This window comes from Polynucleobacter sp. AP-Sanab-80-C2 (genome assembly GCF_035012965.1).
Classification (GTDB): domain Bacteria; phylum Pseudomonadota; class Gammaproteobacteria; order Burkholderiales; family Burkholderiaceae; genus Polynucleobacter.
In genome coordinates, this window is record NZ_JAYGQS010000001.1 from 1 (window position 1) to 57,671 (window position 57,671).

Consider the following 57,671-nt stretch of genomic DNA (forward strand, 5'->3'; position numbering starts at 1 on the left):
CGACACAAATTTGAGCTTTTCATCCATCTTCGTACTTTCATTCCACGGCATAGAGTGGTCCCTCCTATGCCAAAAACTGTAAAGTATGTGTCCGGTATAAAGTGTTAACTATGTGTCGAGTCGTACAACTATGCCTCGCTCTGCGGGGCTTTTTCATTTTCCCCTTAGGCAGCGACTGATAAGCCGTTGACCTTATGGTTTTTAATGAAAGAGGCAATTAAGCCGGATTGTTTAGCGTCTTGCACAAATCTAGATAAGAACTCAATCGACTGAAGATTTTCTTTGGCCGTTGCTATACCTTGTTGCACGGCCATGAATTGCCCATCTAATACTGTAGATCCAGGCAATCTTTTGGAATCCTTAATTAAACCCGTCTTAAGCCCTGCCAGCGCATCAAGCTTTTCATTAAAAAATAAATCTACACTTGCCTCTAGGGTATCGGCATGAACTAAGGATGCATTTTTAATATTACGAACGAGCCACAGGTCATAGGCGCTCTTCTTAAATGAGGCGATGCGGATCCCAGGTGTATCAACGTCCTCAATTGCATTAAGTGGCGAGTTAGGCGGAACCAAGTAAGTGGCCTCAATCTCAACATAAGCCGGTGCAAAAGTAATCTTTTGTGCGCGATCAGGATCAGATCCTACTAAACCAATCCCACAAATTCCTTTTGCTACTGCTTCGACTAACTCACCTTGAGTATCAAAAGGTATCAATTGAATTTTCACATTCAATGATTTAGCAATTGCATACGCTAAGTCAGGTGAAACACCTTCTGGATTCCCCTGATTATCTTTACTGGTCACAAGTAAAAAATTACCCAAATAAATACCCGCTTTTAAGGCTCCATTGGGGGCAAGCTGGTTAATGACTTCGTTATTCATGTAGCCTATCAATCAGATAATTCGCTCACTAAATTTTTTCATTGCAGCCTCAGATAGGGTCAAGCCTAATCCAGGCTGCTCTTTTAATTTCATCACGCCATTTTTAATCACTGGCGGCTCTTCAAATAACTCTGCCTGTAATGGATCACGCTCCGGATCAGTAAAGGCTTCAACGATGCAGCCTGCTGGACTACCCGCAACAATATGTGCATGTATGAAGCAATCATGATGTGGTGCAACTTGAACATGATTTAACTCGCACAGACCAGCCATTTTGCGTCCTTCAGTAAAGCCTCCAAACATGGTGCAATCAAATTGTAGTATCTGAATTGCTTGCTCTTCAATCATCGCACGGCAACCATAGCTAGTGACTTCACTCTCCCCACCAGACAGGGGAATACGTGTTTTATTGGATAGGAGTTTCAGAGCCCTACGATCATCTTCCCATCTCACTGGCTCTTCTAGCCATCGAGGGTTTAGAGGCTCTAGTAATTGGGCGCCTTTAATTGCAGTCTCTAAATCCCAGGCGCGATTTACGTCAATCATGAGGTCTTTTTTATCTCCAATGACCTCTCTAATGAGCGCCATACGCTCAATGTCTCTTTCTAGCGGCAAGCCACCAACCTTTGCCTTAAACCCAGTATGGCCCTGCTCAACTAGTTTTTGCACCTCATCGCGTAGCTCAGCATCATCTTTTCCATCACGATAATAACCACAGGTGACATAGGCGGGTACTTCACTACGAAAGCCTCCAAAAATTCTATACAAAGGCAAACCCGCAGTCTTGCCAACAATATCCCAAAGTGCAATATCAATTGCTGAGGAAATTCTGATGACCGCCTCCCTAGACCAGCCCTTTTCACTTGCCATTCTGCTTGTAGTTAAAGCAAATAATTTTTTGTAAACACGCTCGGGCGCTAAGGGATCTTCGCCAATAATTAAATCTCCAATACCAGACTTAAATGCTTTGACGGCAAAATCAATGGGGGTATAGCTTGTAGCCAACCCAAAGCCATCAATACCCTCATCCGTATAAATACGTACTAGGATTTCATTGGCAGTTGGAACGATAAAGTGACTTACCCAATGCGGTCTACCTGATTGAGGGGCTTTAAGAGTGAAGACTTCAAGACGTGTAATTTTCATAATCAAATTTTTAATTAAAGAGAAGCATTATTCATCAATAGAAGCGCCAGATTCGGCGATAATTTTTTTCCAGCGCACAGATTCTGCGGCTATCATTTTGGTAAATTCTGCAGGTGATGCGGTCGGTGCAATGTCCAGACCTTTCTCAGTCATATTGTCACGAAAATCTTTACTATTGAGCGCCTTTTGAATGTCGCTATGTAACTTAGTAATAACATCTTTAGGCGTTCCAGCCGGAGCCAAAATTCCAACCCACATATCAGGATTGAACCCCGGCACAGTATCAGCAATAGGAGGAATTTCTGGAGCTAGTGGAGATCTTGTTACAGAAGTAATTCCAAGAGCGCGTAATCTGCCATCCTTAATCAGGGGTAATGCCAGCGGCAGACTTGAAAAATTCATTGGTACTTGGCCCGATACTGTATCCATTGCTGAGGCAGCCGCCCCTTTGTAAGGGACATGAACAATATTTGTCTTGGTGAGGTACTTAAACAAGTCAAACAATAAATGGTTAGGCGTGCCATTTCCAGCTGACCCATAAAAAAGCTCACCAGGTCTGGCCTGAGCATAGGTAATTAACTCTTTAACTGTTTTGGGTGGGAACAATGGATTGGTAACCAGAACATATGGAGCCCTTACTATGGGCGCTACCGGCTCAAAATCTTTTTGTGCATCAAATCCAGTATTTTTATAAAGATATGGATTAATAACGATGGTATTTCCTAAAGCAAGCAAAAGTGTGTAGCCGTCTTTAGGTGCCTTAGCAACATATTGGGCTGCAATATTTCCACCGGCGCCAGGTCGGTTGTCAACAATGAAGGGAACCTTAAGCATATCGGTCAATTTCTGCGCAATTGCCCTCCCAGTGATATCGTTAGCTCCGCCTGGAGCCTGGGTCAAAATGAAGGTAACCTGTTTGTTAGGGTAACTACTTGCTGATTGAGCGTAAACGTTAAAACTCAATAACAATGAGGTTGAGACACACAATAATAGTCGTAACATGTAGGCTCCAGTATCTAAATGATTGTTCTAGATTATGAGCCATAAATCGGAAATTTCAATCTTTACAAAAACAACATCGGGCTAAGGATAGTTTTGTCCGTTTACCCAAAAAAACAGTGTTGATACGACCCAAAATCCACCTCAACCCAATCGACACCACAGAATCTACTACTTATCTCATGCCACTTTCCAGGTAGTTTTAGACCAATATCTAAATTACTGTTTTAGAGAAATTTCACGTCTTTAAATCCGTTAGGCGCGAGTTTGAAAACGAAGTTTTGGCGCAGTCAATATCGCCCGACCCACCAAGATGTAGAGGGCTTTAAAGGCGAAATACTTTTGAAGCCTTTCTCTTTTTAGCTCTTGTTTGGCACGGGGCTAGCATTTTAGATAAGCAATAACTATTTACATCATTAATAATGTGGCTCAAATAAAAAACCACCTTAAGTTTTCACTCAAAGTGGTTAAACCCGTAAGGATCGGGTATGCCGAATTATTATTTTTTTCTTAAAAAGACGGGAATATCGCCTTCATAAACATTGGCGTTTACTTTTGCTTGCTCAACACAAGGTTGCTCCTTGTAATCACTCAATTCAATATCTAAGGCTTTAGCATAAATTTGGGCGTTGGATAAGGTATTCTCTGGCACTTGCTGGTACCCCAACAGTTCTCCATTTTCTATACGAACGATCTCAAAAATTTTTAATCCGCAAGTGCTGGCTGCTGCAGACAATGTCAGGCCCCGTATCTCCCGTGCACTACGAAGATGCCTGCCAATCTGCTTAAAGGATTGAATTTCTGCTAAGTTCATAAAAACCCATACAAATGTAGGCTCTTATGTTCGCCCTCGCTGTAGTCCTAGTCAATTAGCCCTGAGGCTAATGAGAGAGAGGTAGCTCCACAATGAATCGTGCGCCGCTACCAAAGGCATCCTCATAATGAATAGAACCTCGATATCTAGTGACAATGTGCTTGCAAAGCCATAGGCCTAGACCCATTCCAGTCTGCTTGGTGGTACTTAACAGCTCAAATAGTTGAGGTTTAAATTCAGTAGGTACGCCCCCGCCATTATCAGAAATGCTTAATTTGACCGAATGTCCAGATCTCATGGCCTCTATAGCAATACGACGCTGGAGTGTTCCTGAATTAGCCAAAGCCTGCGTGGCGTTGTTCACAAGATTCAATATCACCTGCTCAATTTCAGCTGGGTTAACCTTCACTGCTAAGTCATCATCTACCTTTAACTGAATTTGGATATTCTTTGACTTTAGCTCTGGCCTCACAATATCTAGTACCTTAGAAATGGAATCGCCTAATTGAACATCCTGAGCATTCAAATCACCCTCAGTAAATATTGACCTCAAAGATTTGACAATCGTAGCGGCTCTCTTGTTGTCCTCTTCCAAGGAATCTAAAATTTCTTTACCCAACTCCGGATTGAGGACTCCTTTTTCTAATTTCATTTTGAGAAACTGGATATTCAGATTAGATGCTCCAAGAGGTTGATTGAGTTCATGAGCAATTGATGCCGATAAAGCACCAGTAGCGGCCGTTTTATTGGCTTTCATCAGCCCATAAATCAAACGCTCTTTATCTTTTAAGAGCTCGGTGATTTCCTCGTTTTCTTCTCTTGTTTTCTCAAGCGTATTAGCAATTTGATTTTCTTTTGTGATTTGTTTTTCTAAATAAAAACTGCCTAGAGCCACATATACCAATATCGTACTGCCATAGCCAATCCATAAAAGCGTTAAAGCCACTGCATCTTGGGCATACAAAAAGAAATTGGTTTGAGTACTACCAATTAACACCCAAAGAGTTCTGACAATTTCTCCGAATAAGGTTAATACTGATAAAAAAATAAGCCACTTTACAACCACTGTTCGGTCTTTTTTGTAATACTTCCTCAACTCCCATATTTGCCAGATTAAAAATAGCTCTTGAGTAATAGTAATTAAGGCAACGCGATGCTTAAAGGTATCTGGAATTACCCGCAAGTAATCATAGAAAAAGAAAATAAAGATCGAAATAATTGATACAAGCAAAGCTTGAAACTTAGTAAAAGGCCGTTTATTCCATGAACGATATAAAAATATCAGGAGGAGAACTGAAACAATAAATGAGCTATTTGCAATTGTGAGAAAAAACTGATGAAACCACAAGGCAATTCCAAAACAAAAGGAAGAGAGTGAAAAAAGGCCGACACTCATTGGCCAATAGATGCTGAAATCACCTTTTTCATTGGCACGATATTGATACAAGGCGCTTAAAAATAATCCCAGGCCAATGAGCGAAAAAACAATAAAAAAGATTTGATTAGCGACTTCCATCACTGAATATTACATATAGCAGACTGAAATGTCGCTTAAAAAGGGGCCCCGCTTGAGGATCCTTGCAATGAAGGGCTGTTGTAACAAAGGCATAGAAGATGAGATCTGATTAGCTATAGGGCTAATATCCTCAGCCTATACTTTGATTTAAATTGACCTAATTAGCTAAATATAAACCCTCTCTTTATGACTAAATCTGGCCACATTTTCATAATCGATGACGATGACTCAATGCGCATTTCACTCTCCAGAATGTTGAGCGAGGTAGGCTATACCGTAGATCATTACCAATCTGGCATCAATTTTTTAAAAGAATCTCTCCCAATCTCTCCAGCAGTGATTCTTTTGGATATGCAAATGCCTGATATGTCTGGAGTTGAACTGCAGCAGCAATTGTTAGCCCTGGGTCGCAGAACACCTATTATTTTTATTAGCGGACAAAGTCATCCCCATCAAATTGTTTCTAGTCTTAAAAATGGTGCCATAGATTTTTTATTTAAACCATTCAAACTCGAAGATCTATTAATTGCCTTGAGCAAGGCGCTTGAGCTAGATAAGCAACAACTGGTTCAATTATCCAAAGAGTTAGATATCAAACAATGTTTTCTCACTCTAACGCCAAGGGAAAAAGAGGTTTGCTCTTTATTGGTTAGAGGCTTATTAAACAAAGAAATTGCTGTTGAGCTAGGCACGGTTGATGCCACGATCAAAGTGCACAAGGCAAGAGTGATGGAGAAAATGCATGCGGACTCTATACAAGCCCTAGTGAGAATGTATCTTGAGGCAGATTTAGTTAATGCTTAGATAAAAAATCTGGCAAGAGTAAAAAAAGTCATTCCCAATAATATGGTTGCCAAGATGCTGTTGGTTACTAAAAACCCAATCACTCCGCCAATGGCACCAAATAGTTGGGGTGAATACAGGTTTAATTCAAATAGTTGGGTTACTGGATCTTTTGTAAATAGTACGTCTGGCAAAACAATGGCAATGAGAGCCGCAGTAGGTGCATAGCGCAAAAACTCATGAATACTTCTGGGAATGGGAAATTTTGAGCCCACTAAAAGAATAGAGCCCCTACTCAGTATGCTCACTAGCATCAAGCCAAAAAAGGCAATCCATAAGTCCACTGTATTCATGCATTCCTCTTTTGAGATTGCTTGTCTACCAATACCGCAGCCATCACACCAGCAATCACTGAGCAAACAATCGTTAAACGATATGGCAGATTGATAGTTAAGATACAAGTGCCAGCAGCTGCTAATGCTGAGATAACAGCAGTTTTATGTTTAATGGCAGGAATGATCAAGGCCAGCAATGCTAGCGGTCCAGCAAAGCCAAGGCCCCAAGAGATCGGAATATGGGATCCAAAAAAAATGGCAATTAATGCGCCTATCTGCCAAAAAAACCAATGCGCTAGAACCATTCCCATGAAATAGAGCAGCTCAACTTGGCTCCCTTGAGGGTTATCTGGCGAAGGAAACTTTTCTACAAATTTTGCGAAACTCATATCGGTGTTTAAGCTCCCGATACCCAGTCTTTGCCAGAAAGAATAACGTTTAAAGTGAGGTTGAAGGACTGCGCTAAAAATAACAAAACGCGACATCACAATCAATGCAGTCAGCCAAACAGTCCAAAAGGGATAATCTCCAGCGATCAATGGCATCACCGCCAATTGCGAAGATCCTGCATAAACGAGGATGTTGAACCAAAATGTATTTACCGGGCTCAGTCCCGCGCCCAGCAAGCTAATACTCGTGACTAAGGACCAAGCAATAATCCCCGGAGATGACTCGAGCATCACTTTTAAACCCTGAACAAAAGGGGGTCGTTGGAAAAATTTCAAGGAAGTTAAATACTGTATTTAGCGGATTGGATAGTGACTCAATCGTGAGTTTCTATTCCCACTCAATCGTTGCCGGTGGTTTGCCGCTGATATCGTAGACAACGCGATTGATGCCACGCACTTCATTGATGATGCGATTGGAAACTTTGCCTAGTAACTCATGTGGCAAGTGAGCCCAATGGGCCGTCATAAAGTCTTGCGTTTGCACTGCTCGAAGTGCCACAACATATTCATAAGTTCTGCCATCACCCATGACACCAACCGATTTCACCGGCAAGAAGACGGCGAAAGCCTGACTGGTCAGGTCATACCAGGACTTCTGGCTAGCTTCATCAATCGTGCTGCGCAATTCTTCTATGAAGATCGCATCAGCGCGTTGCAGCAAGTCTGCAAACTCTGCTTTGACTTCACCCAAAATGCGCACACCCAAACCTGGTCCTGGGAAAGGGTGACGATAGACCATCTCACGCGGCAGACCTAAAGCAACGCCCAGCTCGCGTACCTCATCTTTAAATAACTCACGCAATGGCTCTAGCAATTTGAGATGCATATCTTCAGGCAGGCCACCAACGTTATGGTGACTCTTAATCGTATGCGCGCCCTTCTTACCTTTACCGGCAGACTCAATCACGTCTGGATAAATAGTTCCCTGAGCTAACCACTGAGCATTTTTGATCTTGCCGGACTCAGTCTGGAAGATTTCAACGAATTCTTTACCGATGATTTTTCGCTTCGCTTCGGGATCAGAAACGCCTGCTAACTTACCCATGAAAGTATTTTTTGCATCGACACGAATGACTTTAACGCCCAGGTTACGTGCAAACATTTCCATGACCATGTCACCTTCGTTCAAACGAAGCAGGCCGTGATCAACAAACACGCAAGTCAGTTGATCGCCAATAGCACGATGGATTAAAGCGGCAGCAACACTCGAGTCAACACCACCAGACAGACCGAGGATAACTTCTTCATTACCCACTTGCTTGCGAATATTCTCAACCGCCTCGGCAATATAGTCACCCATGACCCAATCAGGCTTGCACTGGCAGATCTCATGCACGAAGCGCTCAAGAATAGCGGCACCTTGAATGGTATGGGTCACTTCTGGGTGAAACTGAAATGCATAGAAGCGGCGCTCTTCATGAGCCATACCCGCAATCGGGCAAGATTCAGTGGAAGCCATCAATTGAAAAGATGGCGGCATGTTGGTTACTGAATCACCATGACTCATCCACACCTTGAGAATGCCATGACCTTCACTAGTAGAAAAATCCTGAATGCCCTTGAGTAAGTTAGTGTGGCCATGAGCGCGCACTTCTGAGTAACCAAACTCACGTGCTTTACCCAATGACTCAGCTGAAGCCACTGCACCTCCCAATTGGGTTGCCATGGTCTGCATGCCATAGCAAATCCCTAAAACGGGAACGCCTAATTCAAATACGATTTGTGGGGCACGCGGACTACCATCTTCGGTCACTGAGCTAGGACCGCCAGAGAGAATGATGCCTTTGCCACCCTGCTCTTGAATAAATTTGCGAATAAATTCTGGATCGCAATCGTAGGGGTGAATCTCTGAATACACGCGGGCATCACGCACACGCCTAGCAATTAATTGAGTTACTTGTGAACCAAAGTCGAGAATCAGTATTTTGTCGTGCACGAAAGAATCAGTCTTTAATTCAGCCTTAATTTCAGCTTTTATTTAGTTATTAATCAATGTGGTAATTCGGCGCTTCCTTGGTGATCTTCACATCATGTACGTGTGACTCGCGCACACCAGCTGATGTAATTTCCACAAAATTGGCTTTTTCATGAAGCTCGGCAATCGTCTTGCACCCAAGGTAACCCATGGAAGAACGAATGCCGCCAGTGAGCTGATGCAAGATTGCAAGCACACTCCCTTTATATGGCACTTGGCCTTCTATACCTTCTGGTACCAGCTTCTCAGCATTGGCAACAATATCACTCTGGAAGTATCTATCAGCAGAGCCATCGGCCATTGCCCCTAAAGAACCCATGCCACGATAACTCTTGTAGGAACGTCCTTGGTACAGAAACACCTCGCCAGGAGCTTCTTCAGTACCGGCAAACATACCGCCCATCATCACAGAACTGGCACCAGCTGCTAACGCTTTAGCCACATCACCAGAGTAACGGACGCCGCCGTCAGCAATCAAAGGAATGCCTGTGCCTTTTAATGCAGTAGCCACATTCACAATCGCTGTAATTTGAGGAACACCTACACCCGCAACAATCCGAGTCGTACAAATAGAGCCAGGACCAATACCAACTTTCACGCCATCAGCACCATGATCGGCTAATGCTTTAGCAGCTTCACCGGTAGCAATATTGCCGCCGATCACTTGCACATGGGGGTAATTTTTCTTAACCCATTTGACACGATCTAAAACACCTTGGCTATGGCCATGAGCGGTATCCACCACAATGACATCGACACCAGCGCGCACTAAGAGCTCAATACGTTCGTCGTTATCAGGACCTACCCCTACGGCTGCACCAACCCGTAACTTACCCTCGCCATCCTTACACGCATTAGGATGCTCGGTGGCTTTCAAAATATCTTTCACCGTGATCAAGCCGCGTAATTCAAATTGATCATTGACTACTAAAACACGCTCTAGGCGATGCTGACTCATCAAGCGCTTAGCCTCTTCCAGCGTGCAACCTTCTTTAACAGTCACCAAACGCTCACGCGGAGTCATCTTGGTTTTGACAGGGGCATCTAAATCTTCTTCAAACCGTAAATCGCGGTTGGTAATGATTCCAACCACTTCTTTACCGGTCAAGACAGGAAATCCAGAAAAACCATGTTCGCGTGAAAGCTGAATCACTTGACGTAGAGTGACATCAGGACCAATCGTGATGGGATCCCGTAGAACACCAGATTCATAGCGCTTTACTTTTGCCACTTCACGCGCCTGCTCTGCAGGCTTGAGGTTTTTATGAATAATGCCGATACCACCTTCACTGGCCATGGCAATCGCCAAACGACCTTCTGTGACGGTATCCATTGCAGCGGACACTAATGGTGTATTAAGTGAAATATCCCGAGTTAACTTACTTGCCAAGCTGGCATCTCGAGGGAGCACCGCAGAATAGGCCGGTACGAGGAGCACATCGTCAAAAGTGAGTGCTTTTTGAATGAGTCGCATGCAAAACCCCTAATCGCAAAAACAGATTATAGCCTCCTAGCCTTCCTTTTGGCTGCCGCTGCCTGGAATTTGGCGTCCTGGTTCTGGTTTGCCTTTTTGCGCCGGACCGCCTTAGGGTCAATTAATAAGGGGGAGTAGAGCTCTAAGCGATCTCCGGCATAAATTGGGCTATCCCACTCCTTACGTTTTCCAAAAACGCCGTAACAGCCCTTTCTAGCCAAAGCCGGGTCTGCTTGATCCACCACTAAGCCAGCTTTTAGGAGTGCCAAGCCCACTGTCGGGGTTTCAGTAGGGGTGAGGACCAGTTGAAAAGGACTGAGTATCGGATTGCCTTGCCTAGCATCACAAATCCAGATCTCCATCATGCGATTAGCCATACAGCTCTTCTGCGCGCTTTACAAAACAATCCACAAATGTCCCTGCAATGTGTCCAAACACAGGTCCAATGATCTTATCCAGAATCATGCTCTTAAATTCCCAATGGAGCTTAAATTCCACCTTACAAGCATCTTCTCGCAAAGGAATGAAATTCCACTGCCCTGAAAAATGTTTGAATGGCCCATCCACAAAAACCATATCAATGGTCTCAGGGCGATGGTTCACATTGCGAGTATGAAAGTACTGATTAATGCCCTTGAAATTGATATTGATTTTGGCATCCAAAACGGTTTCGGTTTGCTCAAAAATTTCTACCCCACCACACCAAGGTAAAAACTCTGGGTAACGCGCTACATCGGTCACCAAACCATACATTCGGTCGGCTGATTGGCCAATTAAAACGGTCTTGTAGACGTCTGCCATAATCGATCTTGGAAGCTAAATAAATATGAGTATCGTCGATAACAAAAAAGCCTTCTTTGATTATTTTATCGAGGAACGCTTTGAGGCAGGGCTAGTGCTAGAGGGCTGGGAAGTAAAAGCCATCCGAGCTGGTCGCGTGCACGTCAAAGAAGCCTATGTCGTCATTCGCAAGGCGGAGCTTTTTCTGATCGGTTGCCACATTACTCCCCTGCTATCAGCCTCTACCCATATCGTTCCAGACAGCACCCGTACCCGAAAGCTTCTGCTAAATGCCATTGAGATCCGCAAATTGATCGGTAAGGTTGAGCAAAAGGGTTATACCCTCGTACCACTCAATCTGCACTTTTCCAAAGGCAATGTGAAGTGCGAAATCGGTCTGGCTAGGGGTAAAAAGCAACATGACAAGCGTGCTGCTACCAAGGAACGAGAGTGGGAAGTTCAAAAAGGCCGAATCGCGAGAGGCGATTTAAACGCTTAAAAGCCCAAAAACTGGGGTAGGATAGCCTAAAAGCTAATATCCGCGCTTTTATGCACTTATATAGTGCAATACAGCACCAAGCTGCTTCAAACCCCAAAGCTTATAACTCTTAAAGGCATTAGTTTGGTAACTATGAAATTGCCTTTTGACGAAATGCTGGATGCCGCTGGCAAAGCACGCCCTCACTACCAAGTTTTTCATAACTGGTTAAAGCAACAGAGCGACACGCTTATGGGTCTTAAGCGTGCTGAAGCTGACCTGATCTTTAGGCGCGTGGGCATTACATTCGCCGTCTACGGAGATGATCTAGGTTCTGAAAGAACCATTCCCTTTGATCAAATCCCCCGAATTTTCACTGCCAAAGAATGGCAGCAACTTGAAGCAGGTTTACGTCAACGCGTCAAAGCGCTCAATCGGTTTATTTATGACGTCTATCACGATGAAGACATCATCAAAGCTGGCATCGTTCCCGCTGAGCAAATTTTTAATAATGCGCAATATCGCCCAGAGATGCGTAACGTCAGTGTGCCACGGGATATCTATGCACAAATTGCTGGTATTGATATCGTGCGCGCAGGCGAAGGTGAGTTCTACGTTTTAGAAGATAACTTGCGCGTGCCTTCTGGCGTTTCTTATATGGTTGAAGATCGCAAGATGATGATGCGTCTTTTCCCGGACCTATTCCAAAAATATCGCATTGCTCCCGTAGAGCACTACCCCGACCTCTTATTGGAATGCCTCAAGTCTGTTAAGCCGGATGATGTTAAGAAACCAAATGTCGTGCTACTAACCCCTGGCATGTATAACTCTGCTTACTTTGAGCATAGCTATCTCGCCCAACAAATGGGGGTAGAACTAGTCGAAGGTAAGGACCTGTTTGTGAAGAATGAGCAAGTCTTCATGCGCACCACTCAAGGACCTGAGCGGGTAGATGTGATCTATCGGCGCGTTGATGATGACTTCTTAGATCCATTAGCCTTCCGCTCAGATTCGACCCTTGGGGTTGCAGGATTACTGTCTGCGTACCGCGCTGGCAATGTCACTTTAGCTAACGCTATTGGTACCGGTATTGCCGATGACAAATCAATTTATCCATACGTTCCAGAAATGATTGAGTTTTATCTCGGTGAAAAACCTATTCTGAATAACGTGCCTACCTTCCAGTGCCGCAAGACAGATGATTTAGCGTATACCTTAGCCAACTTGGAAAAGTTAGTAGTCAAACTGACTCATGGTGCTGGTGGCTATGGCATGTTAGTTGGCCCAGCTTCTACCAAAGCAGAGATTGAAGCATTTAGAACCCATCTCATCGCTAATCCAGATAAATACATTGCTCAACCTACGCTGGCACTTTCTACTTGCCCGACCTTTGTGGAATCGGGTGTTGCTCCCAGACATATTGATTTACGCCCTTTTGTACTCTCTGGAAAAACGATCAAGATGGTTCCCGGCGGCCTCACTAGGGTCGCCCTCAAAGAAGGTTCTTTGGTAGTGAACTCCTCCCAAGGTGGTGGCACTAAAGATACCTGGGTCTTAGAAGAATAAGAGGGATAGCAAAAAATGTTAAGTCGTACTGCAGACTGCTTATATTGGATGGCGCGTTATACAGAGCGTGCAGAAAATACTGCGCGCATGTTGGATGTGAATCACCAAACTTCTCTACTGCCACAGCCAGCAGAATTTCTAGAGCAAAGTTGGAAGAAGTTGCTCACCATCTCTAAGCTAGAAGATGCTTTCTTAAGTAAATATGATGTCGTCAATCGTGAAAATGTTTTGGATTTCATGATTTATGAAACCAGCAATCCTTCTAGCATTGTTTCTTGTTTATACGCTGCTCGTGAAAATGCTCGTGTGATTCGCGGCAAAATTACTTCTGAAGTTTGGGAAACCCAAAATACTACCTGGCTTGAGCTCCAACGCATCTTAGAGGCAAGACATCAAGCCGACCCCAGCAGATTATTAGAGTGGGTAAAACATCGCTGCCACCTTTTTAGAGGCGTGATGCACGGCACGATGCTCAAGAATGAAGCTTTCTACTTTATTAACGTTGGCACTCTACTAGAGCGCGCTGATAATACTGGCCGTATTCTAGAAACCAAGTACGAGGATCAGGCTACCCTCAAAGTATTGAGCACTCAAAAGAATCCCGATGATAGTTCAGATGGTGCATTCTTTGATTTTTATCATTGGGCTGCTCTGCTGCGCTCAGTCTCTGCATTTGAGATCTACCGTCAGATCTATTCTGATCAAGTTACTCCAAAGCAAGTTGCTCAACTCTTGATTTTTAATAAACAAATGCCACGTTCATTAGTTTGCTGTGTCAATGAATTAATTCCTTTAGTTTCTGAAGTGAAGAATCAACAATCCAAAGAAATTGAACGCTTACTGGGTAAACTCAAAGCAAGCTTAGATTACTCAGACATTGATGAAGTCTTTGAACAAGGTCTTGAAGAGTTTATTGAAGTCTTCCTTGAGCGCATCAACCATATTGCCGATGAGTTTAGTAACGCTTATCTCATCCCATTGGCTGTTGCCTAAGACTTCGTAAAGAATATATGCATCTGAAAATTCGTCATCGCACTGAGTATCGCTATGAAACACCAGTGCGCTATTCCATTCAAGAGCTGCGTCTGACACCCCCGACAACTGCAGGCCAGCAAATCGATAAGTGGAAAATCAGTACGCCCATTAAGGCATCAAGCTCCATCGATACCTTTGGCAACTTCTATAGTGTATTTGTGCAGGAATCGCCTTATACGTCCATGATGATTGAAGCGGAGGGTGAAGTGCATACCCAAGATGCCTTTGAGTTTAAGGATGATGCAAAAGCGGTCTCCCCTTATTATTTGCTGCAGCAAACCAATCTCACTGAACCCCCAGATGAAATGCTGGGCTACTTTGCATCAAGTCTGCCCAAGAAAAATTCGGTGGATGAGGTTTTAAAATTGGCTACTGCAGTTCAACAAGCAATTGGGTATGTTCCAGGTCAAACGACCTTTGCCACTACTGCTGCCCAATCCTTTGCCCTAAAATCTGGTGTATGCCAAGATCATGCACACGTTATGCTCGGTCTTTGTAGAGCCTCAAATATTCCGGCGCGCTATGTGAGTGGCTATTTCTTTGCTGAAGAATCTCCTAATCTTGCTAGCCATGCTTGGATCGATTTTTGCAGCGATATTGAAAAAGGGATTTGGATCAGCGTAGATATTACCCATGCCTGCCTGATTGATGCGCGCCATATACGCCTAGCGATTGGTCGCGACTATTACTCCGCAGCACCAGTCAAAGGTGTTCGTACCGGTGGGGGCGGCGAGGAGCTCAGCGCAAACATCTCGATTCAGCAGCTACCCTAAATCCTGATCGATATTTAAGAGATAATCCTAGATAATTATTAAGAGGATATGGGTATATGACATATTGCGTTGGGCTTTGCCTCAAAGATGGTCTAGTCTTTTTATCCGACACCCGCACCAATGCTGGGGTAGATCAAATTGGTACATTCAGGAAAATGACCTTGTTCCAAAAGGACAATGATCGTTTCTTTGCCTTAATGAGTGCTGGCAATCTTGCAATTACCCAAGCTGTCAAAGAAATACTCCTGCAAGGTCAACTACTGAATGGCAAAAATCTTTGGACTGCTGAAAATACGCATGATGCAGCAGCAGTGATTGGCGATGCCATCAAACAGGTGTATGAACGTGATCATGTAGCCCTTGAAAAAGCGGGCATTGACTTCAACTGCAACCTCATTTTTGGCGGTCAAGTCAAAGGAGAGAGGCCGCGTCTTTTTAATATTTACTCTGCTGGTAATTTTATTGAAGCTACCCCAGAAACTTGCTACTTCCAGATTGGCGAATCCAAATACGGTAAACCCATTCTCGATAGAGTCCTGAATTTTTCTACTCCGCTTAATTTAGCAACAAAGTGTGCCTTGATTTCGATGGACTCAACTCTAAATAGCAATATTTCTGTTGGTTTGCCTCTAGATCTATTGGTATACGAAAAGAACTCTCTCAAAGCCAGCAAACTGGTAACGATGGATGAATCAAACCCCTACTTCCAAATGATTCATCAGCTCTGGGGCGAAAAATTACGCGCAGCCTTCAACTCGATATCAGAACCTAGTTGGAGCGGCGCCCATAAATCGAGCGCTATCTCAGCGCCCGCCAAGAAAATGGGTGCAGTGCCTATCAATCATCAACCACCAAAAGCAAAAATGGTGAAATCCTCAGCTAAAGCAACGAGGAATCCTAAGAAAACTTCAAACGCTAAGCGAAAGCCTACGAAGAAGTCGTAATCCTTTAGCTTAGCCTGAGAAGATTTCACTGATCTCAATGAGATTGAGATCAGGATCGCGTACATATACGGAATGGATTTTTGAAATGGCACCCGTACGCATCACAGGACCTTCAACAATGGGCCAAGCTTCTTTTTCAAGCTTTGCAATGACCTCGCCTAAGGATCGCTCAGCAATAAAACAAAGGTCTAATGCTCCTGGAGTTGGAATATTGGCTTTAGGCTCGAACTCTTTGCCTTTGATGTGCAAATTAATTTTTTGATTGCCGAATTTAAAAGCCTTACGCTCAACTGGCGGAGTGCCGCCGATGAAAGATTCGAGTGTCATCCCCATCACGCGCGTATAGAAGTCAATGCAAGCAGTTTCGTTTGCTGTGGTCAGAACTAAATGGTCTAAATGATCAATCATCTTCCCTCCACATCTATTACTGACGCAGCTCTTTGACATACTCTGGCGCTTGATGCAAATCACAAGTACGCCCTGCTTTGGCAACCTGACCAGGAACACTGTGACCAACAATAGCAGGCAACTTCCGAGCAATCGCTAACAAGTTTGGAATATTCATGCCGGTGTCATAACCCATTGCATCGAGCATATGAATCGCATCTTCACTTGATATATTGCCGCTAGCCCCAGGTGCATATGGGCAACCTCCAAGACCACCAAGCGAGCCATCAAATCTGGTAATACCTGATTGCACTGCTGCCAGCACATTGGCTAAGCCCATACCTCTCGTATTATGAAAATGCATCGTGATCTGCGTTTCTGGGAAACGCTTTTGTATCAACTCCGACATGCTGATTACTTGTGCAGGATTTGCCATACCAGTGGTATCGCAAATCGTGAGGCCACGGACACCAAGATCAGCAAAGCGCTGTGCAAACTCTTCAACAACCTTCTGCGGCACATCACCCTCCATAGGGCAACCAAAGGAGGTGGATAAAGAAACGTTGATCGGCGTTCTACCATCGACATATTTGATCACCTCAGCTAAGCCAGTAAAACTCTTTTCGCGTGTCATGCGCAAATTGGCTAGGTTGTGGGTCTCAGAGGTAGACATCACTAGGTTAAATTCGTCAGCCTTCGATTCAAAGGCGCGCTCAGCACCTCGAAGATTGGGCACGAGCACTGTGTACTCAACACTAGGAACTCTCTTAATTCTGCCCATCACCTCTTCGGCATCTCTGAGCATTGGAATCGCTTTAGGAGAAGTAAATGAAGTCACTTCGATCTTGGCAAAGCCACATTGACTGAGCTCATCGATTAAGCGAACTTTGTCATCAGTCGGAATGAAGTTGGGCTCTATCTGAAAGCCATCGCGTGTCACCACGTCATTAAAGTAAATTCTAGTCATTGTTATCTGTATTTATTCTCTGTGCTTGTTTTGCATTTATTTAGTGAAGGCGATGCCACGCTCTTTCAGTGAAGCAATTTGTGCATCACTTAATCCAATACCCCGTAATATCTCATCGGTATTTTGACCGATGTCTGGTGCCAGTGTTCTGATAGAGCCTGGCGTACGAGAAAGTTTTGGAATGACTCCTGGAACCTCAACCTTAGTGCCATCATGCATCTGAATAGTTTCAATATTTCTACGGGCTTTATAGTGTGGATCTTGTGCAATATCGGCGACGGTATAAATTCTGCCGGCAGGCACTGCTACAGCATCTAGAGCTTCTAATGCTTTATCTGTCGTTAAGGTTTTGGCCCATTCACCAATCGCCTGGTCAAGCTCTACAACCCGCTTAACTCGACCTTCATTATTTTCTAATTGCGGATCATTACCTAAATCATCCCGACCAATCAACTTCATGAGTCTTTTAAAGATACTATCGCCATTGCCTGCAACCAATACATAGCCAGCGTCCCCACAAAGATAAGCGTTAGTGGGTGCAATCCCAGGCAATGCGCTACCAGCAGCCTGCCTAACCTCTCCAAACGCACTGTATTCAGGTAGCAAGCTTTCCATGCAATTAAAGACGGCTTCGTAAAGAGCAATATCAATCACTTGACCTTCTCCACTTTGATGACGCTCTTGCAGTGCCAACAGAATTCCAATAACACCATGCAAAGAGGCCAAGGTATCGCCAATGCTAATGCCAACACGCACTGGGACCCTACCTGGTTCAGCAGTTAAATGACGTAAGCCACCCATGGCTTCTGCAACGACACCAAAGCCAGGCTTATCCCGATATGGACCAGTCTGGCCATAACCACTAATACGTAGAACAATTAAGCGCGGATTAATTTTGAGCAAATCTTGCGGATCAAGGCCCCAGCCCTCTAAGGTACCAGGACGAAAATTTTCAATGAGAACATCAGATTCTTTGACCAGAGCTCTCACAATCTCCTGCGCTTCTGTCTGCTTTAAATCCAAGGAAAGAGAACGCTTATTACGAGATTGGACTTGCCACCAAATAGAGGTGCCATCTTTTAACAAACGCCACTTACGCAAAGCATCCCCAAGTTTGGGTGGCTCAATCTTGACTACATCAGCGCCGAAGTCAGCCAATGTTTTAGCAGCAAATGGCCCAGCAATCAGCTGACCCATCTCAATCACTTTTAAACCCGATAACGGCTCCATAAGACAACCCTCTATAACTCCAAAAATAAGCTCAAGGCACCCTAATTATGCAATCAACTTCTCAGACTCACCAAAACAATAAGGCGCAACTCAATTGCGCCTTATTGTAGTTTTGGACCTAAATTTACCCCTATTTCTTACCCAACATTTCCCAGGTCTCTACTACGCTATCTGGGTTCAGTGAGATGGAGGTGATGCCTTTCTCTACCAGCCAACGGGCAAAGTCAGGATGGTCTGAAGGTCCTTGACCGCAAATACCAACATATTTATTTTGCTTGCGGCAAGCATCGATTGAACGGGCGATCATGAACTCTACCGCTGGATCGCGTTCATCAAAGTCAATCGCCAACAATTCCATACCGGAGTCACGATCCAGCCCAAGCGTTAGCTGGGTCATATCGTTTGATCCGATAGAGAAGCCATCAAAATATTCAAGGAATTGATCTGCCAGAATCGCATTGGATGGAATCTCACACATCATAATCAGGCGCAAACCATTGACTCCCCTTTTAAGACCAAACTTCTCCATCATATCGATCACGCGTTTAGCCTGATTAATGGTACGCACAAATGGCACCATGATCTCGACGTTATCAAGACCCATCTCTTCACGAACGCGCTTCATTGCTGCGCACTCTAGAGCAAATGCTTCGCCAAAGTCTTCAGAGACATAACGTGATGCGCCGCGGAAGCCGAGCATGGGATTTTCTTCATCAGGCTCATAGCGTGAACCGCCAATCAACTTCTTGTACTCATTGGATTTGAAGTCAGATAAACGGACGATGACAGGCTTTGGATAGAAAGCGGCTGCAATGGTTGCCACACCTTCAACCAATTTATCCTCATAGAACTGACGTGGACTTGCATAACCACGAGCAACACTTTCTACAGCACGCTTAAGATCCGGATCGATATTAGGATACTCAAGAACTGCACGGGGATGCACGCCAATATAATTATTGATGATGAACTCGAGACGCGCAAGACCAACGCCCGCATTGGGGATTTGACAGAAATCAAATGCCAACTGAGGATTGCCAATGTTCATAGTGATCTTCACCGGAATCTCTGGTAATACACCACGAGAAATTTCAGAGACTTCGGTTTCGATCAAGCCATCATAGATATGACCTTCATCACCCTCAGCGCAAGAGACGGTAACCATCATGCCGTCTTGTAATTGCTCGGTCGCATCACCACAACCGACTACTGCAGGGACACCCAACTCACGCGCAATAATCGCAGCGTGACAGGTGCGACCACCACGATTGGTCACAATCGCAGCAGCACGCTTCATGACTGGCTCCCAGTTAGGGTCTGTCATATCAGCAACCAATACATCGCCTGGCTGAACCCGATCCATCTCGCTAGGGTCACGAATAATACGTACTGGACCCGCACCAATCTTCTGACCAATGGCGCGGCCTTTTGCTAATACCTTTGAGCTGCCTTTAAGCTTGTAGCGCATCTCTACCTGGCCAGCTGCTTGACTCTTCACGGTCTCAGGGCGAGCTTGCAAAATATAGATACGGCCATCTTGTCCATCTTTGCCCCACTCGATATCCATTGGACGACCGTAGTGTTTTTCAATAATGACGGCGTACTTCGCCAACTCAGTAATGTCAGCATCTTCCAAAGAAAAACGATTACGCTTCTCTGGAGTGACATCCACGGTTTGCACTTTCTCAGCAGAACCCTTGGGTGCAAATTGCATCTGAATTAACTTTGAACCTAAAGAGCGACGAATGATCGCTTTTTTGTTCTGCGCCAAGGTTGTCTTAAATACATAGAACTCATCTGGATTCACTGCACCCTGCACCACAGTCTCACCTAAACCATAGCTAGAGGTAATAAAGACGACATCCTCAAAACCAGACTCAGTATCTAAGGTAAACATCACACCAGCAGCGCCTAGGTCAGAGCGCACCATCCGCTGAATACCAGCAGACAATGCTACTTCTGCATGGGCAAAGCCTTTGTGTACACGGTAAGAAATGGCACGATCGTTGTAAAGAGAGGCAAATACTTCGCGAATTTTTTTGAGAACATCATCAATACCCTCGACGTTCAAGAAAGTTTCTTGCTGACCTGCAAAAGAGGCATCAGGCAAGTCTTCGGCAGTAGCAGAAGAGCGCACTGCAAACGAACCTTTGCCAGAGTCATCGAGAACTGCAAATGCCTTACGAATCTCTTCTTCCAGCTTAGGCTGAAATGGCGCAGTCTCAATCCAGTTGCGGATTTCAGCGCCAGCTTCTGCCAAGGCGCGGACATCATCAATATTGAGATTCTCTAGGCGCTTTTGAATACGCTCGGTGAGATTGTTATGTTTTAGAAAATCGCGAAATGCTGATGCGGTAGTGGCAAAACCTGTTGGAACACGAACTCCAGTTGAGGTCAGTTGAGAAATCATTTCGCCCAAGGAGGCATTCTTACCGCCGACTGACTCAACATCTGTCATGCGAAGTTGCTCAAAAGGCAAGACATAGGCATCTGCCATACTGCTATTTTGCTGCTGTTGGTTGGACATAAAATACTCTCTAAAGATAAGGAAAGCGGTCTAGCTGTCGCCTAAAATGCGACTTACTCTAATATGACGCTATTGTAGTGCTGACCCCCCACTTTTAGGCCAAATCCATGTCTACCGAAACCCGTATTGTTTTTATTGTTTCCGATGGAACCGGCATCACCGCCGAGAACTTCAGCCAATCGATTTTGGCCCAATTTGAGGCCACTTTTAAGCAGGTTCGGGTGCCTTTTGTAGATAGCGTAGAAAAAGCCCATGATGCAGTCAACAGCATCAATCAAGCAGCTAGTAAATACGGTGTCCAGCCGATTGTTTTCACCACCTTGGTGAATGCTGAACTCAATAGCATTGTCAGCAAAGCCAATGGCCTCATTTTGGATATGTTCCAGACCTTCGTGGCACCACTTGAAGCCGCCTTAGGCATGAAGTCTACGCATGCCATGAACCGCTTGCACCACAATGCGGATACCGAAGCCTATAAAAACCGCATTGAGGCCATTAATTATTCCTTGGCACATGATGACGGACAGTCAAACCAGAACTTGGTCGAAGCCGACGTCATTTTGATTGGCATCTCCCGAGTCGGTAAAACCCCAACCAGTCTTTATCTAGCCATGCAGTATGGATTGAAGGCAGCCAATTACCCTCTGATTCCGGAAGATTTTGAACGGGGGCAACTACCAAAAGATTTAGTGCCTTATCGCCAGAAGATTTTTGGCTTGATGATTGATGCTGAACGCCTCTCAGAGATACGCAATGAGCGCCGTCCTGGTAGTAACTACGCAAAACTAGAAAATTGTCGTTATGAAATTAACGAGGCGACTGCGATGATGAAGAAGCAATCCATTCCATGGGTGATGACTACTAGCAAATCTATCGAAGAGATAGCGACCACTGTCTTGCAAGCCATGAAGTCTGATAAAACGATTTTAGGGTAGCTTGGTTTAGCTTAACTACGCCTAACGCGCATTGTTTCAAACAGGCAAACGGCAGCGGCGGTAGAAACATTTAAGGACTCCACTCGCGGGTCGATTGGTATAGCAACGCCTTTTGCTTGTGCTAAAAAATCTTCAGACACACCCTGACCTTCGCTACCCATCACCCAAGCAACAGGATGCTGTAATTCTTTTTGTAGCGCAAAGAGTTCGTATTCTGCATCTGCTGTAGCAGCAAGCATGGGGGCGGTGACAGCACTCAATACTTGTTGATTGGACCAGCCCTCATAAAGGTCTAGCAAGCGATGAGCACCCATGCCCGCACGCAAGACTTTGCTTGACCATAAATGGGCGCATCCCGATAAAGCAATTACCTGAGTAAAGCCCGCTGCTGCTGCGGTACGCAAGATCGAGCCAACATTGCCAGCATCTTGTATGCGATCTAATATCAGGACATCGCCAGCTAATGTGCTAATTGACTGTGGGGGCGTTAAGCAAGATTGAGGAAGATCGAGCAAGCCTGCAATATGAGGCGCATTGACTAACTCACTCAGTAAATCCCAGAGAGCGCTATCCAACTGGAAAACTTTAGTGTCGGGACAGATTTCAATATGAGAGTAGACCGCTTCAGAAATTTCGGGATTTTGTAAACCCACTTCCGAGGTAAGTAAGATCTTTAAGGAAGGGTCTCCCACCCAAGTCTGAACCAAATGAATGCCTTCCAATAAGGCTTGACCTCTGGCGTTTCTAGCCTTCTGCCCCTTTGATCCAGCGGCTTGCAAAAGACGAATCTCTTTGAAAAGCGGATTCTCTTTAGAGGTGATGAGATCAAAATTCATATAGATTTAGCTTGCATTCATCTCAAGTACTTTTCTGACTGGAGAAAAACTTCTACGGTGCTGCTCACAAGCGCCATACTGCTTTAACGCAGCAAAATGAGCCTCGGTCGGATAACCCATATGTTGAGCAAAACCATATTCTGGGTGACGCTCATGCAAGATTTGCATCTGACGGTCACGAGTCACTTTAGCCAAGATAGAGGCTGCCGATATTGCTGGCTCTTTAGCATCCCCTTTAATAATGGCTTCTGCAGCAATAGGTAGCTCTGGACAACGATTGCCATCGATTAAAGCCTTATCAGGCCATTGTCCTAAACGTGAGCTCAAATCCTCAACAGCCCGTCGCATCGCCAACATGGTTGCTTGCAAAATATTGATCTCATCAATTTCTGCAGGGCTAGCTTCGCCTATCCCCCAGGCCTTAGCCTTTTCCATAATTTGTTGATACAAAAACTCACGGCGTGCCGCAGTCAGTTTTTTTGAGTCCTTAAGACCATTAATAGGATTATGGGGATCTAGCACGACTGCACCCGCAACAACAGCACCAACAAGCGGACCTCGCCCTGCTTCATCTACGCCACAGATCCACACAATACTCATTGAGCCACCTGGCTCTTGCGACTATTAGTAATGGTTTGTACAACTGCTTGAGCAACAAGCAAGCCCGTTGGTCGGCGCAGTGTTTCATGCATCTGCGTAAAGCGTGCTTTTAACTCTGCGACCTGATTAGGATGATCTAGCCATTCTTGCAATGCATTAGCTAACTTTTGAGGAGTGGCATCATCTTGCAATAACTCTGGCACTACAAATTCACCGCACAAAATATTAGGTAAACCTACATAAGGCAGATAACCCTGACGCTTCATAATCTGGGCTGTGAGCCAAGGTACCTTATAAGAAATCACCATCGGCTTTTTCCATAAGGCAGTCTGCAGGGTAGCGGTACCACTAGCTATGAGGACTACGTCAGAGGCTTCCAAAACCTCGTCTGCCATCCCATCAAGTAAATGAATCTGAATGTCGGGATTGATATTCTTCGTTTTCAGCAATAGCTGCTCTAGTGGATCACGCAATCGCGACATTGCCACAGGAATTAAAAAATGGATTTTTTGACCCTTGAAACGCTCGGCCAATAATTGCATCGTTTCAAAAAAGACAGGGGCAATTAGCTCAATTTCAGAGCCACGACTTCCAGGCAATACTGCAATGACTACTCCATCCAGGGTAGTTGTTGACAGTTTTAAAGTCTCAATGATTTTTTTGCGAGCCTGAGGAATATCTGGATTCAAAGGAATTTCACTGGCTAATGGATGTCCAACATAAGTAGACGCTATACCTGCACGATCATAAATTTCAGTTTCAAAAGGAAAAATGCAGAGCATACGGTCAACTGCTTGTGCAATCTTTTTAATGCGCCCAGATCTCCATGCCCAAATAGAGGGAGAAACTAGATGCAACGTCGGAATACCGGCTTTACGCAATTGCAGCTCAACCCCTAAGTTAAAGTCAGGCGCATCAATCCCCAAGTAGACATCAGGACGACCCTCACCCAATAGATGGTTAATCAGTTCTTTACGAAGTTTCAGAATAGCCGGAAGTTGTTTGATAGCCTCAACATAGCCACGCACACTTAAGGTTTCCATGGGCCAATCTGAGCGCATACCTTCAGCTTGCATGCGTGGTCCACCAATGCCATATACCTCTAGACCAGCCATATCTGGAATTTGATTTAATGCACTCAGAACTGGCGCAGCGAGTAAATCACCAGAGGGTTCGCCAGCTACACAAGCTAACTTTGGCAAAGTATTCCTATCGTTACCGAATAATGCCGCGAGTAGAGGCGGCAATAAAGTCATGGAACTCCGTCAGCTTTTCTACAGTGGCTGCATCAGCCGCACTTGCAGAAATCATTTTCTGAATTTCTACTTTAGCATCTTCAAAACTGAGGCCATCTTTGTAGAGAATCTTATAAGCCTGACGCAATGCAGAAATCGTTTCACTAGAAAAACCGCGACGCTTTAAGCCTTCTACGTTAATACCATGAGGTGAGGCTTTATCACCAGCTGCAATTACAAATGGTGGAATATCCTGCACCAGCGCTGAAGCACCACCCAACATCGCATGTTGCCCAATGCGCACAAATTGATGAACACCAGACATGCCACCCATAATGGCCCAATCATGCACATGCACATGACCTGCAATTTGCGCATTACTTGAGAAAATGGTGTGATTACCAACTTGGCAATCATGCGCAATGTGGACATAAGCCATGATCCAGTTGTCATTACCTATACGGGTAATACCTTCATCCTGAGAAGTGCCTGTATGAATGGTAGTGAACTCGCGAATCGTATTGCGATCACCAATCATGAGTTGCGTTGGCTCCCCACGATATTTCATATCTTGGGGAGGTCCACCAATAGCAGTAAAGTGAGCAAAGTTATTGTCTTTGCCAATCGTGGTGTGACCCTCGATCACAGTATGCGATCCAATCTTAGTGCCAGTGCCAATTTTGACATGAGGACCAATCACAGAGTAGGGACCAATCTCGACATCACTGGCAATCTCTGCTTTGCTGTCCACTACAGCAGATACATGAATCTGGGTCATCATGCGCCTTTCGAACGAACCGCACAGGTGATATTGGCCTCAGCAGCTATCTCACCATCTACAGTTGCCTGGACTGCAAACTTATAAATACCAGCACGACCACGCTCTAACTTTGCGGTCATGATGAGTTGATCTCCTGGCAATACTGGCTTTTTAAAGCGTGCGCCATCAATGCCCGCAAAATAGTAGACCGCGTCTTCGGCACGCTCTTCAGAAAAGGTCAGTAAAGCAGCAGTTTGTGCCAAAGCTTCAATGATCAGTACACCAGGCATTACCGGAAAGTCAGGAAAGTGTCCTTGAAAGAAAGGTTCATTCATGGTCACATTCTTCAATGCAGTAATAGTCTCGCGTGGAGTGATTTCTAGAACACGATCTACCAATAAGAATGGATAGCGATGTGGCAACAACTGGAGAATCTTATGGATATCGATCGCAATTGGTGTGCTCATAAATGACCTACTAAAAAGTGAATGAAATTGATCTACTAAAAAGTCCTAAGACTCAGAATTCTTATTTTTATCTAATAAACGCAAGCGTTGACGTATTTTATCTAGGCCACGCAAGATTGCAGCGTTTTTCTCCCAAGCGCTATGTAGCATCGAAGGGTAAACCCCTGTGAAATGCTGTCCTGGCTCAATAATTGAACGAATAATCGAGGTATTACCAGAGACTGTTGTCCTGTCAGCGATAGTGAGATGACCAGCAAAATTTGCTGCTCCTCCAATGATGCAGAAATTACCTATTTTTGTACTTCCCGAGATAGCAGCACAACCAGCAACGACGCAACAACTGCCTATAACTACATTGTGAGCAATCTGCACTTGGTTATCAATCTTAGTGCCCGAACCAATTACGGTATCACTCATCGCGCCACGATCAATCGTAGTAGAGGCGCCAATTTCAACATCATCGCCAATTACCACATTACCCGTTTGCGGAATTTTGACCCACTCTCCCCCAGCGGCAGAGAAGTCGGGTGCAAATCCAAAACCATCAGCACCGATCACTGCACCGCTATGAATAATGCAACGCTCCCCAATTTGGGTGCCTTGATAAATCGATACGGAAGGATAAATCAGAGTATCGCTATTGATGACACTATTTCTAGCAACCGTTGTATTACCCAAGATAGAAACGCGTTCTCCCAGTTTTACGCCAGCCTCAATTTGGACAAAAGGTCCAATATGGCATGAGCTTGGAATATGGGCTGTCGGATCTATCGCCGCACTCGGGTGAATGCCTGGAATATAAGTCGGCGAACTTTGTTTTGCAAAAAATTGAGCCATCCTAGCAAAGGTGGCGTAGGGATTCTTAGAAACAAAGTAGGCACGCTGTGGGGTATTTTCACCAGGATTTGCATTTAGAAAATCCAAATCTGCTTTACTAACAATGAGAGCGCCAGCGCTACTATCAGAAGCCTGTTGGCGATACAGCGGGTTTGACAGAAACGATATTTGATTTTTTTGGGCGAGCTCTAATGGAGCGAGGCCAATGAATTCGCTGGAGGCCTCCCCCACCAAGCTTGCTTGAAACAGATCGGCCAGCTCAATGGCGGTAGGCATCAGTCTTACTTAAGACTATTTAAAGCCTTGATAACATCATCAGTAACATCAGTTTTAGGATTGGCAAAGGCAGGATCCTGAATAATGATATCTAACTTTTTTTGTTCCGCAACTTGCTTAAGAGCAATATTGGCCTTTTCGGTAATTTTAGCGCGCTCCTCAAAATTTCTCTGATTTAAGTCTTCGTTATATTCACGTTGTTTGCGCTGCAATTCGCGATCTTGTTCAGCTAACTCACGTTGACGACGCGAACGTTCCGCCTCACTCATTACAGCAGCATCGCGATCGAGCTTTTCGGCTGCTGACTTGATTTTTTCAACAGCAAGACGTAGTTCATTCTGACGTTTCGAGAACTCATTCTCTAATCTAGCTTGGCTTTGCTTAGCCATATTAGATTCGCTAAATACTTTATCTACATTAACGGCACCAACTCGTGTACCTACATCTTGCGCAAAAACCTGCTGAGATCCAGATGCAAATACTGCAGCAATCAAGCCAACTTGAATATATTTAGAAAATTGATAAAGCTTCATAAAACTTTCCTTAAGCAATTAAAACGCTGTCCCTACCTGGAACTGCAAACGCTGCACATTATCGGTAGGCAGTGCTTTATATGGAATACCATAACTAAACTTAAGCGGTCCAAGCGGTGATATCCATGATAAACCCAATCCATAGGAATATTTTAAGGCTAAGTTGATATTCTGCCCAAAAGCATTACCGCCATCAACAAAGGTAAAAACTCGTAAGGTCTTATCAACGCCAGAACCTGGGACTGGAACGGTATATTCCACATTACTTACAATTTTGGACTGCCCACCAGTGGGCTGATAGATGCCATATGTTGAGTTGTAGTACTGAGGTCCCAGAGAGCCAGGGGAATAGCCACGGACAGAGCCAATGCCGCCAACGTAATAATTTTTAGTAATTGGAAAGGGATTGCTACCATATGCATCCCCATAACCTACCTCACCATTAAATGAGAGGATGTTACCTTTGGAGAAAGAATGATATTTCTGGTACTGGCCAAATAGTCGATAGAAAGTCATATTTCCTACCGGTGTCCCAGCCTCAGCAGAGAGTTGCTGCAAAGAACCATCGGAAGGAATTAAGGCGCTATCCCGGCCATCTCGGGACCAGCCCACAGTTATGGGTACGTTATAAGTCGTTAATGTTGCAGGGTAACCAGGAGCGGCTATGCCATAACTTTGAGCGTAATTCAAATAGGGAACGGGTGTATTGACAGTGGTTTGAATTTGAAACGCCTCTACACCAGTGCCAAAAAATACTCGATCTACCTCTGTATAGGGGACTCCAAACTTCAAGTTCGTTCCAATAGACTTAATTTGGTAATCAGGATCTCCAGCATAATACAGGGGCTTAGATGTACGATAGTACAAATCAGAATAGCGACTAATACCATCCTCGGTAAAGTAGGGGTCATAGTTTGACAACGACAAGCTTTGATTAATTTTACCGACAGAGCCATTCAAGCCAACCGAAGTTCCAGTACCAAAAGCATTATCCTGATTGATGCCAGCAGACAAAATCAGTTTTTCAGTAGAAGAAAAACCAGCACCAATCGACACTGCACCGGTTGGTTTTTCTGCGACCTTGACATTGACGTCTACTTGATCTGGGGACCCGGGTACATCCTCGGTGGTGATATCAGTCTCGGTGAAATACCCTAATCTACTCAAGCGCTTTTTAGATAAATCAATTTTGTCGCTATCAAACCAAGAGCTTTCAAATTGACGCATCTCGCGACGAATCACCATGTCACGGGTTTTTGCATTTCCAGAAATCTCCACCTTACGCACATAAATACGGCGACCTGGATCTATTACTAAAGTGAGATCTACCTCCGATAATTCACGACGAACATCTGGCTGAGGATTGATTGTTGCAAATGCATAGCCATAAGAACCCAATACTTCTGCAATAGCCTTAGTACTCTCCGTTAAACGAGCGGATGAAAAAGTATCTCCTGGCTTTATGACTATCAACTGCTTAAACTCAGTCTCTTTACCAAGTAACTCACCCGCCAGACGAACGTCCTTAACGGTAAATTTCTTACCCTCGCGAATACTGACGGTTAAGTAAATTCCTTTTTTATCGGGCGTAATCGAAACTTGAGTAGACTCAATCACAAACTCGAGGTAGCCACGATTTAAGTAGTAGGAGCGAATAGTTTCAAGATCGGCAGTAAGCTTTTGCTTGGAATAGAGATTATCTTTACTGTACCAAGACAGCCAGCCACCCGTCTTGAGTTGCATTTCACCTTTGAGCGTACTTTCGCTAAACGCCTCTGTACCAATAAAATTGATTTCTTGGATTTTAGCAACTGGGCCTTCGTCGATATTGAAATAAACAGCCACTTGGTTGCGCTCTACCGGGGTAACAGTCGCAACTATTTCTGCAGCAAACATTCCTTTACCAACATAAGCGCGCTTCAATTCTTGCTCAGCTTTATCGATTAAAGCTTTGTCATAAAAACGAGCCTCAGAAACACCCACTACCTTCAATGATTTACGAATATTTTCGGGATCAAACTCTTTCATTCCTGTAAATTCAATCCGAGAAATCGTTGGGCGCTCCTCAACGATCACAATCAGTACATCGCCCTGAGCCTGAATTTGTACATCTCTAAAAAATCCAGTGCTATATAGTGCTTTAATTGCTTCCGCGCCCTTTTCTTCAGTAAATGTTTCACCAACCTGAACAGATAAATAACTAAATACTGTGCCAGGTTCTACGCGCTGCAATCCTTCAACCCGAATATCTTTCACAACAAAAGAATCTGCCGCAGAAACATTAAAGCTAAGCCCAATAGCAACAACCAATAGCAATCTAGCTAAAAAACGACCAAAAAGAGAATAGAATAGTGTTAGAAACTTCAAGGCGATAAATAGCGTTGTAAATCGTTAAACAAAGCCAGTAGGGATAGCGAAATCAGCAACAGAAAGCCCAATTTTTGGAACTGTTCCTGCATCGAAAGCGAAATCCGTTTTCCAGCGACCAACTCCCATGCATCATACAGGAGCTGACCCCCGTCAAGCATGGGAAAAGGGAGTAAGTTGAGGAGCCCAATGCTGATGCTAATTAATGCCAAAAATGCCAAAAAGGGTTGCCAGCCAATCTGGGCAGACTTACCAGCCATGTCAGCAATACTTAAGGGGCCTCCCAACTGCTTGATGGAGGTTTGACCGGTAAACATTCCCGCCATAAGCCTGAGAGATACCTTGCTGATTAACCAAACTCGGTGGCTTGCAAATCCCCAGGCCTGAAGGGGGTTCAATTTGAGCTCATCCCATTGAGCCAAAGGGGTTACTTGAGGCAGTAAACCCAGACTTTTCATGGGATCACCTTCTGGAGTAATTTTTGGTAAATCATCAGCCTTAAAGGCTTTGATAAAACGACTACCGTTTGAATCCTGCAGCTCCAGCGCGAACCCAGACTCTCCGGTTAGAGCATCCATGAGATTCCAGCGCAAAGCGTTCCAACTTGGAATGGAGTCAAATTCCCCAGAAATGGGCGCAGCACCTGAATCGAGAGTCTGCCATCCAGTTACTCTGTCTCCCGCACTTACACCGAATTTTGCAGCAACTGAATTTTCTGGGGGGCTTTGTAAGACAGCTGGAAGTTGTGGCACACCAGAAATATAGATGACGGAAAATAGTGCAACCGCTAAGAAGAAATTTGCAAATGGTCCTGCCGCCACAATCATAGAGCGCTGCCAAAGAGGCTTTTGATCAAAAGCCTGCATCTCATCCTCCACCGCAATATCTTGAGAACGATCTCGACCATCTAATAATTTGACGTAGCCACCTAAAGGTATTGAAGCAAGCACCCATTCAGTTTTGTTTTTTGCGTGATAAGTGAAGAGTGGTTTTCCGAAACCGACTGCAAAGCGCAGGACTTTTACGCCGCATGCACGAGCTACTAAAAAATGGCCAAACTCATGAAAGCTCACCAATACACCAAGAGTCAGTAAAAATGCACCAAGGGTAATCAATGCTTGCAAAGAGAATCCTTAATCACCTTAATTACTTTTGTAAAACTTGGATAAACTCACGCGCTACTTTTCTGGCCTGTGCATCCATACTCAAAATATCCTCCAATGAATCTGCATTAGTCAGAGCAATAGCGTTCAAGGTCTTCTCCACTACTGCGGGGATTTGGAGATAAGGCAAGCCCGCGCCTAAAAACGCAGCGACAGCAACTTCATTGGCAGCATTCAGTACTGTAGGCGCTGTACCACCTGCTTTGGCTGCAGCAAAAGCCAAAGCAAGACACGGGAAGCGAGCAAGCTCTGGCTCTGAAAAATGGAGACTAGCCAGTTGAGTTAAGTTTAAGGGCGCTACTCCAGCCTCAATACGCTCTGGCCAGGCCAAACCATAAGCAATGGGGGTGCGCATATCCGGTTGACCTAACTGTGCCAATACTGAGCCATCACGATAGCGCACCATTGAATGCACTACGCTTTGAGGATGAATCAACACCTTAATTTTTTCAAGCGGCAAACCAAATAACCAGAAGGCCTCAATGACTTCAAGCCCCTTATTCATCATGGTTGCAGAATCCACAGATATCTTTCTACCCATGACCCAATTCGGATGAGCACAGGCCTGATCTGGAGTAATACTCGCTAATTGATCCAATGGCGTATTTCTAAAAGGCCCACCTGATGCAGTAAGCCACAATTCTTCCACGCCATGATTAGAATGTGGGGCTTTAGTAAATTCATTTGGCAAGCATTGAAAAATGGCATTGTGCTCACTATCAATTGGAAGTAATTCCCCGCCTCCATCTTTCATGGCTTGCATAAACAAATTACCAGACATCACCAGCGCTTCTTTATTTGCAAGCAGAACACGTTTGCCAGCTTTGGCTGCCGCAAGGGTTGGCACTAAGCCCGCTGCTCCGACAATGGCAGCCATTACTGTGTCACATCCAGAATCTGTTACCGCTGTTACTAAGGCTTGAGGACCATACAATACTTGAGTCTTAATATTGTTCTCAAGCAATAATTTTTCTAAGCGCACAGCATCACTGGCTTCCGAGACAACAGCAATAGCAGGCTTAAATTCAATACACTGCTCTGCCAAGCGATCAACTTGCTTACCCGCAGTAAGTGCTGCCACCTGAAAGCGATCAGGATGAGCCCGAATCACATCCAACGTATTCACACCAATCGAACCAGTAGAGCCCAGAACGGTAATAAGTCTCTTCATTACACCAGTCCCGCAAGTAAAGCTGCAATTGGCATAGTAGGCATTAATGCATCAATACGATCCAATACCCCACCATGCCCTGGCAACAAATGACTGCTATCTTTCACGCCAGCCAAACGCTTTAATTGGGACTCAAAGAGGTCACCAAAAATACTGAAGGCTGTTAATACTGTCACCATCAGAAACATGGCGACCCAACCAAAGCGTATCGCCCATGCCCCAAATAAAGTAGCTTCGAAGGGTAAGTAAAACACGCACAAAAATGCGTATGTGTAACAGAGAGCCAGACCGCCTATTGCACCCTCAACTGATTTCCCCGGGCTAATTTGGATGGCTAATTTGTGTTTTCCAAACGCCTTACCAACAAAGTAGGCGCCAATATCGGCTACCCACACCAAAGCAATCGTAGTTAACAAAAATACGAGCCCTAACTCTCGCAAGAAAACCAAAGCGAACCAAGTTGCTGGCAGCAAAATGAGTCCGAGTACTCCGTAAAAAGGACGCAACTTTTGCAAAGAGAGATTCATGCCTTTAGCAAGCATAAAAGGGGCGATAAAAAACCAAAAGAAGACTGCTAAGAGCAATAGAGCAAATTGCCAATCGACGTTTTTCATCCCTAGCAACAATAAAATAATCATTAAGCAAAAAAGAGCGTAAAGCCAGGCTGCCCGCCCTGCTTCGGGTGCAAGTAAACGACTCCACTCCCAAGCAGCAGCTAATAGGGTTAGCAAAAAGAATGCGCCAACATATACGGCTGGCAGTAAAAATAAGATTGGCAATAGAACTGCCAGTAAAACAAGGGCAGTAATCACGCGGGTTTTTAACATGTGGAGTAGTTTAGATAATTAAACTGCATCACTCATCACTTGCGATGCAAGCTGAGCGCTGGTTCGCCCGAAACGACGTTCGCGCTGACTAAACCAATCAAACGCCTTATGGAGCTCAGCTTCATCAAAGTCTGGCCATAAAACATCTGTGAAATATAACTCTGTATAAGCTAACTGCCATAATAAAAAGTTACTGATGCGTTGTTCACCACCAGTGCGGATAAATAAATCTGGCTCTGGGGCATAAGCCATCGAAAAATGGGGTTGCAATAAATCCTCACTGACGTCTTCCGGCTTCAAATTTGGATTGGCAGCCAAGCAACGACTCATCGCCTGCAAGATATCCCAGCGTCCGCCATAGTTTGCAGCGACAGTAATTGTCAGCGCCTTACATCCAGCAGTCTTTTCTGCTGAGAAATGAACCATTTCCTGAATTGCCTTATCAAAGCGACTGAGATCGCCAATCACACGCAAACAAATATCATTTTCTGCAAGACGAGAAACTTCCGCCTTGAGCGATTTTAGAAAGAGCTTCATTAAGAAACCCACCTCTTCTGGTGGGCGACGCCAGTTCTCAGAACTAAAAGCAAATATCGTCAAATACTCAACGCCGGTACGACGGCACTCTTGAACGATTTTCCGAACCGCAGCTAAGCCTTCAGTATGGCCTGTCACTCGAGGCATCATACGTTTACTCGCCCAACGCCCATTACCATCCATGATGATCGCAACATGGCGAGGAATAGCGCTTACCTCTGGAATGGCTTGAGTAGAACTGAGGTGTTGGGTCATAAAAGAATCAAACTCAATCAGGCCTTAAACCGTCATGATCTCTTTTTCTTTTTCAGTAATGATCTTGTCGATATCTACAACTGCTTTATCGGTCATCTTCTGAATCTCATCAGTGGCACGACGCTCTTCATCTTCAGAAATCTCTTTATCTTTGGTTAAGCGCTTGAGATGTTCATTAGCATCGCGACGTAAATTACGCACTGCAATCTTAGTATCTTCACCCTCGCTCTTGACGACTTTAGTGAGCTCGCGACGACGCTCTTCAGTCAATGCGGGCATTGGCACGCGAATCACAGTACCTTGTGAGGCAGGATTCAAACCCAAATCCGAATCTCGAATCGCCTTCTCCACAGCAGCAACCATGGTCTTTTCAAATGGCTGAACATTAATCGTGCGAGCATCTGCTAGGCCCAAACTCGCCACTTGACTTAGTGGTGTTGGATTACCGTAATACTCCACTTGAATATGTTCCAGTATTCCTGGATTGGCACGCCCAGAACGAATCTTCGCCAAATTCGTTTTCAAAGCCTCAAGAGACTTTTCCATCTTTTGATTGGTATTGGTTTTAATTTCTGCTGCAGACATCAGGCCTCCTATTAAACGTGCACCAAAGTACCTTCAGATTCACCCTGCACTACACGCATCAATGCGCCTGGCTTAAGAATCGAAAATACTTTGATTGGTAATTTGCGGTCACGACACAATGCAAATGCAGTAGCGTCCATAACTTGTAAGTTCTGAATTAATGCCTCATCAAAGGTGATGGTCTTATAAAGAGTCGCGGTTGGATCCTTGACTGGATCGGCGCTATAGATGCCATCCACCTTAGTAGCTTTCAGCATCACTTCCACACCCATTTCAGCGCCACGCAAGGCGGCGGCAGTATCGGTTGTAAAGAATGGGTTACCTGTACCTGCTGCAAAGATCACTACTTTGCCTTCGCTCATCGCGCGAATGGCACGTGGGCGTATGTAAGGCTCAACCACTTGGTCCATTCTCAGGGCGGATTGCACGCGCGCTTCAACCCCTTTTTGACGCAAAGCATCTTGTAATGCGAGAGAGTTCATCATGGTCGCCAACATGCCCATATAGTCAGCAGTTGCACGATCCATACCAGCAGCGCCGCCAGCAACGCCGCGGAAAATATTCCCCCCACCAATGACGATGGCAAGCTCAACACCACTATTGACCACTTGGGCGATTTCAGAAACCATGGAATCAATAGTGATCGGATTGATGCCAAAAGCATCATCCCCCATCAGGGCTTCACCAGATAATTTGAGGAGGACGCGTTTGTAGCCTGGCATGATTTTATTTTCCGTAATTTGCCAAGTACTTTGCATACTTAGCTTATTGATCTTTAAGTACTTTTTTAATATCTCCGCCAAATTATAAAGGGCTTGGGAAAGATCAAACAAAAGGGCACAGAAACCTGAGTTTCTATGCCCTTTTGGGTATTACTGACCTACTGGGGCAAGCCCCGAGCTGGCTAATTACGCAGTAGCTTTAGAGGCGGCAGCTACCTGAGCAGCCACTTCAGCCGCAAAGTCGTCTTGACGCTTCTCAATGCCTTCACCCACAACAAACATCGTAAAACCTTTGACGTTTGTGTTGGCAGCTTTGAGCATTTGCTCAACGGTTTGCTTATCGTTCTTTACAAAAGTCTGATTCAGTAAAGAAACTTCTTTGAGGTACTTCTGAATGGAACCTTCCACCATCTTCTCAACGATTTCAGGTGGTTTACCAGATTCAGCAGCCTTTTGAACAGCAACGCTACGCTCAATCGCAATCGACTCAGCAGGAACGTCAGCCGTAGACAAAGCAACTGGCTTCATGGCAGCAACGTGCATCGCAACATCTTTGGCAGCAGTGTCGTCACCTTCAAACTCAACCACTACACCAATGCGGGTGCCATGGAGGTAAGAAACCAACTTATTGCTACCAGTAAAACGCTTGAAGCGACGTGGCATGATGTTCTCACCAATTTTGCCAATCAATGCGCTGCGCACTGTATCCACCGTAGATCCGTTTAAAGGCAGTGCGAGCAATGCAGCAACATCAGCTGGGTTCTTTTCAGCAACCAACTTGACGCAGTCATTTGCAAATGCCAAGAAGTCATCATTCTTAGAAACGAAGTCAGTTTCGCAATTCACCTCTAACAAAGCACCGTTAGTACCATTGATAGAAACGGCTACGATACCTTCAGCAGTAACACGAGAAGCCGCTTTACCAGCTTTGCTACCCAGCTTTACGCGCAGAATTTCTTCTGCACGAGCCATATCACCATCAGCCTCTGTCAAAGCTTTTTTGCACTCCATCATCGGAGCATCAGTTTTGGCGCGCAATTCGCCAACCATTGCAGCGGTAATAGCAGCCATTATTCAGCTTTCCCTTCTTCAACAAACTCTTCTTCACCTTCTTTAACGGCTGTCAAGATTTCTTGAACGGAGTTCGCTTTGCCTTCGAGGATTGCGTCAGCAATACCACGTGCATAAAGGGTTACAGCTTTGCTTGAGTCATCGTTACCAGGGATGATGTAATCAACGCCTTCTGGTGAGTGATTAGTATCCACCACAGCGATCACTGGAATACCGAGCTTGTTCGCTTCAGTAATCGCAATCTTGTGATAGCCAACGTCCACTACGAAAATCGCATCAGGAACGCCGTTTAAATCTTTAATACCACCTAGAGCTTTTTGTAGTTTGTCGAGATCACGGTCATTCGTCAAAGCTTCTTTCTTGGAAAGCTTTTCCCAGTCGCCAGCTTCTTTAGCAACTTCCATGTCCTTCAAACGCTTGAGGGAACCTTTAACTGTTTTGAAGTTGGTGAGTGTGCCACCCAACCAACGGCTATCGATATAAGGCATACCAGCACGAGCAGCTTCTTCAGCAATGATCTCGCGTGATTGACGCTTAGTACCAACAAACAAAATCGTGCCACGATTAGCAGCAACTTGTTTTGCAAATTTCAGGGCGTCCTGAAACATTGGCAATGTTTTTTCCAAGTTGATGATGTGGATCTTATTACGATGACCGAAAATAAATGGGGCCATCTTTGGGGACCAGAAGCGTGTTTGGTGACCAAAATGGCAACCGGCTTCCAGCATTTGACGCATTGTTACTGACATAACTTCTCCTAAGGGTTAGTTCTAAAGTTGAGTCCTAGCTGCGCTAAAAAACGCCACCCTGGAGGGATCAACTCGCGATTTCAAGTCCAAAGTAGACTTGAGTCCAAAATTATAGCTTAAATATCAAGGCTCTAGCTAGTCTTAGCCAAGTCTGTCCCTAGACCCAGTGCGATAAAACTGGCCCTAAATACCCTAAAAACTGGGTTACCGCCTATTTTTTAGGCAGTATTGGTAAGCTAAGACCGTCCAAGTCGTTGATAATCAAGGAATGAATAGTGTATTTACCGCAGAAAAAGACATCCTTGGGATGCGTGAGGCTGGTCGCTTAGCGAGTGAAGTTTTGGATCATGTAGCTCCCCATATTAAGGCTGGCGTTACCACTGGCGAACTTGATCGCATTTGCCACGAGTACATGCGGGACGTGCAAAAAACTATTCCTGCGCCACTGAACTACCAACCCCCAGGTTACCCACCATTTCCGGCGTCCATTTGCACCTCGGTCAATGATGTGATTTGCCACGGCATTCCTGGGGACAAAGTTCTCAAAATTGGTGATGTGGTTAACTTAGATATCACCGTTATTACTCCCGATGGTTATTACGGCGACACCAGTCGAATGTTTATGGTTGGTGAAGTTTCTCTGCTGGCCAAGCGTCTGACGCAAATTACTTTTGAATGCATGTGGCTGGGCATTGCTCAAGTGAAACCAGGTGCATCACTCGGTGACATTGGTCACGTGATTCAAACACATGCTGAAAAAGCAGGCTATTCCGTTGTGCGTGAGTACTGCGGGCACGGTATCGGCAAAGTGTTTCATCAAGACCCGCAAATCCTTCACTATGGTCGCCCAGGCACTGGTGAGAAATTAGAAGCTGGCATGACTTTCACCATTGAGCCGATGATCAACGCAGGTCGTCGTGAAATTAGAACCATGCCAGATCAGTGGACTGTCAAAACCAAAGATCGTAGCTTGTCTGCGCAGTGGGAACATACACTTTTGGTGACGCAAACTGGCGTTGAGGTATTAACCTGGTCAGAGGGCAGCAATCCTCCGCCGGACTGCGTTAAAGGTCTTGCATTCAGGCCTTTAACAGCTAGCGCGTAATCACATGACTAAGTCGCAGACAGTCAATAAGATTACTGATGCGGCAGGTCTGCGTGTCGCTCGTGAAGTTGCTTATACAGAGTTTAAAAAAACACAGGCTGCCGGCAAGCTCACTAAACAACTGAGCAAACTGACTGATCAACTACTCGCTCACTTGTGGAATGACTATGACTTGAACAGCGAAGCAACCCTGGTGGCTGTTGGCGGATATGGAAGAGGCGCCCTCTTCCCCTATTCTGATATTGACATTCTGATATTGCTTCCACCCAACACAACTATGGTTGATGCTGTATCAAAAAAAGTAGAGCAATTTGTTGCAAGGTGTTGGGATACTGGCCTTGAAATTGCCTCCTCAGTAAGAACCGTTGCAGAGTGCATTTCAGAGTCAGAGCAGGACATCACGGTTCGCACTTCACTTCTTGAAGCGCGCTTGATCTGCGGGAAAAAACAACTCTTTAAAGAATTTGCCGCCGCTTATGAATCTGCAATGGATTCAAAGAGCTTCTTTCAAGCTAAACAAGCAGAGCAAATACAACGTCACTACAAATATCAAAATACACCTTACTCGCTTGAGCCTAACTGTAAAGAGAGTCCCGGTGGCTTACGTGATCTGCAGGTCATCTCTTGGGTCAGTAAGGCGGCATTATTGGGTAACACCTTTAAAGACTTAAATGAAGCCGGCTTAGTCACCCAGCGCGAGCTAACAGAACTGAATCGCAATCAACGCTTTCTGGACACCCTGAGGGCCAATTTGCATCTGCTCGCAGGACGTCGCCAAGATGTGATTGCTTTTGACTTACAGGCGCCACTGGCGAAATCGATGGGCATTGAAACCGATTCTTCACGCCAAGCCAGTGAAGCGATTATGCGTCGCTACTACTGGGCTGCTAAAGCGGTCACGCAATTAAACGATGTTCTTTTACAAAACATTGAAGCACTCCTCTTTCCGCAAGAATCTAAAACCACTCGCCCTATTCCAGGCGAAGGTAATGAGTATTTCATTGAGCGGCAAGGTGTACTCGATATCACTGATCCACAATTATTTCAGAATCATCCTGAACAAATTTTGCGAACCTTCCTGGTATTTTCGCAAACAGCTAACGTCAAAAGCCTTTCAGCAACTATTTTTCGAGCACTGTATAACGCCCGCCAAAAAATGGATGCTAAGTGGCGAGCCAACCCTATTAATCGAGCCCTCTTTATCGAGATTCTGAAGCAACCCGAAGGTGTAAGTCGAGCATTCCACTTAATGAACCGTAGTAGCGTTCTCGGTCGATACCTGCCTGCCTTCAGAAAAATTGTTGGGCAGATGCAGCATGATTTGTTTCATGTCTACACTGTTGATCAGCACATCTTGATGGTGTTGCGTAATGTGCGTCGCTTCATGGTCGTTGAACATACCCATGAGTTTCCATTTTGTAGCAGCTTAATTGCCCATTTTGAAAAGCCCTGGTTACTAGTGATTGCCGCACTTTTCCACGACATTGCCAAAGGACGTGGCGGGGATCATTCGCAACTTGGCAAAGCCGATATGCGCAAGTTTGCAAAAGACCATGGTCTTGATAAAAAAGATACTGAGCTCTTGATCTGGTTAGTTGCAGAACATCTCAATATGAGCCAGGTAGCTCAAAAGCAAGACATCACAGATCCAGATGTAGTACGGGCTTTTGCCAAGAAGATGGGTGATGAACGTCATCTCACCGCTTTGTACCTCTTAACCGTAGCTGATGTCCGTGGCACCAGCCCTAAAGTCTGGAATGCCTGGAAAGGCAAACTGCTTGAAGATCTCTATCGCGCCACTCTTAGAGTCTTAGGTGGAGCCAAGCCAGATGACTCTTCAGAATTGGCGCAACACCAAGAAGAGTCTAAAGCTAAATTACGCCTGTATGGCATCAATGACGAAGCTTATGAAGAACTATGGAAACAATTAGATGTTGCCTTCTTCCTTCGCCAGGACTCATCTGATATAGCCTGGTTAACGCGTCATCTCTATAACAAGGTGAATAACGACCAGCCCATTGTGCGCGCAAGGTTGTCGCCCATTGGCGAAGGTTTGCAGGTCGCGGTGTATATCAAAGATCAAGAAGATCTATTTGCCAGAATCTGCGCGTACTTTGAAAAGCATGGTTTCTCTATCTGGGATGCACGCATTCATACCACTCGCCATGGTTACGCTTTAGATACCTTCCAAATTTCTGGTAGCACTCTGGTAGATGAAGGCAGTAGCTACCGCGACATCATTCAACTGGTAGAGTTTGAACTAACTGCTGCATTAAGCAATGCAGATCCCTTACCCACTCCAAGCATGGGTCGCCTCTCTAGACAATCTCGCACCTTCCCCATTAAGCCCCGGGTTTATATGGCTCCAGATGATCGCGGGCGCTATTACACACTTGCACTCTCTGCAAGCGATCGGACTGGACTGCTCTACACCATCTCTAGAGTGCTAGCTAAACATCAAGTATCAATTCATACCGCGCGTATCAATACTCTTGGTGAACGAGTAGAAGATGTATTACTGCTAGATGCCGCCAACTTGGGCAAAAATCCAAAGCTACAGATTCAATTAGAGACCGAGTTACTTGAGGCTTTAGGCACTTAGGTTGGACAGAACTCGGCGAATGCGAGTACTTTTAATTTGGTCAAAAGAAAACCAGTCATACAAAATATCTTCTGACGATTTATCCTGTCTTAAAACTTTCAGCCTATAAAGTAAGTCAATATGCAAATGAACCCCTTCACCCTTCTGAGGATTTGCAGGAATTTCATGAACATCAACATCAACTGGCTCAAGACCTCCCGAATCCAATGCGCATATGAAGCCAGTTTCTTCGTATACCTCGCGAATAGCCGCCTCAATAGGTGATTCACCATCATCAATATGGCCACCAGGCTGAAACCAAGCTTTAATATATGGATGAAAGATCAGTAATGCTTTGTTTTCATGTACTAACAAACCACTTGCAGTGACATGTCCAATCTGATTTGACCTACTGAATGGATTTTCATAATTCAAGACTGAATGCACGCGACGGCCAAACAGGGCAATTGATTTGCTAATATCAAAATTTGGAATGGCGTTTACATTAAAGCTTTTCATAATTAAGAGCAAAAACTGCTACCCCACTGATTAAAAATGCAAATAAAAGAAATAAAAAATCTCTTGGGGCTAATTTTTCACCAAGATTTATTAGGCAATCAATTTTTTTAATAAATTCAGATGGGCTTGCTAATATCGAGCTTCGATCAATATCAAATACTGGATAGCACTGCTGTAAGGCATTTAGATTTGCAAATTTTTTAGAGCTTGCTTTGGGTATAACTCCCGCTATTCTAATGACGCTACCCAATGCAGCTAGAAAATTAACGAACTCTACATTTGCATGCATTACAACCAGAACACTATCTATGTTTTTATATCTAGCGGGGTCAATGATGGCGCCAAAAAATCCAGAAAATTTTTGCATAGAAGACTCTCAAACGGATAATCGTAACGAGAGCCTCTAAAAATCACCACCTGATTTTTTAGTAAGAAATTACTGACATCTAAAAAATTGCTTTTAATTGGATGAATATCTTAACTTTAAAAAGTGGGAGTATGAGGCTGGAGTGAGGGCTGTGCTACGAATAGGTATATGCCGTACCTCAACTGCAATAAAGCAGATTAGCCCTAAGCAGAATCCATTGCTTAGGATGAAACCACTTGAGGAGTTAAGGATTTAGCTTAAATTCTAGTAAGCTATTATGCAAAAGCAGACTCATGATGAGAATGCTCATACTTCTCCATCCATGCAAGGCCTGCAGCAGTGTTCTTGAGAGGCTTATATTCACAACCAATCCAGCCCTTGTATCCAATCTTATCTAAGAAGCCCAATAGGAAGTCATAGTTAATTTCGCCAGTACCAGGCTCATTGCGTCCAGGATTGTCTGCTAACTGAATATGCCCAATTCTAGGGAGATATTTTTGAATCGTATTTGCTAACTCACCTTCCATGCGCTGAGCATGATAGATGTCATATTGCAAATACAAGTTATCGGCACCTACCTCGTCCATGATTTCAATCGCTTGCTGAGTTCTTGATAAGTAGAACCCTGGAATATCATAAGTATTGATAGGCTCAATTAAGAGATTGAGTTTTGCTTTGCTTAACTGCTCTGCTGCGTAGCCTAAGTTACCAACAAAAGTATCGCGTAGCACTTTAGGATCAACCCCGGCAGGCGCCTTGCCTGCTAAACAATTTAACTGCTTAACATTTAAAAAAGTGGCATATTCAATCGCTTTATCTACCCCAGCACGAAACTCTGCAACGCGATCAGGGTGGCAAGCAATACCTCGCTCGCCAGCCTCCCAATCGCCTGCAGGCAGGTTATGCAAAACCAATTTCAACGCATAGGTATCCAAACAAGACTTAATTTCATCCTTGGAAAATGCATAAGGAAATAAAAATTCTACAGCTTTAAAACCACCAACTCGAGCAAGCGCAAAGCGATTTAAGAATGCATCTTCTGTAAAGAGCATGGACAAATTGGCGGCAAAACGAGGCATTGAATATTCTCTTTTCTGAATGACAAACTAGGACTGAAGAACTGCTACTGGAGCATCTTCAATAGATTTAGCAACAGGCTCAAACTCGTTAACGCTATCGATTTCTGTCCCCATCGCAATGTTAGTGACTCGCTCTAGAATCACTTCAACTACGACTGGTACTCTAAATTCAGCAATCCATGCCTCGGCTTGAGCAATTGCAGGAGCCAATTGGTCTTCACGCTCTACTCTGATGGCCTTACAGCCAAGTCCCTCAACAACCTTCACGTGATCTACGCCATAACCCTTCACAATGCCAGCGCTTTCCGGAATATTGACGTTATCGAAAGCCAATTGCACACAGTAATCCATCTCAAAGCCACGTTGTGCTTGTCGGATTAATCCAAGATAACTGTTGTTAACTAAAATTTGGATGAATGGCAACTTAAACTGTGCGCCGACAGCCAACTCTTCAATCATGAACTGGAAGTCATAGTCGCCTGAGAGGGCCACAATCTTACGGGTTGGATCAGCAGCACGAACACCTAGGGCTGCTGGTACTGTCCAGCCCAATGGACCAGCTTGACCACAGTTAATCCAATGACGAGGCTTGAATACTTTCAAGAATTGAGCGCCAGCAATTTGCGAGAGACCAATCGTACTGACATAAGTGACATCTTCGCCAAACGTTTGAACCATCTCTTGATACACGCGCTGCGGCTTCATTGGAGATTCATTAAAGTTTGTCTTGCGCTGATAGTCGATAGAATTTTTTCTACCCAAGCATTCAGCTGACCACTTAGTGCGATCTTTCAGCTTGCCAGCTTTCTTCATCTCCGTTGCAACTTCTATAAACAGGGCTAACGCAGCTTTTGCATCGGACACAATACCAAAATCAGGAGTAAAGATACGACCGATCTGAGTAGGCTCAATATCGACGTGGATAAACTTACGGCCCTTGCAATACACCTCGGTTGAACCCGTGTGGCGATTTGCCCAACGGTTACCGATGCCTAAAACAAAATCACTTGCCAACATGGTGGCATTGCCATAACGATGTGATGTTTGTAAACCAACCATACCAGCCATCAATGGATGACTATCAGGGATCGAGCCCCAACCCATGAGCGTTGGAATGACAGGAATGCCAGTGATCTCTGCAAACTGCACTAAAAGATCTGAAGCATCAGAATTAATCACGCCACCACCAGACACAATTAAGGGACGCTCAGATTCATTGAGCATTTCAAGCGCTCTCTCAATCTGCTTGCGAGTTGCCTGTGGTTTGTAGGCAGGCAATGGCTCATAAGTATCGATATCAAACTCGATCTCAGCCATCTGCACATCAATTGGTAAATCAATCAACACTGGTCCAGGACGGCCAGAGCGCATTAAGTGAAATGCCTGTTGGAATACTCTTGGAACCAATGCTGGCTCAAGTACGGTAACTGCCATCTTGGTTAAAGGCTTAGCGATTGAAGCAATATCCACCGCCTGGAAATCTTCTTTATGTAATTTAGCGCGTGGAGCTTGACCTGTAATACATAAAATTGGAATGCTATCTGCTTGCGCTGAATACAAGCCGGTGATCATATCTGTGCCGCCGGGGCCCGATGTACCAATACAGACACCGATATTTCCTGGAGCGGCTCTTGTGTAGCCCTCTGCCATATGAGAAGCACCCTCTACGTGTCTCGCTAGTACGTGGGCAATCGACTGACGTTCGCGCATTTGGGCGTATAGGGGATTAATTGCAGCACCTGGTACTCCAAAGGCTTGGGTAACGCCCTCTTTTTCCATCACCAACACTGCTGCCATTGCTGCTTTCATTTTTGCCATGATTCATCTCCTCATATGGGTATGGACGAATCATCCCCAAATTCAGGTAATTAGAGAACCTCAGCAAATCTATATCTAGTATTCCACTGTGGAATAGTGTAAAAATCACCTATCTATTGCCACCAGAGAGCCCTGTCATGGATCGCGTACAAGGAATATCCCTCTTTATTCGAGTCGTAGAAACGGGCTCATTTAGTAAGGCTGCTGAAGATTTAGGCATTACCCAACCCACAGCCACCAAATTTGTTGCATCCATGGAGAAGCGCTTAGGGGCATTACTGCTGCACCGCAGCACTCGTGGAGTCACCCCCACTGAGATTGGGAAAATTTATTACGAGAAATGCAAGTTGATAGCCCGTGAAATTGAAGAGGCTGATGACCTAGCTTCCTTGATGCAATCCAAAGTTCGGGGCAGGCTAACGATTAATTCATCGGTTGCTTTTGGGCGGCGGGTTCTCACACCCTCCATTCTCGAATTTATGGCACTTCATCCAGAGCTTGAAGTCAATCTCAGTATGGATGATCGCTATATCAATCTTGTCGAACAAGGTGTCGATTTAGCGATTCGGATGCGACGTTTACCAGACTCTTCTTTAGGATCGAGATTTCTTGGTACCAACCCTTGGGTATTGGTTGCTACCCCTCAGTATCTCGAAAAACACTCGATCCCCAAAGCCCCAGAGGAAATCCGTAAACACCTTGCCTTAATCTACTCCACGGTGCAAGGCGACCATCGCTGGAGTTTCACAGACCAATCAGGTCATTCAGAATCTATCGAGGTGAAAGGGCCGTTCACCTCTAACAATCTCTCTTCCGTCTTATCAGCAGCTAGAGCAGGCATGGGTTTGGCTGCACTCCCCTGTTATGTAGCGCATCAATCGATGAAGGATGGAGTTCTGAGACCCATCTTGGAGGATTGGACACTACCAAGTCAAGAAATTCATGCGGTCTTCTCCTCACCAAAACATGTCCCCACCAAAGTAGTCCAATGTATTGATTGGCTGCAGGGACAATTCAAAGGGGAATGGTGGAAGGGCTTGCCAGCAGGGAAGTCTGAATAAAAAAAATCCCATCATCAAGATGGGATCAAACTACAACATACTGCAGGACTTTGGTAAGGCTAATGTTCAAGTACAAGCTCTGGCAGAGCCAACCTGCCTTGTGAGGTTTGAACCTTAGTGTTTAAAAGTTTAGTTAAAGCAAATACAGTGCTTAAACAAGGTGTCAGAGTATTGGTAATGCGCCCAAGCTCAATCACAGAACCTAGTAATGCATCGATCTCTAAGTTATTGCCAGCTTCGAGATCCTGAAGCATTGAGGTTTTGTGTTTGCCAACTTTTTCTGCTCCAGAAATACGTCTTTCAACATCCACCCGGAATATAACTCCTAACTTCTCAGCAATGGTTTGTGCCTCGAGCATCATATTGCGCGCCAAATCCTTAGTCAGAGGATTTCTGCAAATACCCTCAAGATGCTCATGAGTGAGCGCACTGATAGGATTAAAAGTCATATTACCCCAGAGCTTTAACCAAATCTCTGAGCGAATATCTTCTAAGATAGGTGACTTAAATCCAGCGTCTGACATCATCTGAGAAATTTTTTGGATGCGCTCGGATTGAGATCCATCAAGCTCACCAAGCGGAAAACGATTGCCCTCTACATGACGGATTACGCCAGGAGACTCTGCATAGGTGGCTGGATAGACAACACAACCAATCACATTTCGTGGATTAATCTTTTTCATAATCTGCCCACCAGCATCGACCGTCTCTACCGGGAAGTTTTCAAATGGGCCTGGTAGATTTTGGAAGTACCACCATGGAATGCCGTTTTGCATTGGGATCAATGTGGTCTCAGGGCCAACAATGCTTGCCAAATCATCAATGATTGGCTCAATTTGATGTGCCTTTACAGCCAACATGATGACATCAGGTATGCCGACATCACTAATTTTTTCCACTGCCCTAACCTGAGCAACAATAGGACGAGGCTCGCTCTCCATATAGAGTGTTAGACCATTTTTTTGGATTGTTGCCAGGGTAGCGCCCCGCGCAACTACGGTTACTTGATTACCAGCCCTGGCTAATTTAGCAGCCAAGTAACCACCAATTGCTCCACCACCTCCAATGACGCAGATTTTCATACAGCCTCCTCAGAATCTAAAAATATGATTTGAAGTATCTTGCGCAAACTATGTTCGCTTGTGAATACAAGAGATGCTATATGAGATATTCCCGGAAGGAATATCGACTATTTAATAGCTAGGAATCACTCCACAGTTTTCCTGCTGTCGCCCAATCAGATTTTTTTACATCCTGATAAATCACATCGACTGATGCTGCAGTGCAACCCATAATTTTTACAGCAGCCTCTGTGATGGCTTTTGCATATTCCCGCTTTACATCATCACTACGACCTTCGAATAATTGCACTTGAATTAATGGCATTGTTTTCTCCTTTTATCTATCCATCAAAGCTCTTTGATATGCAGGCCATTCTAGCCGACCCTCATCATCCCCATCACTACATAGCTGTCTATAAGTTAATTCGCAGATTTCAGCAGGTGGACAAATAAAATCCTGATCAGACCTAGATAGCGCCTGAATTTTGCAGGCCTTATCCAGAACATCCATTAAATAAAATGCTTGCTGTATGGAAGCTCCACAAACAATGCTGCCGTGGTTATGCAAAAGGATTGCTTTCTTATCAGCCAAATTTTTTACTAGAGTAGTCTGCTCCCTGGCAGACAATGCCAATCCCTGATAGTCGTGGTACGCCACATCACGATAAAAACGTAAAGCGTGCTGCGAAATTGGCAAGAGTCCTTTTGCTTGAGCCGATATGGCAATTACTGAATCTACGTGAAGATGTAATACACACTTTGCATCAGGGCGCGCAGCATGTACTGCACCATGAATCGCAAACCCTGTCTGATTGACAGGGCCTTCTCCTGTCAATACCTGGCACTGTAGGTTTACCTTTACTAAATTTTGAGGAGTCACTTCATTAAAGCGCAATCCAAATCGATTGAGTAAATAAGCACCATCTTCATCAGGCACTGAAGCTGAAATATGGGTATAGATTCCATCATCCCAATTCTTTAAATAAGCCAATTGATAAGCTGTCGCTAAATCAATGCGAACTTGTTTTTCTTGGTCAGAGATTGGCTCTAAGCTAGCCCAATCCCCGGAGTTGATATGAAATTTAGAATGCAAGGAATTCATCTGAGAATAGAACTACTTTAATAAATGCAACATTGTTGACTCATCAATCACTAGTACACCCAACTCTTCTGCCTTAGTAAGCTTGCTGCCTGCATCCTCTCCTGCAACAACATAGTCAGTTTTTTTAGAAACTGAGCCAGCGACTTTAGCACCCGCTTTTTCCAAGAGTTCCTTAGCTTCATCGCGGGTCATTGTTGGGAAGGTGCCAGTAAGGACAAATGTTTTACCCGCTACAGCTGCGCTGATGATTTTTTCCTCGACAGAAAGCTGCATTCCTGAAGCCAGGAGCTGCTCAATGACCTCTCGGTTATGTGCTTCTTGCATAAAGCTGGTGATTGAGTCTGCAACCACAGGACCCACATCTTTAACAGTCAATAAATCCTCGATACTGGCATCCATGAGCGCATGCATCGATTGGTAATGATTGGCCAAGTCCTTTGCGGTGGTCTCGCCAACATGACGAATACCGAGGGCGAAGATAAATCTAGCTAAGGTAGTATTTCTAGATTGATTAATCGCCTGAATGAGATTATCCGCTGACTTATCACCCATTCGCTCTAGATTCGCTAAAGCGGTGAAACCGAGGCGATAAAGATCAGCCGGCGTTCTCACGAGATTTTGATCCACTAATTGATCAACAATCTTTTCACCCAAACCTTCAATATCGAGAGCCCTTCTGTGGGCAAAGTGAATTAAAGCTTGCTTACGCTGCGCACCACAAAATAAGCCACCACTGCAGCGTGCCACTGCTTCATCGGTTAAACGCTCAATATGAGAATCACATACTGGGCAATTAACTGGCATCACAAATTCTTTCGTATCTGCGGGTCGGCGATCTTTGATCACCGACACTACTTCGGGAATCACATCACCTGCTCTTCGTACCGAAACGGTATCCCCAATACGCACATCCTTGCGCTTGACTTCATCTTCGTTATGCAAGGTAGCATTGGTAACAGTAACGCCACCCACCTCAACTGGAGCCAGTCGTGCAACGGGAGTAATTGCGCCAGTACGACCTACTTGCACATCGATTCCCAATACAGTAGTCAGCGCCTCTTGAGCTGGATACTTATGAGCTAATGCAAATCGTGGAGCTCTAGATACAAAGCCAAGTTTTGTCTGCTCTGCAAATGAATTGACTTTATAGACAACACCGTCGATGTCATAGGGCAATGCATCACGTTTGGCACCAATCTCATTGTAGAAAGCCAAGATCTCCGCAACTGAATGAAGAATCCTGCGCTCTGAGCACACTGGCAACCCAAGTTGTATATAAGCATTGAGTAATTCTTCATGAGTTTTTGGTAGCCAAGACTGCGGCTCTAAAGCACCCAGCCCATAGGCAAAGAAAGAAAGTGGCCTTTTTGCGGTGATCTTTGAATCTAATTGACGTAAGCTTCCCGCAGCAGCATTGCGAGGGTTGGCAAATTCTTTTTCGCCACTAGTAGCTGCCTGTTGATTCATTTTTTGAAAGTCTTTGAGGTACATAAAGACCTCACCACGAACCTCTAAAACTCGTGGAATACTTTTACCCGTTAATTTCAGAGGGATGGCACGAATTGTTTTGATGTTCGCAGTAACGTCTTCACCACTGGCCCCATCACCACGAGTAGCGGCTCTGACTAAAGAGCCATTTTCATAACGCAGAGAAATGGCCAGACCATCAAACTTCAACTCGCCTGCATAAGCTACATGATCCGCGTGCAAGCCTTCACGACAACGACGATCAAAAGCGCTTAGCTCAGCTTCTTCAAATGCATTATTGAGCGAGAGCATGGGTACTTCATGAGTCACTGAGTCAAACTCTTTTAAGGCAGTGCCACCGACCCGTTGAGATAAGGACTCTGGTGTAATCCACTCTGGATGAGCCGCTTCAATATCCAATAACTCTCGATAGAGGCGGTCATATTCAATATCAGGTAATAGTGGATTATCTAGAACATAGTAAGCATGCTCTAGGCGGGCAAGCTCAGCCTGTAAGAATGCGTAACGCTCCGCTGTATTTATCGGACTATTCGACGACAAGGTGATGTCCTAGCTAAAGAGTCTGCTAGCTGTGGAAGATCCAGCAGGGATGCCAGATTTCTCAAGATTGGCATAAAGGCCATCAAGATGCTGACGAATACTGATCACAGCTGCTTCGCTCAAATTAATACCATTGTCATCCACTAAACGACCATGGGCAGCTTGCGCAATCTCCACGCCCTCAGCCAACATTCTTTCAAAGGCGCGCTCTTCTTGCGCAATCAGAGGAACTTCTAAGAGTAAGGTCAATTGCATTACCGACTTGTTTGGGTCTAAGCCTGCGCTAGTAAAGATCAATGCGCCATTACTGTAAAACTCATATTCACGGCGATTGCGCGCTAACTTGAAACCACGTTGACGCATCAGCGCATCAAAATTACCCCAAGGGCAAGCTTCATCAAAGAGCACGTTGATACTAAGTTGAATATCACTATCTGCCGCCATCACATCCAACTCTTTAGCGCTCTCTAGCATGGTGTTGACGCTAGGCATGTCGATTTGGGAACCCAGGGTATCGGCGAGCGCTTGAGCGCGAGAACAGAAATCAGATAATTCCAAGACGCCAATGGCACCACGGCGAGTTGCTAGCTGAATAGCTAATTGGAGTTCAGAGTATGAAGATTGCGGGTTTAACTCTTCCCACTCCTGATCAACATTCAAACCTTCGCACATCCACTTTGCAGCAGATTGCGTTTGTAAGTCTGTCCATGTATTAATTTCTTCAAGAATCTCTGCCCCGCTGATACCTTCATCAAAGCGTAGTGTAATGACGCAGTCAATACGAGGATCGATGGCAAACTTCTCAGGAGAAGAAGTCGTTGCTAAAAGCACGTTACCAAAACTAGGTTCATTACGCTCACTTGAGTCAGCATCTGCAAAGCCCTGACCAAAACTAGGCTCGCGTGCAAAGCGATCATCAAGAGCATATTCATCCTGCTCTCTTGCTTTACGACGTGCCCGGGAGTATTTAAGGTTGAGGATGGCTACCAATATCAAAATCAGTAGTCCAATAACTGCTAAGGCAAACTGCAAATCAGACAAGCCCAACATTGTCATGATTTGTTCTACGTACACTTAAGCAGCCTCTACCATTGAAACCGCTGAAGAGATATCCACGGCAACAATGCGTGATACGCCTTGCTCTTGCATCGTGACACCAATCAACTGATGGGCAATTTCCATGGTGATTTTGTTGTGGGAGATAAACAAAAACTGTGTTTTATCTGACATTTTGGCGACCAGTTGAGAATAGCGCAGGGTATTGGCATCGTCTAACGGTGCATCAACCTCATCAAGTAAGCAGAATGGAGCTGGATTCAACAAGAAAAGAGAGAAAACCAGTGCGATCGCCGTCAAAGCCTTTTCACCACCGGAGAGCAAGTAGATGCTGCTATTTTTCTTGCCTGGAGGTTGGGCCATTACTTGAACGCCCGCGTCCAAAATCTCTTCACCAGTCATCACCAATTCAGCATGACCACCGCCGAACAGTTCTGGGAATAATTTTCCAAAGTGACCATTGACTTGATCAAAGGTGCCTTGCAATAAATCACGAGTCTCTGCATCAATCTTGGCAATCGCATCAGTCAGAGTCTGCATTGCTTCATTCAAGTCAGCAGATTGTGCATCTAAAAACTGCTTACGCTCACGTGAGCTGGATAACTCATCAAGCGCAGCCATATTCACTGGACCCAATGATTGAATCTCAGTATTTAAACGATTGACTTCAGTCTGCAAGGCACCCACCTTTAGGTCAGGACTAAAGTTTGCTTCCAAGGCAGTTAAGTCAGCTTCTGCATCGGTCAACAAAGTCGCAAATTGCTCATAGTTCAAGCGGGCAGCCTGCTCACGCAATTGCAAATCCACCACCTTATCGCGCATTGGCTGCAAGCTACGCTCTATCTGCATACGGGCTTCATCAGCCTCACGCAATTGATGTAATAAAGCATCTTGCTCAGTACGAGCGTTTGCCAAAGCCGCTTCACGCGCGCTACGAGCTAACAAGAGTCCCTGTAATTTTTCTTGCGCTTCTTCGTCACTTAAGGAAACTAACTCTTGAGTGGCCTGATCAAACTTATCCTGAATCTCCATGATCTGAGTGCGAGCAGTACTTTGATCACGTTGCAAGTCTGCTATACGCTGTTGCAGTGAGCGAGTTGCAAAGGCAGCCTCTTGTGCAGACATTTCTGCTGCGCGTAAAGATTCACGCAAACGATCACGTTCTTGCGTGGCAGCCTCTAATTTTTCTTGAGCAGATGCTAAAGCATCTTGGAGGCCCTGCTTAGATTCTTCTGCTTGACTTAACTCTGCCGCAGATTGCTCTTGTGTATTACCTAATTGCTCACCTTGCAGACGCAACTCACCCAATTCATCCTGAATTTGGGCAGCGCGCTGGCTATATTTTTCTTCAGCCTGAGTTAACTGCATTCTCTCTACTTCAAAGCCATGAGCTTCTTGCACTGCCTGCTCAGCATTGATACGGGCCTGCTCTGCTGCTTGATGAGCCGCTTGATAGTTAGCAACGCATTGATCTAATTCACCTTGCAATTCGCTCTGCATCAATTTTTGAGCGCGTAACTGTTTCTCAAGACTTTCCATCTCTTGCGCACGGGCCAACATACCAGCCTGCTCAGAATCTGCTGCGTACAACTGCACGCTTACACGACTCACTAAGTGGCCTTGCTGAGTAACAAATGCACCACCAGCTGGTAATTTTTCACGGCGATGCAAAGCATCTTCGAGACTGGAGGCAATATAAATATTGTCTAACCACTCTTGCAACACAGAGGTAAGCCTTGGGGCACCAGCACTTTGCACACGACTTAATAAAGGTGTGAAATCCGCTGGAGCTGATGTATGTGCTGGGCTAATTTCTTCTGTCAGCAAAATCGCCAAACGACTTGGAGGCGCATCATTGGCTAAAGCGAGAGTTTCTTGCACACTCTTTGCAGTCACTGCAGCCAAACGCTCACGCAATACCGACTCCAAAGCGGCTTCCCAACCGCTCTCTACTTTGAGCTCTTGCCAGAGACGTTTGCTTTCTTTAAGCCCTTTACTTTCAAGCCATGGACCAATCTTGCCTTGTGCTTGCACGCTGGCCTGTAAGGCGGTCAAAGCGGTTAACTTAGCCTCAGTTTGAGCCAAATCTTGATTGGCTGTCTGAATTTTTTGTTGGGCAGCATTACGTGCTTCATCTGCAGCAGGTACGCGTTGCTGCGTTTCACCTGCGCGTTGTTTTGACTCTTCAACTTTGCGCTGCGCCATAGTTTGACGATCAATCGCCATTTGCAAAGCTTCTGCATCTGGCCTACGCATACCATCAAGCTCACCTCTTAAGCGGGCTTCACGCCCTTTGAGCTCATCGGATTGAGCTGACATGGCACGAATACGCTCACCCAAACTCGCAAGACGTTGTTCAATAGAGGCTAAGCTTTCGCGGGCGTTATTGAGATCACGTGCAGCAGTTTGATAAGCCTCTTCACGACTTGGCATCTGCCCTTGTAAGCCAGTGAGGTCTGCCAAGAGAGTTTGTTCTTTTTCTGAAGCTTCATTTAGTTCATGCTCAGCAGTGCGTTGCGCTTGAGCAGCATCAGTTTCTTGCACGGTCCAGCGCTGCAATTGTGCCTGCAAATCTTGAGTTTGTTGTTGTAAGCGTTGGCGCGCTTCTTGTACATAATGAATCTGTGATTCAACCTGACTCACATCAGAGTTGGTTTGATATAACTCACCTTGCGCCTCAGAGACTTTATCTTGCAATGCGTATTGTTGAGTACGCATGGTTTCCAGTTCAGACTCAGCATGACGCAGCTTAGCAGTCTGCTCTTCCAAGTTCACTTGGGTATCACGGATAGCATTGGCATGACGCTCTTGCTCTTTTCCAGCCTCGGTCTGACGCACAAACCAGAGTAACTGTTGCTGGGATTTCATTTGCGCAGAGAGCTCTGCATGACGCTCGGCAACTGTTGCTTGTTTTTCTAAGCGAGTGAGTTGTTGATCAAGCTCACGCAAAATGTCTTCAACACGGGTTAAATTTTCGACAGTGTCCTCTAAACGAGAAGCAGTTTCTTTACGACGCTCTTTGTATTTAGAAACCCCAGCTGCCTCTTCCAAGAACACACGCAACTCTTCTGGTTTTGCCTCTAAGATGCGATTAATTGTTCCTTGACCAATAATGGCGTAACCTCTTGGACCCATACCGGTACCCAAGAAAATATCTTGAATATCTTTGCGGCGGACCACTTGGTTGTTGACGTAATAACTAGAATTACCGTCACGAGTCAAAACACGTTTGATACCTAATTCTGTAAAAGCACTCCACTGACCTTGAGCACGTCCTTCAGAATTATCAAAAATGAGTTCTACGCTGGCACGACCAGATGGTTTGCGTAAACCTGAGCCATTAAAAATAACGTCTTGCATGGACTCACCACGCAACTCACTGGCGCGGGATTCACCCAAAACCCAACGTACAGCGTCAATAATGTTCGACTTTCCGCAACCGTTAGGGCCTACAACACCAATTAATTGGCCAGGCATTTCAAAATGGGTTGGGTCAACGAAAGACTTAAAGCCGGAAAGTTTGATGGATTTCAGTTGCACGGCGTACTTTGCAGGGAAAAAAGAGGTTCAAAAAAGGGGTAAAAATTACATCTAAAGTGGGAAGATGATAGCAAGCTTAAGGCTACTTAGACGCGTTTTTGCCCCATCGATATAATGGTAGATCTACCTCCAGGGACAAAATCCCTTAACAATCTGATAGTTAACTGAAAAGCATGAGCCAATCACCACAAAGCATCATTGAACAAGCCTGGGAAAACCGCGCAGACCTCTCACCCAACAGCGCCCCTGGAAGCGTCCAGAGCGCTGTAAATGCGGTCTTGGAAGGCCTCAATGCGGGCACCATTCGAGTCGCCGAGCGTCGCGATGTCGGTAAGTGGGAAGTAAATCAGTGGGTTAAGAAAGCCGTACTGCTTTCTTTCCGACTAGAGGACAACGTTCCAATGAGTGCTGGTGGTTACACCCAGTTCTACGATAAGGTTCCTAGCAAATTTGAAGGCTATACGGCTGCTGACTTTGCAGCGGGCGGATTCCGCGTGGTTCCCCCTGCTATGGCTCGTCGAGGCTCTTTTATTGGCAAAAATGCTGTTTTGATGCCTTCTTACGTCAATATTGGTGCTTATGTTGGTGAAGGCACTATGGTCGACACTTGGGCAACCGTTGGTTCTTGCGCTCAAATTGGTAAAAACGTTCACCTTTCTGGTGGCGTTGGCATTGGCGGTGTTTTAGAGCCAATTCAAGCCGGCCCAGTGATTATTGAAGATAACTGCTTTATTGGCGCCCGCTCTGAAGTAGTTGAAGGGGTCGTCATTGAAGAGAATTCGGTTCTCTCCATGGGTGTCTACATTGGTCAAAGCACCAAAATTTATGATCGTGAAACTGGTGAAGTGCATTACGGTCGTGTTCCTGCTGGCTCAGTAGTAGTTCCAGGCTCATTGCCTTCTGCTTGCGGTAAGTACAGTTTGTATGCCGCAATCATTGTGAAAAAAGTGGATGCACAAACCAGAGCCAAGACTGCCATCAACGAACTGCTGCGCGACTAAAAATCTATGAGCGCCACGCTTGAGCTTACTGAAGCTCTGATCGCTTGCCATTCCGTAACACCGGCAGATGGTGGCTGCCAGGATTTAATTGCTCAACGCTTACAAGCAATTGGCTTTCATACTGAGAGCGTTATTAGTGGGCCTGAGAATTTTCAGGTCACCAATCTTTGGGCCATCAAAAAAGGGGAAGCGGGCGATCAAGGCAAAGTGCTGATGTTTGCTGGTCATACCGATGTAGTGCCTACTGGCCCGCTTGAAAAATGGACCAGCAACCCATTTACGCCAACGATTCGTGATGGCTTACTCTACGGTCGTGGTGCAGCTGATATGAAAACCTCTCTAGCTGGATTTGTAGTTGCCACAGAAGAATTTGTTACTACCCATCCTAATCATCAAGGTTCCATTGCCTTCTTAATTACTAGCGATGAAGAGGGTCCCGCCAATGATGGCACTGTCATCATGTGTGAACGTTTACAACAACATGGTCAACGCTTGGATTACTGCGTGATTGGCGAACCGACCTCTGTTGATCAGTTAGGTGACATGATTAAAAATGGTCGTCGCGGCTCTTTATCCGGCAAAGTGAAGATCAAAGGTATACAAGCGCATATTGCCTACCCTCATTTAGGTGCGAATCCAATTCACTTGTCTGCGCCAGCCATTACAGCATTGGTAGAGACTGAGTGGGATAAGGGCAATCAATATTTCCAGCCAACCAGTTTTCAGATTTCGAATGTTCATGCGGGCACTGGTGCCAATAATGTGATTCCTGGTGAGCTGGTAATCGATTTTAATTTCCGCTTCTCTACCGAGAGCAAACCAGAACAATTGCGCGAACGTCTTGAAAATATTCTCAAAGACGCTGGTCTTGATTTTGGGATCGACTGGGTATTAGGTGGCAGCCCATTCATTACTGGTGATGGCGATTTAGCAGGTGCCTTACGCAAAGCCATTAAAGCTGAGACACGAGTGGATACCGAACTCTCCACTACTGGGGGCACTAGTGATGGTCGCTTTATCGCCAAGATCTGCAAAGAGGTTGTGGAATTTGGGCCGCTCAATGCGACTAGCCACAAAATCGATGAGTGCGTCATCATTGATGATGTTGAGCCCCTCAAAAATATCTATCGCAAAACGCTTGAGCAGCTCATAGCTTAATCTCACCCCACTGCTTTTCTTTTTTAATACACAATTCATCCATCATGGACCCTGAGCCTTCACAAGCCTTTACAGTCAATCAGTGCATTGATCAAGTCGCACTCAAACTAGAGGCCGCAAAATTACATTATGGGCATGGCGCTATCGATGCGCAGAGTGAAGCCTTGTGGATTACCAGCAAACAATTGGAACTCAGTCCTGCAGAAGCACTAGATCATCTAGAGCGAACACTAACGAGCGATCAATACCAAATGGCATTCGCTATCGCTGAGCAAAGAATTGCAACTCGTAAACCACTGGCCTACATTTTGGGTGAAGCTTGGTTAATGGGTGTGCCATTTTTCTGTAGCGAACAAAGTATTGTTCCCCGTTCATGGATTGCGGAGTTGATTGTGGATGGATCATTGGAGCCATGGTTACCGGCCGATGGCAAAGCATTAGATCTTTGCACTGGCAATGGCTCTTTGGCTATCTTGCTTGCTCTTTCTTGTCCTGATATTCATGTGAGCGCTTGTGATATCAGCATGCCAGCCTTATCTGTTGCAGCACGCAATGTGGATCGCCATAGCTTAAGCTCTCAAGTGGAATTATTAGATGGCGACCTTTGGGATGCACTACCCGAGCCCAATGAAGACAACCTCTTTGATCTGATTATTTGCAACCCACCTTATGTCAATGCCACTTCAATGAGCGCTCTACCAGCTGAATATCAAGCTGAGCCAGCCTTGGCCCTTGCGGGTGGTGATGACGGCATGGATTTAATTCGCAGGATTATTGCTCAAGCGCCAGATTATCTCTCTGAACGAGGCGCTATTCTGCTTGAAATTGGTAATGAGTATGAGAACTTCAAAAAGGCATTCCCACAAATTCCTGTGATCTGGATGGAAGTGTCTGCTGGCGAAGAGCAGGTACTCTTAATACAAGCAGAAGATCTGCGTTAAAAAATAAAACGATTTACTGAAAATTAACTGAGTTCTGCAGCAGCTGCGATCGCTTGATCAATTCGCTCTACAGGAATTACTTTTAAGCCCGGGATCTTGGTCTTGGGCATATTCGCCTTTGGAATAATGGCCACTGTAAAGCCTAACTTAGCAGCCTCTTTCAAACGCTCTTGACCGCGCGGACAAGGACGAATCTCTCCAGCCAATCCTACCTCACCAAAGACGATGAGCTCCTTAGGTAAGGCGCGATTACGAATCGATGACTG

Annotated in this window: 55 protein-coding genes (1 of these 55 running past the window's edge); 13 read left to right on the forward strand and 42 right to left on the reverse strand. The window is 45.1% G+C overall.

Annotated features, from left to right (window positions below):
• Positions 1 to 164 precede the first annotated feature (164 nt).
• From VC178_RS00005 to VC178_RS00025, 5 genes are all read right to left on the reverse strand, one after another.
• Positions 165 to 884 carry a transporter substrate-binding domain-containing protein gene (locus VC178_RS00005; protein ID WP_323481162.1) on the reverse strand — a complete coding sequence of 240 codons (720 nt, stop codon included), beginning with the start codon at positions 882 to 884 and terminating at the stop codon, positions 165 to 167.
• Between the two features lie 12 nt (positions 885 to 896).
• On the reverse strand, positions 897 to 2,030 hold the full coding sequence (locus VC178_RS00010) for a mandelate racemase/muconate lactonizing enzyme family protein (protein WP_323481163.1): 1,134 nt from the start codon (positions 2,028 to 2,030) through the stop codon (positions 897 to 899).
• Positions 2,031 to 2,057: 27 nt separating this feature from the next.
• Positions 2,058 to 3,032 carry a Bug family tripartite tricarboxylate transporter substrate binding protein gene (locus VC178_RS00015; protein ID WP_215296575.1) on the reverse strand — a complete coding sequence of 325 codons (975 nt, stop codon included), beginning with the start codon at positions 3,030 to 3,032 and terminating at the stop codon, positions 2,058 to 2,060.
• Positions 3,033 to 3,528: 496 nt separating this feature from the next.
• Complete coding sequence (locus tag VC178_RS00020; RefSeq protein ID WP_323481164.1) at positions 3,529 to 3,843, reverse strand: hypothetical protein; 315 nt, start codon at positions 3,841 to 3,843, stop codon at positions 3,529 to 3,531.
• A gap of 67 nt (positions 3,844 to 3,910) precedes the next feature.
• A complete protein-coding gene (locus VC178_RS00025) occupies positions 3,911 to 5,359 on the reverse strand; it encodes a sensor histidine kinase (protein ID WP_323481165.1) in 1,449 nt (482 codons plus the stop codon).
• Between the two features lie 186 nt (positions 5,360 to 5,545).
• On the opposite strand from VC178_RS00025, the gene VC178_RS00030 reads away from it, so the two are divergent.
• On the forward strand, positions 5,546 to 6,163 hold the full coding sequence (locus VC178_RS00030) for a response regulator transcription factor (RefSeq protein ID WP_216178274.1): 618 nt from the start codon (positions 5,546 to 5,548) through the stop codon (positions 6,161 to 6,163).
• Here the strand turns inward: VC178_RS00030 and VC178_RS00035 are convergent.
• From VC178_RS00035 to VC178_RS00060, 6 genes are read right to left on the reverse strand one after another with little or no spacing between them, the layout of a single operon-like run.
• Positions 6,160 to 6,495, reverse strand: a complete 336-nt coding sequence (locus VC178_RS00035; RefSeq protein WP_323481166.1) for an AzlD domain-containing protein — start codon at positions 6,493 to 6,495, stop codon at positions 6,160 to 6,162. The two genes, VC178_RS00030 and VC178_RS00035, sit on opposite strands and share 4 nt — an antisense overlap.
• The gene (locus VC178_RS00040) at positions 6,492 to 7,202 is read right to left on the reverse strand and encodes an AzlC family ABC transporter permease (protein WP_323481167.1); all 711 of its coding nucleotides are present in this window, start codon (positions 7,200 to 7,202) and stop codon (positions 6,492 to 6,494) included. Before VC178_RS00040 ends, VC178_RS00035 begins: the two co-directional genes overlap by 4 nt.
• Before the next feature lie 52 nt (positions 7,203 to 7,254).
• Positions 7,255 to 8,862, reverse strand: coding sequence for a glutamine-hydrolyzing GMP synthase (gene guaA, locus VC178_RS00045; RefSeq protein ID WP_323481168.1), 1,608 nt, complete (start codon positions 8,860 to 8,862; stop codon positions 7,255 to 7,257).
• A 49-nt stretch (positions 8,863 to 8,911) separates the two neighbouring features.
• On the reverse strand, positions 8,912 to 10,375 hold the full coding sequence (gene guaB / locus VC178_RS00050; protein WP_215296549.1) for an IMP dehydrogenase: 1,464 nt from the start codon (positions 10,373 to 10,375) through the stop codon (positions 8,912 to 8,914).
• A gap of 26 nt (positions 10,376 to 10,401) precedes the next feature.
• On the reverse strand, positions 10,402 to 10,752 hold the full coding sequence (locus tag VC178_RS00055) for an RnfH family protein (protein WP_216178269.1): 351 nt from the start codon (positions 10,750 to 10,752) through the stop codon (positions 10,402 to 10,404).
• Positions 10,745 to 11,176: a type II toxin-antitoxin system RatA family toxin gene (locus VC178_RS00060; RefSeq protein WP_216124265.1), complete on the reverse strand. Its 432-nt coding sequence runs from the start codon at positions 11,174 to 11,176 to the stop codon at positions 10,745 to 10,747. Before VC178_RS00060 ends, VC178_RS00055 begins: the two co-directional genes overlap by 8 nt.
• A 25-nt stretch (positions 11,177 to 11,201) precedes the next feature.
• Between VC178_RS00060 and smpB the strand changes: the two genes are divergently transcribed.
• From smpB to VC178_RS00085, 5 genes are all read left to right on the forward strand, one after another.
• On the forward strand, positions 11,202 to 11,654 hold the full coding sequence (gene smpB, locus VC178_RS00065) for an SsrA-binding protein SmpB (protein ID WP_071465370.1): 453 nt from the start codon (positions 11,202 to 11,204) through the stop codon (positions 11,652 to 11,654).
• Positions 11,655 to 11,786: 132 nt separating this feature from the next.
• Entirely contained in the window at positions 11,787 to 13,199 is a 1,413-nt protein-coding gene (locus VC178_RS00070) for a circularly permuted type 2 ATP-grasp protein (protein ID WP_215319881.1), read from the forward strand.
• A gap of 15 nt (positions 13,200 to 13,214) precedes the next feature.
• Entirely contained in the window at positions 13,215 to 14,192 is a 978-nt protein-coding gene (locus tag VC178_RS00075) for an alpha-E domain-containing protein (protein ID WP_215296545.1), read from the forward strand.
• Positions 14,193 to 14,209: 17 nt separating this feature from the next.
• Entirely contained in the window at positions 14,210 to 15,007 is a 798-nt protein-coding gene (locus VC178_RS00080) for a transglutaminase family protein (RefSeq protein WP_323481169.1), read from the forward strand.
• Between the two features lie 56 nt (positions 15,008 to 15,063).
• Entirely contained in the window at positions 15,064 to 15,951 is an 888-nt protein-coding gene (locus VC178_RS00085) for a peptidase (RefSeq protein WP_323481170.1), read from the forward strand.
• A 9-nt stretch (positions 15,952 to 15,960) separates the two neighbouring features.
• On the opposite strand, the gene VC178_RS00090 is transcribed toward VC178_RS00085, so the two are convergent.
• The 4 genes from VC178_RS00090 to ppsA form a co-directional block, all read right to left on the reverse strand.
• Positions 15,961 to 16,359 carry a VOC family protein gene (locus VC178_RS00090; RefSeq protein WP_323481171.1) on the reverse strand — a complete coding sequence of 133 codons (399 nt, stop codon included), beginning with the start codon at positions 16,357 to 16,359 and terminating at the stop codon, positions 15,961 to 15,963.
• Positions 16,360 to 16,375: 16 nt separating this feature from the next.
• Positions 16,376 to 17,305, reverse strand: coding sequence for a hydroxymethylglutaryl-CoA lyase (locus VC178_RS00095; RefSeq protein WP_323481172.1), 930 nt, complete (start codon positions 17,303 to 17,305; stop codon positions 16,376 to 16,378).
• A gap of 36 nt (positions 17,306 to 17,341) precedes the next feature.
• Positions 17,342 to 18,535: a CaiB/BaiF CoA-transferase family protein gene (locus VC178_RS00100; RefSeq protein ID WP_323481173.1), complete on the reverse strand. Its 1,194-nt coding sequence runs from the start codon at positions 18,533 to 18,535 to the stop codon at positions 17,342 to 17,344.
• A gap of 130 nt (positions 18,536 to 18,665) precedes the next feature.
• The gene (gene ppsA / locus VC178_RS00105; RefSeq protein WP_323481174.1) at positions 18,666 to 21,062 is read right to left on the reverse strand and encodes a phosphoenolpyruvate synthase; all 2,397 of its coding nucleotides are present in this window, start codon (positions 21,060 to 21,062) and stop codon (positions 18,666 to 18,668) included.
• Positions 21,063 to 21,169: 107 nt separating this feature from the next.
• On the opposite strand from ppsA, the gene VC178_RS00110 reads away from it, so the two are divergent.
• Entirely contained in the window at positions 21,170 to 21,997 is an 828-nt protein-coding gene (locus tag VC178_RS00110) for a pyruvate, water dikinase regulatory protein (RefSeq protein ID WP_323481175.1), read from the forward strand.
• An 11-nt stretch (positions 21,998 to 22,008) separates the two neighbouring features.
• On the opposite strand, the gene VC178_RS00115 is transcribed toward VC178_RS00110, so the two are convergent.
• From VC178_RS00115 to rpsB, 16 genes are all read right to left on the reverse strand, one after another.
• On the reverse strand, positions 22,009 to 22,833 hold the full coding sequence (locus VC178_RS00115; RefSeq protein WP_323481176.1) for an RNA methyltransferase: 825 nt from the start codon (positions 22,831 to 22,833) through the stop codon (positions 22,009 to 22,011).
• Between the two features lie 6 nt (positions 22,834 to 22,839).
• A complete protein-coding gene (gene rnhB / locus VC178_RS00120) occupies positions 22,840 to 23,433 on the reverse strand; it encodes a ribonuclease HII (RefSeq protein ID WP_216178262.1) in 594 nt (197 codons plus the stop codon).
• Positions 23,430 to 24,689: a lipid-A-disaccharide synthase gene (gene lpxB / locus VC178_RS00125; RefSeq protein WP_323481177.1), complete on the reverse strand. Its 1,260-nt coding sequence runs from the start codon at positions 24,687 to 24,689 to the stop codon at positions 23,430 to 23,432. Before lpxB ends, rnhB begins: the two co-directional genes overlap by 4 nt.
• Positions 24,649 to 25,446: an acyl-ACP--UDP-N-acetylglucosamine O-acyltransferase gene (lpxA, locus tag VC178_RS00130; RefSeq protein ID WP_323481571.1), complete on the reverse strand. Its 798-nt coding sequence runs from the start codon at positions 25,444 to 25,446 to the stop codon at positions 24,649 to 24,651. The genes lpxB and lpxA overlap by 41 nt, the downstream gene beginning before the upstream one ends.
• Positions 25,446 to 25,895 carry a 3-hydroxyacyl-ACP dehydratase FabZ gene (fabZ, locus tag VC178_RS00135; RefSeq protein WP_215296536.1) on the reverse strand — a complete coding sequence of 150 codons (450 nt, stop codon included), beginning with the start codon at positions 25,893 to 25,895 and terminating at the stop codon, positions 25,446 to 25,448. Before fabZ ends, lpxA begins: the two co-directional genes overlap by 1 nt.
• Before the next feature lie 45 nt (positions 25,896 to 25,940).
• The gene (lpxD, locus tag VC178_RS00140; RefSeq protein WP_323481178.1) at positions 25,941 to 27,008 is read right to left on the reverse strand and encodes a UDP-3-O-(3-hydroxymyristoyl)glucosamine N-acyltransferase; all 1,068 of its coding nucleotides are present in this window, start codon (positions 27,006 to 27,008) and stop codon (positions 25,941 to 25,943) included.
• A gap of 5 nt (positions 27,009 to 27,013) precedes the next feature.
• Positions 27,014 to 27,541, reverse strand: coding sequence for an OmpH family outer membrane protein (locus VC178_RS00145; protein WP_323481179.1), 528 nt, complete (start codon positions 27,539 to 27,541; stop codon positions 27,014 to 27,016).
• Between the two features lie 18 nt (positions 27,542 to 27,559).
• On the reverse strand, positions 27,560 to 29,851 hold the full coding sequence (gene bamA, locus VC178_RS00150; protein ID WP_416350519.1) for an outer membrane protein assembly factor BamA: 2,292 nt from the start codon (positions 29,849 to 29,851) through the stop codon (positions 27,560 to 27,562).
• Between the two features lie 53 nt (positions 29,852 to 29,904).
• On the reverse strand, positions 29,905 to 31,032 hold the full coding sequence (locus VC178_RS00155; protein WP_323481180.1) for a M50 family metallopeptidase: 1,128 nt from the start codon (positions 31,030 to 31,032) through the stop codon (positions 29,905 to 29,907).
• A gap of 22 nt (positions 31,033 to 31,054) precedes the next feature.
• Positions 31,055 to 32,242 (reverse strand): 1-deoxy-D-xylulose-5-phosphate reductoisomerase, encoded by a 1,188-nt coding sequence (ispC, locus tag VC178_RS00160; protein WP_323481181.1) that lies wholly within the window; start codon positions 32,240 to 32,242, stop codon positions 31,055 to 31,057.
• Complete coding sequence (locus VC178_RS00165) at positions 32,242 to 33,069, reverse strand: phosphatidate cytidylyltransferase (protein WP_323481182.1); 828 nt, start codon at positions 33,067 to 33,069, stop codon at positions 32,242 to 32,244. Before VC178_RS00165 ends, ispC begins: the two co-directional genes overlap by 1 nt.
• A gap of 18 nt (positions 33,070 to 33,087) precedes the next feature.
• Positions 33,088 to 33,861: a polyprenyl diphosphate synthase gene (uppS, locus tag VC178_RS00170; protein WP_215296529.1), complete on the reverse strand. Its 774-nt coding sequence runs from the start codon at positions 33,859 to 33,861 to the stop codon at positions 33,088 to 33,090.
• Positions 33,862 to 33,885: 24 nt separating this feature from the next.
• A complete protein-coding gene (gene frr, locus VC178_RS00175; RefSeq protein ID WP_215296528.1) occupies positions 33,886 to 34,446 on the reverse strand; it encodes a ribosome recycling factor in 561 nt (186 codons plus the stop codon).
• An 11-nt stretch (positions 34,447 to 34,457) separates the two neighbouring features.
• On the reverse strand, positions 34,458 to 35,168 hold the full coding sequence (pyrH, locus tag VC178_RS00180) for a UMP kinase (RefSeq protein ID WP_215319842.1): 711 nt from the start codon (positions 35,166 to 35,168) through the stop codon (positions 34,458 to 34,460).
• 186 nt (positions 35,169 to 35,354) lie between these two features.
• Positions 35,355 to 36,239, reverse strand: coding sequence for a translation elongation factor Ts (tsf, locus tag VC178_RS00185; RefSeq protein ID WP_215296526.1), 885 nt, complete (start codon positions 36,237 to 36,239; stop codon positions 35,355 to 35,357).
• Positions 36,239 to 36,988 carry a 30S ribosomal protein S2 gene (rpsB, locus tag VC178_RS00190; RefSeq protein WP_071467757.1) on the reverse strand — a complete coding sequence of 250 codons (750 nt, stop codon included), beginning with the start codon at positions 36,986 to 36,988 and terminating at the stop codon, positions 36,239 to 36,241. The genes tsf and rpsB overlap by 1 nt, the downstream gene beginning before the upstream one ends.
• 268 nt (positions 36,989 to 37,256) lie before the next feature.
• On the opposite strand from rpsB, the gene map reads away from it, so the two are divergent.
• Positions 37,257 to 38,093, forward strand: a complete 837-nt coding sequence (map, locus tag VC178_RS00195; protein ID WP_215296525.1) for a type I methionyl aminopeptidase — start codon at positions 37,257 to 37,259, stop codon at positions 38,091 to 38,093.
• A 4-nt stretch (positions 38,094 to 38,097) separates the two neighbouring features.
• Entirely contained in the window at positions 38,098 to 40,695 is a 2,598-nt protein-coding gene (locus tag VC178_RS00200) for a [protein-PII] uridylyltransferase (RefSeq protein ID WP_323481183.1), read from the forward strand.
• On the opposite strand, the gene VC178_RS00205 is transcribed toward VC178_RS00200, so the two are convergent.
• From VC178_RS00205 to gcl, 4 genes are all read right to left on the reverse strand, one after another.
• Positions 40,684 to 41,193: an NUDIX hydrolase gene (locus VC178_RS00205; RefSeq protein WP_215319833.1), complete on the reverse strand. Its 510-nt coding sequence runs from the start codon at positions 41,191 to 41,193 to the stop codon at positions 40,684 to 40,686. The genes VC178_RS00200 and VC178_RS00205 overlap by 12 nt on opposite strands.
• Positions 41,180 to 41,560 carry a hypothetical protein gene (locus tag VC178_RS00210; RefSeq protein WP_323481184.1) on the reverse strand — a complete coding sequence of 127 codons (381 nt, stop codon included), beginning with the start codon at positions 41,558 to 41,560 and terminating at the stop codon, positions 41,180 to 41,182. The genes VC178_RS00205 and VC178_RS00210 overlap by 14 nt, the downstream gene beginning before the upstream one ends.
• A 275-nt stretch (positions 41,561 to 41,835) precedes the next feature.
• Positions 41,836 to 42,639 (reverse strand): hydroxypyruvate isomerase, encoded by an 804-nt coding sequence (gene hyi, locus VC178_RS00215; protein WP_216124307.1) that lies wholly within the window; start codon positions 42,637 to 42,639, stop codon positions 41,836 to 41,838.
• A gap of 27 nt (positions 42,640 to 42,666) precedes the next feature.
• Positions 42,667 to 44,457, reverse strand: a complete 1,791-nt coding sequence (gcl, locus tag VC178_RS00220; protein ID WP_215296519.1) for a glyoxylate carboligase — start codon at positions 44,455 to 44,457, stop codon at positions 42,667 to 42,669.
• A gap of 137 nt (positions 44,458 to 44,594) precedes the next feature.
• Here gcl and VC178_RS00225 point away from each other — a divergent pair, with 137 nt between their 5' ends.
• A complete protein-coding gene (locus VC178_RS00225; RefSeq protein WP_215296518.1) occupies positions 44,595 to 45,518 on the forward strand; it encodes a LysR family transcriptional regulator in 924 nt (307 codons plus the stop codon).
• A 59-nt stretch (positions 45,519 to 45,577) separates the two neighbouring features.
• Here VC178_RS00225 and VC178_RS00230 read toward each other — a convergent pair whose 3' ends face one another.
• The 6 genes from VC178_RS00230 to smc form a co-directional block, all read right to left on the reverse strand.
• A complete protein-coding gene (locus VC178_RS00230; protein ID WP_323481185.1) occupies positions 45,578 to 46,600 on the reverse strand; it encodes a 2-dehydropantoate 2-reductase in 1,023 nt (340 codons plus the stop codon).
• A 118-nt stretch (positions 46,601 to 46,718) separates the two neighbouring features.
• The gene (locus VC178_RS00235; RefSeq protein WP_215296516.1) at positions 46,719 to 46,904 is read right to left on the reverse strand and encodes a 4-oxalocrotonate tautomerase; all 186 of its coding nucleotides are present in this window, start codon (positions 46,902 to 46,904) and stop codon (positions 46,719 to 46,721) included.
• A gap of 12 nt (positions 46,905 to 46,916) precedes the next feature.
• Entirely contained in the window at positions 46,917 to 47,681 is a 765-nt protein-coding gene (locus VC178_RS00240; protein ID WP_323481186.1) for a class II aldolase/adducin family protein, read from the reverse strand.
• A 12-nt stretch (positions 47,682 to 47,693) separates the two neighbouring features.
• On the reverse strand, positions 47,694 to 49,709 hold the full coding sequence (ligA, locus tag VC178_RS00245) for an NAD-dependent DNA ligase LigA (RefSeq protein WP_323481187.1): 2,016 nt from the start codon (positions 49,707 to 49,709) through the stop codon (positions 47,694 to 47,696).
• Between the two features lie 9 nt (positions 49,710 to 49,718).
• Positions 49,719 to 50,783 carry a cell division protein ZipA C-terminal FtsZ-binding domain-containing protein gene (locus VC178_RS00250; RefSeq protein ID WP_323481188.1) on the reverse strand — a complete coding sequence of 355 codons (1,065 nt, stop codon included), beginning with the start codon at positions 50,781 to 50,783 and terminating at the stop codon, positions 49,719 to 49,721.
• Positions 50,784 to 54,305 (reverse strand): chromosome segregation protein SMC, encoded by a 3,522-nt coding sequence (gene smc, locus VC178_RS00255; protein ID WP_323481189.1) that lies wholly within the window; start codon positions 54,303 to 54,305, stop codon positions 50,784 to 50,786. It lies immediately after the preceding gene.
• A gap of 173 nt (positions 54,306 to 54,478) precedes the next feature.
• Between smc and dapD the strand changes: the two genes are divergently transcribed.
• From dapD to prmB, 3 genes are read left to right on the forward strand one after another with little or no spacing between them, the layout of a single operon-like run.
• Entirely contained in the window at positions 54,479 to 55,306 is an 828-nt protein-coding gene (gene dapD / locus VC178_RS00260) for a 2,3,4,5-tetrahydropyridine-2,6-dicarboxylate N-succinyltransferase (RefSeq protein WP_323481190.1), read from the forward strand.
• Between the two features lie 6 nt (positions 55,307 to 55,312).
• Positions 55,313 to 56,464, forward strand: coding sequence for a succinyl-diaminopimelate desuccinylase (dapE, locus tag VC178_RS00265; RefSeq protein ID WP_323481191.1), 1,152 nt, complete (start codon positions 55,313 to 55,315; stop codon positions 56,462 to 56,464).
• Positions 56,465 to 56,508: 44 nt separating this feature from the next.
• Complete coding sequence (prmB, locus tag VC178_RS00270) at positions 56,509 to 57,405, forward strand: 50S ribosomal protein L3 N(5)-glutamine methyltransferase (RefSeq protein WP_216178243.1); 897 nt, start codon at positions 56,509 to 56,511, stop codon at positions 57,403 to 57,405.
• A gap of 23 nt (positions 57,406 to 57,428) precedes the next feature.
• Here prmB and radA read toward each other — a convergent pair whose 3' ends face one another.
• Positions 57,429 to 57,671, reverse strand: the final stretch of a protein-coding gene (gene radA / locus VC178_RS00275; protein ID WP_323481192.1) for a DNA repair protein RadA. The gene runs 1,122 nt beyond the window's last position; the window shows 243 of its 1,365 coding nt (coding positions 1,123-1,365); the start codon falls outside the window, past its right edge — the gene reads right to left on this strand; the stop codon is at positions 57,429 to 57,431.

Coding starts and splice junctions, on each gene's coding strand:
- VC178_RS00070 (WP_215319881.1), top strand. CDS start 11,787: ATGAAATTGCCTTTTGACGAAATGCTGGATGCCGCTGGCAAAGCACGC.
- uppS (WP_215296529.1), bottom strand. CDS start 33,861: ATGACCCAACACCTCAGTTCTACTCAAGCCATTCCAGAGGTAAGCGCT.
- lpxA (WP_323481571.1), bottom strand. CDS start 25,446: ATGACCCAGATTCATGTATCTGCTGTAGTGGACAGCAAAGCAGAGATT.
- VC178_RS00240 (WP_323481186.1), bottom strand. CDS start 47,681: ATGAATTCCTTGCATTCTAAATTTCATATCAACTCCGGGGATTGGGCT.
- VC178_RS00010 (WP_323481163.1), bottom strand. CDS start 2,030: ATGAAAATTACACGTCTTGAAGTCTTCACTCTTAAAGCCCCTCAATCA.
- rpsB (WP_071467757.1), bottom strand. CDS start 36,988: ATGTCAGTAACAATGCGTCAAATGCTGGAAGCCGGTTGCCATTTTGGT.
- ppsA (WP_323481174.1), bottom strand. CDS start 21,062: ATGTCCAACCAACAGCAGCAAAATAGCAGTATGGCAGATGCCTATGTC.
- ispC (WP_323481181.1), bottom strand. CDS start 32,242: ATGAAGAGACTTATTACCGTTCTGGGCTCTACTGGTTCGATTGGTGTG.
- VC178_RS00210 (WP_323481184.1), bottom strand. CDS start 41,560: ATGCAAAAATTTTCTGGATTTTTTGGCGCCATCATTGACCCCGCTAGA.
- VC178_RS00100 (WP_323481173.1), bottom strand. CDS start 18,535: ATGGAGCCGTTATCGGGTTTAAAAGTGATTGAGATGGGTCAGCTGATT.
- gcl (WP_215296519.1), bottom strand. CDS start 44,457: ATGGCAAAAATGAAAGCAGCAATGGCAGCAGTGTTGGTGATGGAAAAA.
- VC178_RS00080 (WP_323481169.1), top strand. CDS start 14,210: ATGCATCTGAAAATTCGTCATCGCACTGAGTATCGCTATGAAACACCA.
- VC178_RS00075 (WP_215296545.1), top strand. CDS start 13,215: ATGTTAAGTCGTACTGCAGACTGCTTATATTGGATGGCGCGTTATACA.
- frr (WP_215296528.1), bottom strand. CDS start 34,446: ATGTCTGCAGCAGAAATTAAAACCAATACCAATCAAAAGATGGAAAAG.
- VC178_RS00205 (WP_215319833.1), bottom strand. CDS start 41,193: ATGAAAAGCTTTAATGTAAACGCCATTCCAAATTTTGATATTAGCAAA.
- VC178_RS00035 (WP_323481166.1), bottom strand. CDS start 6,495: ATGAATACAGTGGACTTATGGATTGCCTTTTTTGGCTTGATGCTAGTG.
- map (WP_215296525.1), top strand. CDS start 37,257: ATGAATAGTGTATTTACCGCAGAAAAAGACATCCTTGGGATGCGTGAG.
- dapE (WP_323481191.1), top strand. CDS start 55,313: ATGAGCGCCACGCTTGAGCTTACTGAAGCTCTGATCGCTTGCCATTCC.
- VC178_RS00200 (WP_323481183.1), top strand. CDS start 38,098: ATGACTAAGTCGCAGACAGTCAATAAGATTACTGATGCGGCAGGTCTG.
- VC178_RS00030 (WP_216178274.1), top strand. CDS start 5,546: ATGACTAAATCTGGCCACATTTTCATAATCGATGACGATGACTCAATG.
- VC178_RS00055 (WP_216178269.1), bottom strand. CDS start 10,752: ATGGCTAATCGCATGATGGAGATCTGGATTTGTGATGCTAGGCAAGGC.
- VC178_RS00060 (WP_216124265.1), bottom strand. CDS start 11,176: ATGGCAGACGTCTACAAGACCGTTTTAATTGGCCAATCAGCCGACCGA.
- guaB (WP_215296549.1), bottom strand. CDS start 10,375: ATGCGACTCATTCAAAAAGCACTCACTTTTGACGATGTGCTCCTCGTA.
- rnhB (WP_216178262.1), bottom strand. CDS start 23,433: ATGAGTATTGTGTGGATCTGTGGCGTAGATGAAGCAGGGCGAGGTCCG.
- VC178_RS00090 (WP_323481171.1), bottom strand. CDS start 16,359: ATGATTGATCATTTAGACCATTTAGTTCTGACCACAGCAAACGAAACT.
- hyi (WP_216124307.1), bottom strand. CDS start 42,639: ATGCCTCGTTTTGCCGCCAATTTGTCCATGCTCTTTACAGAAGATGCA.
- smpB (WP_071465370.1), top strand. CDS start 11,202: ATGAGTATCGTCGATAACAAAAAAGCCTTCTTTGATTATTTTATCGAG.
- VC178_RS00225 (WP_215296518.1), top strand. CDS start 44,595: ATGGATCGCGTACAAGGAATATCCCTCTTTATTCGAGTCGTAGAAACG.
- VC178_RS00095 (WP_323481172.1), bottom strand. CDS start 17,305: ATGACTAGAATTTACTTTAATGACGTGGTGACACGCGATGGCTTTCAG.
- VC178_RS00235 (WP_215296516.1), bottom strand. CDS start 46,904: ATGCCATTAATTCAAGTGCAATTATTCGAAGGTCGTAGTGATGATGTA.
- VC178_RS00015 (WP_215296575.1), bottom strand. CDS start 3,032: ATGTTACGACTATTATTGTGTGTCTCAACCTCATTGTTATTGAGTTTT.
- VC178_RS00145 (WP_323481179.1), bottom strand. CDS start 27,541: ATGAAGCTTTATCAATTTTCTAAATATATTCAAGTTGGCTTGATTGCT.
- VC178_RS00230 (WP_323481185.1), bottom strand. CDS start 46,600: ATGAAAATCTGCGTCATTGGAGGTGGTGGAGCAATTGGTGGTTACTTG.
- VC178_RS00110 (WP_323481175.1), top strand. CDS start 21,170: ATGTCTACCGAAACCCGTATTGTTTTTATTGTTTCCGATGGAACCGGC.
- VC178_RS00025 (WP_323481165.1), bottom strand. CDS start 5,359: ATGGAAGTCGCTAATCAAATCTTTTTTATTGTTTTTTCGCTCATTGGC.
- lpxD (WP_323481178.1), bottom strand. CDS start 27,008: ATGCCTACCGCCATTGAGCTGGCCGATCTGTTTCAAGCAAGCTTGGTG.
- VC178_RS00085 (WP_323481170.1), top strand. CDS start 15,064: ATGACATATTGCGTTGGGCTTTGCCTCAAAGATGGTCTAGTCTTTTTA.
- VC178_RS00115 (WP_323481176.1), bottom strand. CDS start 22,833: ATGAATTTTGATCTCATCACCTCTAAAGAGAATCCGCTTTTCAAAGAG.
- dapD (WP_323481190.1), top strand. CDS start 54,479: ATGAGCCAATCACCACAAAGCATCATTGAACAAGCCTGGGAAAACCGC.
- VC178_RS00165 (WP_323481182.1), bottom strand. CDS start 33,069: ATGTTAAAAACCCGCGTGATTACTGCCCTTGTTTTACTGGCAGTTCTA.
- prmB (WP_216178243.1), top strand. CDS start 56,509: ATGGACCCTGAGCCTTCACAAGCCTTTACAGTCAATCAGTGCATTGAT.
- tsf (WP_215296526.1), bottom strand. CDS start 36,239: ATGGCTGCTATTACCGCTGCAATGGTTGGCGAATTGCGCGCCAAAACT.
- pyrH (WP_215319842.1), bottom strand. CDS start 35,168: ATGCCAGGCTACAAACGCGTCCTCCTCAAATTATCTGGTGAAGCCCTG.
- fabZ (WP_215296536.1), bottom strand. CDS start 25,895: ATGAGCACACCAATTGCGATCGATATCCATAAGATTCTCCAGTTGTTG.
- lpxB (WP_323481177.1), bottom strand. CDS start 24,689: ATGACTTTATTGCCGCCTCTACTCGCGGCATTATTCGGTAACGATAGG.
- VC178_RS00005 (WP_323481162.1), bottom strand. CDS start 884: ATGAATAACGAAGTCATTAACCAGCTTGCCCCCAATGGAGCCTTAAAA.
- VC178_RS00020 (WP_323481164.1), bottom strand. CDS start 3,843: ATGAACTTAGCAGAAATTCAATCCTTTAAGCAGATTGGCAGGCATCTT.